This is a genomic window from Faunimonas sp. B44 (genome assembly GCF_052655945.1).
In genome coordinates this window covers 220,413-275,728 of sequence record NZ_JBQYEX010000004.1, presented here as the reverse complement: position 1 = coordinate 275,728, position 55,316 = coordinate 220,413, and the positions used below count along the sequence as shown (strand labels likewise).

Below are 55,316 nucleotides of genomic sequence, written 5' to 3'. Positions count from 1 at the left end.
GCCTTGCGGTTCCGACGCATCCGGCGGCGGCCGGTGATGCGGTCGATGTCGATGTCAGCCGTCTTGAAGAACGCCGTCATGATCCTGCCCGGAGCGCCTGGAGGTTGCCGGCAGGCTACCACCAGGCCGTCTTGCGATCAAAGGCTGGGGCTCGCGGCGGCGGCGGCGACCAGCAGCGGGCCGGCCGAACCGACGGGGCCGAGACACGCCGTCAGGAGCCCGGCATAGCGGCTTCGCTCGGCCCTCAGCCTCGCCGCCTCGTCCGGGCAAGCCGCGGCGAGCGCGTCGGCTGCCAGCTTCGCGGCCCCCAGCTGGAAGGCGAGATAGCAGGGGGTGAGGAAGGCAATGAGGCGCGGGTCGATGGACCTGCCCGACCGCTCCGCGATCGCAGCGAGAAGCGTACGCTGCTCCTGTGCCGTCAGGCCGAGCTCGATCGTGGCGCCGGCCACGTCCCACGCCGGATCCTGGCAGCCGACGAGATCGTGCGCGGCGTGATGGTCGACCCCGTCGGCCTTCAGGATTCGGCCGTCCGGGAGCGCCAGCCACTCCCACGGGTGCATCCGGCCGTCCGTCTCGATCTTCTCGTCGAGACGGGCGGCGGGCGGACGCGACGGCAAGCGCTCTGCCGCGGCGGCTCCGAGTGCGAGCGATATGTTGCGCCGCGCCATCGCGGTGAGCGTCTCGAGGCAGGCGCCATCGTCGGGCGTCGCCGGGAACCTGCCGATCCGGAAGGCCATGTAGCGACCCAGGGTTTCCAGGAGGCGTTCACGATCGAAGCGGCCCGGGCGGAGCGGGACGGCCTCGCCCATCCATCGCTCTGCCGTGAAGCCGTAACGATAGCCGAACGTCTCCGGGGCGAAGCCGGCGGCGGCCAAAGCCTTCGCGCGCTCGGCCTTGCGCATGCCTTCCCGGCCGAGCCCGACGAACTTCAGGAGATAATCGCCCGTCTCGGTTCGGAGCAGGAGCTTGCGCCGTTCCTGGTGCAGGTCCGCCGGCGGCCATTCCGCCGTCGACCGGAAATGCAGCGCGCGCCATGTGCCGCCCGAGAGGTCGCGCAGCGGTTCGATCGGTTTCCCCAGCAGGTCCTCGAACCACGCGGACAGGTGGCGCACCGGGTCGCCGGGCTGCAGGATGAGGTCGTCCGCCGCGACGACGTGCCTGCGCGACCGCAGCCAGGCCTCGCGCCAGCGGGGTTCGGCCTCCGGCCCGGGCCCGCCGCGGTGGCTCGGAAAGAAGTGGACGCGGTGCTCGGGCAGGCCGCGGGCGCAGAGGTGGCCGGCGACCGCGCCGAACGAGCTGCCGGACAGGCCCGGGCCCTCGTCGACGATCGCCACGGCTTCACCATTCGCAAGGTCGGCCGCATAGTCCGCCGCAAGCGACAGCCTGCGGCGGAAGGGGTCGCCGACCGGGCGAACCGTGAGAGGGGGGCCGGCACCGAGGCGGGCGGCCACCATCGCGGCGAGCGGAAGCCCGATGCTGCGGATCCCGACGACGCGGCTGACGTCTCCGTCGCACGTCGCGGCGGCGCGCCAGTAGGCCTCCGGATAGACCGCGTAGAACGCAAAGCCTTCGGCCACCTTCCATTCAAGTGCATCGGGGAGGGGCGTCGCCGCGAGGGTGCCGAGCGCCTTCATCGGGACGGCAAAGGGAGCGCGGAAGGCGCTGTCCCACGACAGGCCGAGGGCGCGGGCGAGCGCCAGGACCAGGGCCATGGCGGCATCCTGGCCCGCGGAGCGGTCGTCGCAGCCGCGACCGGCGAAGTCCGCATCGGCGATCGCCTGCGCAACCTCGCTGGCATCGATGAAGGCTGACGCGAGCGCGGAATGGCGCTCGATCCCGGGGCGGGCCGCAGCAACGGCTGCGAGAGCCGCGCTCAGCGCGGCGATCCGCGCGCGCGTCTCGCCGGTGCGGACCTGGTCGCCGAAGACGAGCATCTTCAGCCGGCGAGATGGCGATAGGCGATCGCCTTGAATGCGTCGAAATCGGGTATGCTCCAGCTCCGCTCGCCCTCGCGAAAGCGGCGCCGCAGCCATTCGGCCCAGGCTTCGTACTGCGCCGGGCTCGGCGAGACCACCGCACGGCGGTCCTTGGCGCGCGCGAGGGCCTCGATCGGCGCGAGGCCGTTCTCCACGAGCACGCAAAGGGCCAGGAGGGCGGAACGCCCGATGCCGTGCTCGCAGTGGATGAGGACGCGCCGGTTGCGCCTCACGCGGGCGGTCACGCAATCCACGCCACGGTCGAGCATGGGCTGGGACACGGCTTGGAGATCCAGGGTGGGGAGGTGCAGGAACTCGATGCCGTGCGCCTCGAGGAGCGTGCGGTCGTCGCAGCATTCCTCCCTGAGGTCGACTACGCAGCCGATGCGGAGCACCGCAGCGAGTCGCGGAACCTCGGATTCCGGAAACCGGCCGCCGACGGCGATGGTGTCCGTGATCCAGCTCAGGTTGCACCGGCGCGCGAGGGACCATGCCGATGCGGGGCGTACGTTCTCGACGGCGCGCAGGTCGTGCGCGTGGGGGATGGGATGCACGCTCGATGGGCCTGGATCTTCTTCTGCTCCGACCAGCTACAATGCTGGCGGCCGGCCAATGGTTGCGCGGGCCGGGCAGCAACCGCGATTGACGCTCCTTTGGAGGCCACCTATCCGTTGAGCCCTGCGCGGAGCGGATCATGGATTTCGACCTCAGCGAAGAACAGCGCGCGTTCCAGCTTGTGGCGCTCGGCTTCGCCCGCGAAAGCCTCGAGCCGAACGCGCGCGACTGGGACGAGCATTCGCTGTTTCCCGTCGAGGCGCTGCGTGCCGCCGCCGCGCTCGGATTCGGCGGCATCTATGTCCGCGAGGATGTCGGCGGCTCCGGTCTGACGCGCCTCGATGCGGCCATCATCTTCGAGGCGCTGGCGCAGGGCTGCACGTCGACGGCGGCCTACATCTCCATCCACAACATGGCGGCGTGGATGATCGATGCCTTCGGCGGCGCCGAGCAGCGCGCACGCTTCCTGCCGGATCTCTGCACGATGGCGCGCTTCGCCGCCTACTGCCTCACGGAGCCCGGTTCCGGTTCGGACGCCGCCGCGCTCAGGACCCGCGCCGTGCGGGTCGGCGGCGACTACGTTCTCGATGGCACCAAGGCCTTCATCTCCGGCGGCGGCGCCGCCGACCTCTACGTCGTCATGGCGCGAACGGGCGGCGAGGGGCCGGGCGGCATTTCCTGCTTCGCGGTGGAGAACGGCACGCCCGGGCTCTCCTTCGGCGCGCAGGAGAAAAAGCTCGGCTGGCACAGCCAGCCCACCGCGCAGGTGATCTTCGAGAACTGCCGGGTGCCTGCCGCAAACCTTATCGGGATGGAGGGGCAGGGCTTCCGCATGGCTATGGCCGGGCTCGACGGCGGGCGGATCAATATCGGCGCGTGCTCGCTCGGCGCGGCGCAGACCTGCCTCGACCGGACGCTCGCCTATGTCGCGGAGCGGCGCCAGTTCGGCCAGGCCATCGCCGAATTCCAGGCCACGCAGTTCCGCCTCGCGGACATGGCGACGGAGCTCGAGGCGGCGCGCCTCCTGCTCTACAGCGCCGCCCGGAAGCTCGACGCCGGCGCGCCGGGCGCCACCTGCGCCGCCGCGATGGCGAAGCGCTTCGCGACCGACGTCGGCTTCGCCGTCGTGAACGACGCGTTGCAGCTTCACGGCGGCTATGGCTACCTGCGCGACTATCCCATCGAGCGCTTCCTGCGCGATGTCCGCGTCCACCAGATTCTGGAAGGAACGAACGAGATCATGCGCGTCATCATCGCACGCAACCTGATCCGCAACCGATGACCGCGGACGGCATCAGGTTCGAGACGATCGGCCGGCTCGGGCTTATCACTCTCGACAGGCCGAAAGCCATGAACGCCCTCACTCAGGGCATGCTGCGCGGGCTTTCCGGCGCCCTCGATGCGTGGGAGCGCGACGACAGGGTCCAGACCGTTGCGATCCGCGCGGGGGAAGGGCAGGCGTTCTGCTCCGGCGGCGATATCCGCATCCTCTACCACGCAGGGCTGGCAGCGAAGCGAGGGGAGGGCGCGCTCCCGCTCGATTATTTCGCGGACGAGTACCGGCTCGTCCATCGCGTTGGCACCTATCCGAAACCGTACGTCGCTTTGATCGACGGCATCGTCATGGGCGGCGGGGCCGGCATCTCGATCAACGGCCGCTACCGGGTCGCCGGGCCCGGGATCCGGTTCGCCATGCCGGAAGTCCATATCGGGCTCTTCCCCGATATAGGCGCGAGCCACTTCCTTCCGCGCCTGCCGGGAATGGTCGGGACCTACCTGGCGCTCACCGGCGCGCGGATCGGCAAGGCCGACTGCCTGTGGTCGGGTATCGCCACGCACGGCGCGCCGGCTGACCGTTTCAGCGACATACTGGACGACCTTTCGGAAGGCGAGGCGGCCGAGACCGTCCTTGCCCGTTACGACGACCGCCCGGCGAACACCGGCGAAGTCGCCCCGCTCGCGCTTGAGCGCGACCGTATCGACGCCGCTTTCGGGCACGACGACCTCGGCGCCATCCTCTCCCATCTCGAATTCGCAGGTTACGAGGGCTGGGCGTTCGCCGAAGAGGCGGTGAAGGTCATGGGTCGCGCGTCGCCCACGAGCCTGCTGATCGCTCTGCGCCAAATGCGCGAGGGGCGGACGCTGAGTTTCGCCGATTGCATCCGCATGGAGTACCGGATCGTCAGCCGCGTACTCCACGAGCATGACTTCTATGAGGGCGTACGGGCCCAGGTCGTCGACAAGGACCGCAACCCGTCCTGGCAGCCGCCGATCCTGGCCGGCATCGATCCCGCAGCGATCGACCCCAACTTCGCCCCGCTCGAGCAGGAACTGGTCCTGCGATGAGGATCGATGCGGAGCAACCGCTCGTCAGCACCGTGGAGCGCAGGCGCTTCACCGAGATCTATGTCCGGGTGATTGCGCTCCTGCTGCTCGCCGCCGGTCTCGCGCACGCGGCGCTCGTGCTCGGGATCACCCTGGACGGGTCGAATTTCGGGACCCTCACGCGTCCGGACCGGGCCGGCGCGGTCACTCTCCTTCTGCTCGACCTGTTTGCGGCGGTCGGGCTCTGGATCGGCGCCGCGTGGGGACCCGTGATGTGGCTGGTCGCACTCGTCGTGGAAGCGGCGATGCACACGATTTTCGCCGACCTGTTCGGTGCCGAGTCGCTCAGGATCGTTCTCCATGGCTTTCTCTATGCGATCTTCCTTATCCTGAGTTTCCTCGATTGGCGGCGCAGGGCGGCCGAATGAGAAGGGAGCGAACGCATGGCGGCGGTCGGATTTGTCGGGCTCGGCAACATGGGCGGGCCGATGGCGGCGAACCTCGTGAAGGCGGGCCACGCCGTCCGCGGCTTTGACCTCGCAGCGCCTGCGCTCGAGCGGCTCGGTGCGTCGGGGGGGCGCCCCGGCGGATCGATCGCGGACGCGGTGCGGGAGGCCGAATTCGTCGTGACCATGCTGCCGGCCGGCGACCATGTGCGGTCCGCCTACGGATCCGCCGACGGCATCCTCGCCGCAGCCGCCCCCGGCGCCCTCCTCGTCGATTGCTCCACGATCGACGTGACCACGGCGCGGGACGTGTCCTCGCTCGCCGCCGACGCGGGGTTCGAGATGCTGGACGCGCCGGTCTCCGGCGGCGTGGCGGGGGCCGCGGGGGCGAGCCTCACCTTCATGGTCGGCGGGTCGGAACGAGCCTTCGCGCGGGCCGAGCCGCTCCTTTCCGCAATGGGCCGCACGATCGTCCGAGCCGGCGAGGCGGGCGCCGGGCAGGCTGCCAAGATCTGCAACAACATGATGCTTGGCATCTCGATGATCGGGGTGTGCGAGGCCTTCGCGCTCGCCGACCGGCTCGGCCTCGACCGGCAGCGGCTGTTCGACATCGCATCGAAATCGTCCGGGCAGTGCTGGTCGCTGACCAGCTACTGCCCCGTTCCGGGGCCGGTCCCGACTTCGCCGGCCAACCGCGACTACCAGGCCGGCTTCACGGCGGCCATGATGCTGAAGGACCTGCGCCTTGCGCTCGGCGCGGCACTCTCCGCCGACGCCAACGTGCCGCTCGGGGCGGCCGCAACCGAGCTCTACGGCCTCTACTGCGCCGACGGGAACGCAGGCGCGGATTTCTCCGGAATCTTCAAATTCGTTGACGGCCGGTAACCGCTCGTTTTCTGATGTGGCGGAAGAGCGGTGTGAAAGATTTGATTAAGCCTCTCGATTAAGTCGCCTTTTAGGGGCGGTGCATAGGTTGCCGCGGGAAGACGCGTCACGCGACGGTGCACGAGCGGTGAGGTATGGTGATGCTGATGGCCGAGCAGGCGGCGGTAAGATACGAACACATGGAAGCCGCGGAGGATACCAAGTCGCTCTATCTGGATGCGCTCACGCTGGTGGAGCGTCTCCACCGGCGGCTGCTCGACGTCATCAAGGATGAGTTCGACCGCATGGGGCGTTCGGACGTGAACAGCGTCCAGGCCCTGCTCCTGTTCAATATCGGCGATGCGGAACTCACGGCAGGCGAGTTGCGCACGCGCGGCTATTATCTCGGCTCGAACGTCTCCTATAATCTGAAGAAGCTGGTCGATTCCGGCTTCATCCACCACCAGCGCTCGCGCATCGACCGCCGTTCGGTCCGTGTGTCGCTGACGGACAAGGGCCTCGAGGTCGCGCGCATCGTCGACGACCTCTACAACCGCCACGTCCAGTCGATCGAGAAGGTGGGGGGCATCTCGAAAGAGGACTTCAAGCACCTCAACAAGTGCCTGCAGCGCCTCGAGCGCTTCTGGACGGACCAGATTCTCTATCGACTCTGACTGGATTGCGAGCGGCGCCGCATTCGCCGCTCGCCTTGCGTTCTGCTGCTGCCGGAGGCGCCTCGTCCGCCTCTCCGAGACACGGATTGGCCATAAAGTGATGACAGCACATCGAAGCCGGCCGCGGGCCGGTGATGCGGTGCTGTCGCGGGTTTCCAGCACTCCTAGCGTGGCCGCGTATCGGCCGACCGCATCGCGTTAACAAAACGGAAAATCGGTTCGGGCAGAACGGGATTCATTCCGATTCGGAACCGAGACGTGATGCGGGGCTGTTTCCACCGATGACGATGATCACACGCAGGACCTTCGCCACCGGAGCCGCGAGTCTGCTCCTCGGCTCGACGCTCGCGAATGCCCAAGGCGCGGGCTTCTTCGACTACCGGCAGATCCAGCCTTCCGAGTGGGCCGACGGTTTCGATGCCCAGTCGAAGATGTCGCAGCCGGTCTCGTCCACCGTCCCGGTCCTGTCGCACCAGACCGTTCCGGCGATGGAGCAGGCGATCTATGCCTATCAGGATCTCGTCTATCGCGGCGGCTGGAACCCCGTTCCGGCCGATGTGGCGCTGAAGCTCGGGGTCCGGCATCCGAACGTGCGCGCGCTCAGGCAGCGGCTCATCGCATCGGGCGACCTGCGCCAGACCACCGGCGATCCGGACGCATTCGACTCCTACGTCCAGGCCGCCGTCCGCAGATTCCAGGAGCGTCACGGCATCCCGGTCGACGGCGTCGCCGGCGCGGGCACGATCAGGGCCATGAACGTGCCGGCCGAGACCCGGCTCGCGCAGCTGCAGGCCAATCTCGAGCGCATCCGCACGATGGGCGTGCCGACGGAACGCTTCGTCATGGTCAACGTGCCGGGCGCACGCATCGAAGCGGTCGAGAACGGCCGCGTCGCATCGCGCCACACCGCGATCGTCGGCAAGGTCGACCGGCAGACGCCGCTCCTGTCGAGCCGGATCCACGAGATCAACTTCAACCCGTTCTGGACTGTGCCGGCCTCGATCATCCGCAAGGACCTGATCCCCAAGATGCAGAAGGAGCCGGATTATCTGACCAAGAACCGCATCCGGATCTACACGCAGTCCGGCCAGGAGCTTCAGCCGGAGCAGGTCAACTGGAACTCAGACGAGGCAACTCGTTACATGTTCCGGCAGGATCCCGGCGACCAGAATTCGCTCGGATTCATGAAGATCAACTTCCACAACCCGCACCAGGTCTACCTGCACGACACGCCGGCGAGGAACCTGTTCGGCTCCGACTATCGCTTCGAATCCTCGGGCTGCGTGCGCGTCCACAATGTGCGCGAGCTCGTCGCCTGGATCCTGCGCGACAACGGCTACAATCTCGCCAGCGTCGACCAGGCGGTCCGCTCCGGCGAACGCGTCGACGTGAAGGTCGCCAATGCTCCGCAGATCCTGACCGTCTACTTCACCGCCTGGACCACCGGCGACGGCGTCGTCCATTTCCGGGACGACATCTACAATCTCGATGCGCCGAACGCGGTTGCCCTCAATCAGCAGAGGGATCTGATCGGGTCGCCGGAAACCTTGCTCGCACAATAGGTCCTCCGGGACGTATGGCCGCTGCCGGGGCGCCTCCGCTTGGCGGGGGCGCGCCGGCTGTGTTATCCGCCCGACATCGGCCGCCCCGCTCGGGGACCATGCCGGCCGCAAATCCGACCATGACCAGGTGAAGCCCATGTCGATGACCGAGAGTGTCCGCAGCGCGGAACGCGAGCGCAGCTTTTTCTCTGCGGGCGTCGCCGACGCCGATCCGGAGCTTGCGGCGGCGATTTCGGGCGAGCTCGGCCGCCAGCAGCACGAGATCGAGCTGATCGCATCGGAGAACATCGTCTCGCGGGCGGTGCTCGAGGCGCAGGGCTCCGTGCTCACCAACAAGTATGCCGAGGGCTATCCCGGCCGGCGCTATTACGGCGGCTGCGAGTTCGTGGACGTGGCCGAGCGGCTCGCGATCGAGCGCGTGACCCGGCTGTTCGACTGCAGCTTCGCCAACGTGCAGCCGAATTCCGGCAGCCAGGCCAACCAGGCGGTCCTGCTCGCGCTCGCCGTGCCCGGCGACACCATCCTCGGCATGAGCCTCGACGCGGGCGGGCACCTGACCCATGGCGCCGCCCCCAATCTCTCGGGCAAGTGGTTCCGGCCGGTCCAGTACGGCGTCCGCAAGCAGGATGGTCGCATCGACATCGACCAGGTCGCCGAGCTCGCCCGGGAGCATCGCCCGAAGATCATCATCGCCGGCGGCTCCGCCTACAGCCGCGTGCCGGAGTTTCAGCGCTTCCGCGAGATCGCGGATGAGGTCGGCGCCTATTTCATGGTCGACATGGCCCACTTCGCTGGGCTCGTCGCGGGAGGCCAGCACCCGAGCCCGTTCCCGCACGCCCATGTCGTGACCTCCACCACGCACAAGACGCTGCGCGGCCCGCGCGGCGGGCTGGTGCTCACGAACGACGAGACGATCGCCAAGAAGATCAATTCCGCCGTGTTCCCCGGCCTTCAGGGCGGGCCGCTGATGCACGTGATCGCCGGCAAGGCAGTCGCGTTCGGCGAGGCGCTCCGGCCGGACTTCAAGCTCTACGCGAAGGCCGTGCTGGAGAATGCCCGCGCGCTCGCGGATACGCTGCAGCGCGGCGGCTGCGAGATCGTCTCCGGCGGGACCGACAACCATCTTATGCTGGTCGACCTCAGGCCGAAGAAGCTGACCGGAAAGGCGGCGGAAGCCGCACTTGGCCGCGCCAACATCACCTGCAACAAGAACGGCGTGCCCTTCGACCCGGAGAAGCCGACGATCACGTCCGGAATTCGGCTCGGTACGCCTGCCGGCACCACGCGCGGCTTCGGCATCGCGGAGTTCCAGGAGGTCGGCCGCCTCATCATCGAAGTGCTCGACGGGCTGGCCGCAACGGATGGCGAGCGCAACGACGCCGTCGAAGTCTCCGTCAAGGAGCGGGTGCTGGCCCTCACGGCACGCTTCCCCATTTACCAGAGCTGACGAGGCTCCCGTGCGCTGTCCCTACTGCGGGGCCGACAACACCCAGGTGAAGGACTCGCGGCCCACCGAGGATTCGGCGGCGATCCGGCGCCGCCGCGTGTGCGGCGATTGCGGCGGCCGCTTCACGACCTTCGAGCGGGTGCAACTCCGGGAACTCTGGGTCCTGAAGCGGAGCGGACGGCGGGTGCCGTTCGACCGCGACAAGCTGATGCGCTCCGTCGAGGTCGCGCTGCGCAAGCGGCCGGTCGATCCGGAGCGGGTGGAGCGGATGGTGTCGGGCATCGTCCGCCAGCTCGAGAGCCGGGGCGAGCAGGACATTCCGGCAGAAGAGATCGGCCTGCTCGTCATGGAGGCGCTGAAGGGCCTCGACGACGTCGCCTATGTCCGTTTCGCCTCCGTCTATCGGGATTTCCGCGAGGCGAAGGATTTCAAGACGTTCCTCGGCGAGCTCGACGGCGATCCGCAGGGCCGGGAGAAGGCGGCGGCCGGACAGGATGGCTGACGCCGTGTCGGATCTGGACCGGCGGTTCCTCGCAGCCGCGATCCGGCTCGGCGCCGGGGCGAATGGCGAGACCTGGCCGAACCCCGCCGTCGGCGCGATCGTGGTGAAGGATGGCACGGTCGTCGGTCGCGCCCGTACGGCACCCGGCGGCCGGCCGCACGCGGAAACGATCGCCCTTGCCCAGGCCGGTCCGCTCGACAGGGGCGCGAGCCTCTACGTCTCGCTCGAACCGTGCGCCCATCACGGCCGCACGCCGCCCTGCGCCGACGCCGTGATCGAGGCGGGCATTGCCCGTGTCCTCGCCGGCCGGGGGGATCCCGATCCGCGCGTTTCGGGCCGCGGCTTCGCACGAATGCGCGCGGCCGGCGTCGCCGTCGAGCCTGATCTGATGCCGGGCGAGGCGGCGCGGGCGCATTGCGGGCATTTCGCGCGGGTGCGTCGCGGCCGCCCACATGTCACGCTGAAACTCGCCGTCTCCGCCGATGGCGCGATCGGCGTGAAGGGGAGGGCGCGCCTGCCCGTAACCGGGGAGGTTGCCCGGCGGCAGGTCCAGGCGCTGAGGTCGCGGTTCGATGCAATCCTCGTCGGGCGCGGCACCGTCGAGGCGGACGACCCCGCGCTCACCTGCCGGCTGCCCGGGCTGGAGCATCGTTCGCCGGTCAGGATCGTTCTCGACACCCACCGGCGCCTCGGCGACGGGTGGAGCCTCTTCGCAGCGGAAGCGCGCGTGCCGACCTGGATCCTGTGCGCGGCCGACGCGGTCCGCATGCCCTCGCCCGCGAACGGGGACGGGTCCCGCATCCGCGAGCTGGCCGTCCAGACGAAGGACGATCGGATCGACCTTTCCGACGCCCTGCGTGTGCTCGCCGGCGAAGGGCTCGGCCGCGTCTTCGTGGAGGGCGGCGCAACCGTGGCGCGCGCGTTCCTCGAGGCGGACCTCGTCGACGAGGTCCTGCTCTTCCGCAGCCCTGTTGTGCTCGGCGACGGGGCCGTTCCGGCACTCGCCGGGCTGCCGCTCGCGGCCATCGAATCGTCCAAAGCCTTTCGCAGGACCGACCGGCGCTCCTTCGGAGCCGACCGTCTGATTCGCTACGAAAGGGTGCGCTGATGTTCACCGGGATCATCACGGATGTCGGAGCGGTCGCCGCCGTGCAGCCGACGCCGGGCGGCGCACGCATTCGCATCGCCACCGCCTACGATCCGGATGGGCTCGCGATCGGCGCATCCGTCGCCTGCGCGGGCATCTGCCTCACCGTGGTGCAGAAGGGCGGGAACGGGCGCGGCTGGTTCGAGGCCGAAGCGTCGACGGAGACGCTGCAGCGGACCACGCTCGGCACGTGGACCGAGGGGACGCGCATCAATCTCGAGCGCGCCTTGAGGGCCGGCGACGAACTGGGCGGCCATATCGTGAGCGGCCATGTCGACGGCGTGGCGCGGATCCTGGAGCGCGAGCGGGTCGGCGATTCCACCCGGTTCTCCCTCGAGGTACCGGAGGCGCTCGCCCGTTTCATCGCAGGCAAGGGCTCGGTGACGCTCGATGGCACCTCGCTCACCGTCAACGACGTCGTCGGCAACACCTTCACGGTGATGGTGATCCCCCACACGCTTGCGGTGACGACGTGGGGGGACCGTCAGGCGGGCGACACGGTGAACCTGGAGGTGGATCTCTTCGCGCGCTATCTGGACCGGCTGACGGGCAGGGCCTGAGGCTGGACAGGACGGCGCCCCCCCGCCATTGTCCCGCCCCTCCCACACCGGTACAGGCGCAATGACACCCCGCACGACCAAGCCGCATCTCCTCGTGATCGAAGCCCGCTTCTACGCCGATCTCGCCGACGAAATCGTCGCCGGCGCAACGGCCGAGCTGGAAGCGCGTGGCGCGAGCTACGACCGCATCGCCGTGCCGGGCGTGCTCGAGATCCCGGCCGCCCTCGCCATGGCGGTGCTGTCCCAGGAGGACGAGACGCGCTACGATGGCTATGTGCTCCTCGGCTGCGTGATCCGCGGCGAGACCAGCCACTACGACATCGTGGCGAACGAGTCGGCCCGGGCCGTCATGACGCTCTCCATCGAGGAGGCGATTGCCGTCGGGAACGGGATCCTGACCGTGGAGAATGGCGATCAGGCATGGGCACGGGCACGGGTCTCGGGCAAGAACAAGGGCGCGGTCGCCGCAGCGGCGGCCTTCGAGATGGCGATGCTGCGAAAGCGCTTCGGGCTGACAGATGAGTGAGGTCCCGCTCCGCGGCGCCGTACGCCCCGCGAACCAGCGCAGCGCTGCCCGGCTGGCGGCCGTGCAGGCGCTCTACCAGATGGATGTCGGCGGTACGACGCTGCCGGTCGTCGTCGCAGAGTTCGAGGCGCACCGGCTGGGCCGGGAGCTTGAGGGCGAGACGCTCCGGCCGGCCGATGCCGGCTTCTTCCGCGTGCTGGTGGGCGGGGTCGTCGACCTGCAGCGGAAGATCGATCCGATGATCCACGGCGCGCTGCCGCCGGACTGGCCGCTGAAGCGGATCGACTTCACCTTGCGCGCGCTCCTCCGTTGCGGCGTGTTCGAGCTCCTGGAACGCCGCGACATCCCCGGCAAGGTGGTCATCACGGAGTACGTCGACGTGGCGCGCGCCTTTTTCGAGGCGGACGAACCCGGCCTTGTGAATGCGGTTCTGGACCGCGTTGCGCGCTCCGTGCGCTCCGACGAGTTCAAGTCCGCCGCTTCGAGCTGAGCCGGGCCTTGGCGCTCCGCGAGCTCGACATCATCGACCGCTTCTTCAGGCCGCTCGCCGGGGAGGGCGCCTTCGGCCTTCTCGACGACGCCGCGCGGCTGGAGCCGGCGCCCGGCACGGATTTCGTGCTCACCGCCGACATGATCGCCTGCCGCGTGCATTTCTTGCGCGAGGACCCGGCGTTCACCGTCGGGCAGAAGGCGCTCCGGGTGAACATCTCCGATCTCGCCGCCAAGGGCGCCGATCCGGTCGGGTACCTGCTCAGCCTCGCCGTCTCGAAGGATCTCGAAGAGGACTGGCTCGCCGGGTTCTGCCGCGGGCTGGCGGCCGACCAGGCGGAATTCGGCCTCGATCTGCTCGGGGGCGACACTATCGCCGTCCGGGAGGGCCCGGTCGTCTCGATCACCGCGATCGGGGCGGTGCCGGCCGGCGGGATGGTCCACCGCTTCGGCGGAAAGCCCGGTGACGCCCTCTACGTTTCGGGATCGATCGGATCGGCGCGGGCCGGCCTCGCGCTGCTGAGAGGAGAGGCCGGGCCCTGGCGCGACATCCCGGCCGATGGGCGTGACGTCCTCATCGGGCGCTACCGGGTGCCCGAGCCGAGACTGGCGCTCGCCCCGGCGCTGAGGGCGCATGCGAGCGCGGCAATGGACGTTTCCGACGGTCTTGTCGGCGATTGCGACAAGATGGCCGCCTCGGCCGGCTGCTCGGCCCGCCTCGATGGCGACGCGGTCCCGCTCGACCCTGCGCTCTTGGCCATCGCAGGGGATCCCGCCCTCTTCGGCGCCCTCGTTTCCGGCGGCGACGATTACGAGATTCTCGCAGCCGTACCGCCCGGTTCGGAAGCGGCCTTCGTCGCCGATGCCGGAGGCGCAGGCGTGCCCGTCCGCCGGATCGGCATGCTCGTCGAGGGGAGCGGGCCGGTGCAAGTGACGCGGGGCGGGCGGCTTCTCGAACTCGCGGAGCGGGCGTATGTGCATGGCGCCGCGGGAGGCCCATCATGACGGACGCCCAGACCGGGTTCGAAACTGCCTTCGACGACGTCAAGGCCAGGCGCAACGCCTTCGTGCTGGCTGCCGCCCAGGCGATCGGCGGCGCGGTCGCTCCGATCAACATCGCGGTTTCCGCGCTGGCCGGCAGCGTTCTCCTGGGGGCGAACCAGATCCTCGCAACGGCACCGGTCACGGCCTTCGTCGTCGGAACCGCGGCCGGGGCGGTGCCTGCCGCGCTGCTCATGCGGCGGTTCGGGCGGCGGATGGGTGCGATCATCGGCATGTTCGTCGGCGCAGCGGGCGGGCTCCTCGCAGCCGACGCAATGGTGGTCCACCTGTTTCCGCTGCTCGTCGCCGCCTGCTTCCTGATGGGCTTCGCGTCCGCTTTCGTGCAGCAGTTCCGCTTCGCGGCGGCCGACACGGCGAGCCCGGCCTTCCGCCCCAAGGCGATCTCCTGGGTGCTCGCCGGCGGCGTCGTCTCGGCGATCGTCGGGCCGCAGGCGGTCATCCATTTCGGCGACGTCTTTGCGCCGGTTCCCTTCGCGGGGGCCTTCGTCGCCGCTGCCGGGCTGTCGCTCACCGGGGCGCTCATCCTGGTTTTCCTCGACGCGCCGCGCCCGACCGTTTCGCGGGACCGCACGGCAGGCCGGCCGCTCGGCGCGATCGCAAGGCAGCCGCGCTTCATCCTCGCGGTCACCTGCGCGGTCGTCACCTACGCCCTCATGAACCTCGTCATGACGGCGGCGCCGCTCGCAATGGTCCATCACGGCCATCACCATTCCGAGGCCGCGCTCGGCATCCAGTGGCACGTGCTCGCCATGTTCGCGCCGAGCTTCTTCACGGGGAACCTGATCGGCCGATTCGGTGCCGATGCGATCGTGGGGGTGGGGCTGCTGCTCCTCATCGCCTGCAGCCTGGTCGCGCTCACCGGCGTCGACCTCATGCAGTTCTGGAGCGCCCTCGTTCTTCTCGGCGTCGGATGGAACCTCGGCTTCATCGGCGGGACCACGATGCTGGCCGAAACTTACCGTCCCGAGGAGAAGGAGCGCGTGCAGGCGCTGAACGACCTCCTCGTCTTCGGTTTCGTCGCGCTCGCCTCCCTTGCTTCGGGCGGGCTCCTGGTGGGCGGCGGCTGGAGCGCGGTCAACATGATGGTGCTCCCGATCGCCGGCGCCTGCCTGCTGGCGGTCGTGCTCGCCGCTGTGCGGCGCCGAACGGCCGTCGCGGTCGATCCCCGGACACCTTGACGGAACAGGTACTTTCGTCAATACCGCGCCGCGGGATGAGCGCCCGCCGGTCCTCGGCGGGAGTCTCGGGCCACCTTCCTTGCGTGGCCCGCAGCTTCGGGGGACATTGAATGCTTCCGCTTTATTTGGTGATCGCCTGCGGCGTGCTCGCGATCGTATACGCCGTCTGGGCCATCCAGTCGGTCATGGCGGCGGATGCCGGCAACCTGCGCATGCAGGAGATCGCCGGCGCGATCCGTGAGGGCGCGACCGCCTACCTGACGCGCCAGTACACCACGATCGCCATCGTCGGCGTCGTCGTCTTCATCGTGGCCTGGCTGCTGCTTTCGCCGACGGCCGCCTTCGGCTTCGCGATCGGGGCCGTGCTTTCGGGCGGAGCCGGCTTCATCGGCATGCTCGTCTCGGTCCGTGCCAACGTGCGCACGGCGCAGGCCGCGTCGCAGTCTCTCGGCGCCGGTCTCGAGATCGCCTTCAAGTCGGGCGCGATCACCGGCCTGCTGGTCGCCGGCCTCGCCTTGCTCGGCGTTGCGGTCTACTTCCTGGTGCTGACCGCCGGCCTCGGCTACGCACCGACCGACCGTGCCGTCATCGATGCGCTCGTGGCGCTCGGCTTCGGCGCCTCGCTCATCTCCATCTTCGCCCGTCTCGGCGGCGGCATCTTCACAAAGGGCGCCGACGTCGGCGGCGACCTCGTCGGCAAGGTCGAAGCGGGCATCCCCGAGGACGATCCGCGCAACCCGGCCACGATCGCCGACAATGTCGGCGACAATGTCGGCGACTGCGCCGGCATGGCGGCCGACCTCTTCGAGACCTACGCCGTCACCGTGGTCGCAACCATGGTGCTCGCCTCGATCTTCTTCACCGGCGAGCAGGCGGTGCAGATGATGCTCTTCCCGCTCCTGATCGGCGCGAGCTGCGTGGTCACCTCGATCATCGGCACCTTCTTTGTGAAGCTCGGCGCCAACAACTCCATCATGGGCGCGCTCTACAAGGGCTTCATCGCCACCGCGGTTCTGTCCGCCGTGGCGCTCGGCCTCATCGTCTGGGGCTGGCTCGGCGGATCCACCTCCTTCACCACATCGGGCGACGTCACTTTCGAGGGGCGGCACCTCTTCTATTGCGGCCTCGTCGGCCTTGCCGTCACCGGCCTCATCATCTGGATCACCGAGTACTACACCGGCACCGGCTTCCGCCCGGTGAAGTCGATCGCCGCGGCCTCCGTCACGGGCCACGGCACGAACGTGATCCAGGGCCTCGCCATCTCGCTCGAGGCGACCGCGCTGCCGGCCCTCGTCATCATCGCCGGCATCATCGCCGCCTACATGCTCGCCGGCCTCTTCGGCATCGCGATCGCGGTCACGACCATGCTCGCGCTCGCCGGCATGGTGGTCGCGCTCGACGCCTTCGGCCCGGTCACCGACAATGCCGGCGGCATTGCCGAGATGGCCGACCTGCCGCCCGAGGTGCGCCAGACCACGGACGCGCTCGATGCGGTTGGCAACACGACGAAGGCCGTCACCAAGGGCTATGCGATCGGCTCGGCGGGCCTCGGCGCGCTCGTGCTCTTCGCCGCCTATACGGAGGACCTGAAGTTCTTCGCGGCGAACGCCGCCCCGGGCTCCTTCTTCGAGGGCGTCTCCGTCGATTTCGCGCTCACCAACCCCTACGTCGTGGCCGGCCTGCTCTTCGGAGGCCTGCTGCCCTTCCTCTTCGGCGGCATCGCGATGACCGCGGTCGGCCGCGCCGGCAGCGCGGTGGTCGAAGAGGTGCGGCGGCAGTTCCGCGAGAAGCCGGGCATCATGCTGGGCACCGAAAAGCCGGACTACGGGCGGGCGGTGGACATGCTGACGCGGGCGGCGATCCGGGAGATGATCATCCCGTCGCTGCTGCCGGTGCTGTCGCCGATCGTCTGCTTCTTCGTGGTCTACCTGATCGCCGGGAAGGACAACGCCTTCGCGGCCGTCGGCGCCATGCTCCTCGGCGTCATCGTCACGGGCCTGTTCGTCGCGATCTCCATGACGGCGGGCGGCGGTGCGTGGGACAATGCCAAGAAGTACATCGAGGACGGCAATTACGGCGGCAAGGGCTCGGAGGCCCACAAGGCCGCGGTGACGGGTGACACGGTCGGCGATCCCTACAAGGACACCGCCGGCCCGGCCGTGAACCCGATGATCAAGATCACCAACATCGTGGCGCTCCTGCTCCTCGCCGTCCTCGCGCACTGAGCGGCAGTACCGGAACGGACGAAGCCCCGCGGGAGCGATCCCGCGGGGCTACTCTTTTGTAACGGCGAGCGTCCCGTGACGCCTCCCCAGGGGCACGGACCCTCCCGCTGTGAGCCGGACAATCCCGGCGCCGGTGCGCGCTCCGCCCGACACCCTCTGGCGCAGCGGGCGAGGAGCCGGCAACACTCCGGTTGATGTTCGACACCGCCACCGCGATTCTCGACTTGCTCGGCGTCGTCGTGTTCGCCACGACCGGGGCGCTCGTCGCCTCGCGCAAGGAGATGGACATCGTCGGCTTCGCTCTGCTGGCGCTGGCGACCGGGGTCGGAGGCGGGACGCTGCGCGACCTGATCCTCGACGTCCCGGTGTTCTGGGTGACCTCGCCGTCCTACCTGCTTATCTGCATCGCGGTCGCAATCGTGGTCTTCTTCACCGCGCACGTGCCGCAGTCGCGCTATCGCCTGGTCCTCTGGCTCGACGCCGCAGGGCTCGCGCTGTTCGCCGTGGCGGGTACGGAGAAGGCGCTCCTCGCCGGCACCGGTCCGGTCGTGGCGGTCGCGCTCGGCATCATCGGCGCCACGTTCGGCGGCATCATCCGTGACGTGCTCGGGCACGAGCCGTCGGTGATCCTGACCCGCGAGATCTACGTGACGGCGGCGCTCGCCGGCGCGGTCGCATTCGCGCTGCTCGATGCGGCGGGCCTTTCGCGTGAAGGAGCCGTCCTTGCCGCCGTCGCGCTGGGATTTGCCGTGCGCGGCGCGGCCTTGTACTGGGGGCTGTCGCTGCCGCGCTACAGATCGAGGCCGGGGACGAAGGTGTGACGAACAACGATCATGAGCCGGAGCCCGGCGCCCTCGCCGGGCGCTTCGGCCCGCGCCTCGAGGCGGAACTGGAGGACCTGGCGGCGAGCACGGAAAGCACCGTCGCCGATCGGGCGCCGGTGGAACTCGACCAGCAGAGCGTCGGCCGCCTGTCGCGGATGGATGCTCTCCAGGGGCAGGCGATGGCTCAGGCCGCCGACCGCAGGCGCCGAGCGCGGCGTGGACAGATCGAGGCAGCGCTTCGCCGGATGGCGGACGGCGAGTACGGCTACTGCCTGGAGTGCGGCGCGTTCATCGGGCTGAAACGTCTCGAGATCGATCCCGCGGCGGCGCTGTGCGTCGCATGCGCGGGGAGCCGGGGAGCTTAGCGCACCGCGCGGCAACTGTGCTGCTCAAAGCGCGGCGGACCCGCGCCTTGCCAATCGAAACTACAAGCCCCATATCCGGCCTGCCGACTGATCTGGTCAGGCATTCGGGCGCGGATCGCGCCCACGATGCGCCCAAGACATCATTCTGCCCGTCACGCCGCGCGCCGGACCCGCTCCGGCGGCCGGACGGATTCGAAGCAAGAAGAAAGAACCTGAAAGATGAAAGCGAACCAAGAGCGGGCGAAAAGTCCGCACATCGAGGGCGGAACGGTTGAAGCAGCCCTGCGGGCCGACCGGCGGAATCCCGCCTGGAAGCCCGAGCCCTGCCTGATCCCGCGCGCCGAGATGCGCCGGATCGTGCTCGAAATGATCGGCTGAGGCCGATGCGGGCGGGTGCCGAAAGCGCGCCCGCCTCAATTCCTACGCGAAACCCTCTCAGTGCGTCTCCGGCTTCGCCCGCGTCGAGGCGATCGCCTCCAGCGCCATTTCGGAGAGCCGCTGCCATTCCGCAGACGCGAAGCCGTGGATGGCGGAGCGGTCGCGGCCTTCGGCCAGGCTCTCCCGCATGAGCTCCAGCTCCGCAAGGAACATCTCCGCGTCGAATGCCGGCAGGTCGCTCGCCATGCGCCTCAGCATGATGCGCAGGAACTGCCGCTGCATCGCGCTCTGGATGACCATCAGCTCGCCGAGCGCGTCGATCTCGGTGGCGGGCGACTTCTCCGGCATGCGGCGGCTCCATTGGTGCGCGAAAAGAAAATGGGCAGGCGCGAGCCTGCCCGGTGACCCCGACATAGTGCATCGCTCGGGCCGCGGCCAGCCGGGCGGCTCAGTATCCGGGCAGGACGACCGCGGTCGGCGTTCTCGGCAGCGTGGCCGTCGATACGGTGATCTCGGGCATCGGGCTGCGCTCGACCTCGAAGGCAACGCCGAGCGTGGCGAGGAAGCGCTCCAGCGTCGACTGGCCGAAATAGTGCATCGGGAGCACGAGCCGTGCCTTCAACACCTGGAGGGTGTCGACGACGGCGTCCTGGGCCATGGTGTAGGTGCCGTCGACCGCGACCATCACCACGTCGAGCTGGCCGATATAGGCGAGGTCCTCGGGTTCGAGCCGGTGGTGCAGATGACCGAGATGGCCGATGCAGAGCCCCGCCACCTCGAAGATGAAGATCGAGTTGCCGTCGGGGACCCGGCCGGCCTCCCAGCTCCTGATGTCCGTGGAGACGTTCCGGATCAGCACGTCCTCGACCTGGAGATGGTGCTCGGCACGGCCGCCGGCCGGGTTCCAGCCGCGCAGCACGTGCTCGATGCGCGGATCCGGATTGGCCGTGTTGTGGCTGGAATGGGCGAGGTTCATGGTGACGACGCGCGGCACCACGCCCGGCCCGGCATGGCCGCTGTAGTCCGTCGCGATCGTCACTCCGGCTGGCGTCGTGATCAGGAAGGTCGCATGGCCGACGAAGCGGATGGTGACGGGTTCCGCCGCCGCAGGGATCGGGCGAGGCCGGAACGCCTCCTCCGCCCGGAAATAGGCGGCCTGGAGCCTCGGCGGCGCAGCCTGCGCCATCGCCAGGCACTGGCTGCCCATCTGCGCCAGCGCCGGCGCGGCCGAAACGAGCATTGCCGCGAGCGCCAGGAGCCTGGTCAGAACAAGCATGGCCCTGCCTCCTTCTGGGCCGAAAAGTCTATCCGCCCGTGCCGCGCCGGCAACCGCACCTCCGGTCACGCTTTCGTTTGCGCTTGCCCGGGCCATATTGCAGTGCAACAATCGCACTCCGCGAGGTACCTCGAATGACCGGCCGAATCGTCACCGTCGCCCAGCAGAAGGGTGGGTCGGGCAAGACCACGGTCGCCGCCCACCTCGCGGTCGCCTGGACAGGCGCCGGGCGCGTCGCGATCCTCGACGTCGATCCGCAGGGCAGCCTCGGCGAATGGTTCGAGGCGCGGGAGCGCTCGCTGGGAGAGGACCGGACCGGCATCACGTTCCGGACCGCGAGCGGCTGGGGCGCCAAGCGCGAGGCGCGGGCGCTGTCGCGCGACCACGATTTCGTCCTCCTCGACACCCCGCCGAAATCCGATCTCGAGGCGCGCCCGGCGATCGAGACGGCGGACCTCGTCGTGGTGCCGGTCCAGCCGACGCCCGTCGACCTTTGGGCAAGCGGTGCCACCCTCGAACTCGTCGGCCGCGAAAGGCGGCCGGCTCTGCTCGTCGTCAACCGCGTGCCGCCGCGCGGCAGCATGGCCGAGACCGTGATGGCCGAACTCGCCGCCCTCGGGCCGGCGGCAGCGGCGCGTCTCGGCAACCGCGTGGCCTTTGCCGCGAGCATGGGCGAGGGCCGCACCGTCATGGAGACGGAGCCGGCAGGAAAAGCCGCTGCCGAAGTGGTGGCGCTCGCCCGCGAACTCGGCGAACGGCTGCGCGCCGGCTGATCAGCCGGCGATCGGGCGGCAGGCCGCCCCAAGCCAGGCGCGTTCGTCCCCCGTCAGGCCGGGCCAGCCCGACAGCGCGCCCCACACCCGCATGTGGTAGGTGTCGAGCCAGGCGATTTCCGCAGCGTTCATCAGGCGCGGCGCGATCAGGCGCCGGTCGATCGGCGCGAGCGTGATCGTGTCGAACCCGAGCATGGGCCGTTCGCCGCCCGGGACCGCCCCTGCCTCGCGCACCACGATGAGGTTCTCGATCCGGATGCCGAAATCGCCGGGCAGGTAATAGCCCGGCTCGTCGGACAGGATCATGCCCGGCTCGAGCGGCGTGTGGCCGGTCTTGGCGAGCCGCTGCGGCCCCTCGTGGACGGAGAGATAGGCGCCGACGCCGTGCCCGGTGCCGTGGTCGAAGTCGAGCCCGGCCTGCCAGAGCGCGTGGCGGGCGAGCGCGTCGAGCTGCGCCCCGCTCGTGCCCTTCGGGAAGCGCGCCGTGGCGATCGCGATCATGCCCTTCAGCACGCGCGTGAAGCGGTCGCGGTAGAGACCGAGACGCTCCGGCGTGGCGCTGCCGACGAGGATGGTGCGCGTGACGTCGGTCGTGCCGTCGCGGTACTGCGCGCCCGAATCGACAAGATAGAGGTCGCCCGGCGCAAGTGCCCGGTCGGTGCGGCGCGTCACGCGGTAGTGGTTGATCGCGCCGTTCGGCCCGGTCGAGGAGATCGTGTCGAATGCGATGTCGGCGAGCGGCACGCCGTCCGCCTCCGCCATCTCCGTCCGGATCGTCTCCAGCCGCTCTGCGGCCGCGATCTCGGTGACCGTTCCATCGGAGGCGGCGCGCTCCAGCCACGCGAGGAAGCGCACCATCGCAGCGCCGTCGCGGAGATGGGCGCGGCGCGTGCCGGCGATCTCGGCGGCGGACTTCCTCGCCTTCGGCAGGGCGACGGGATCGGCGCCCTCGACGATCGCGCCGCCGGTCTCCTCGACGAAGAAGGCGACCGCCTCGGACGAGCCGTTCGGGTCGTAGAGCACGCGCCGCCGGGCGCGGCCGAGCGCCTCGAGCGCGTCCCGGAACACGCCCGGCTCCAGCACGTCGGCGACATCCTCGAGGCGGTCGCGGAGCGCGTTCGAGAGCTTGCGGCCGTCGATGAAGAGGGCAGGGCGGTGGTCGGCGTGGAGGATCGCGAAGGAGAGCGGCAGCGGCGTGTGCGGCACGTCCCCGCCGCGGATGTTGAAGGCCCAGGCGACCGAAGCGGGGTCGGTGAGGATTGCCGCGTCGGCGCGGGCTTCGCGAATCGCGTCGCGGATCTCCGCCAGTTTCTCCGCCACGGGCCGGCCGGCAAGGTCGTTCGGATGCTCAGCGGCGGCCGCGAGCGGCGGGCCGGGCCGGTCCTGCCAAAGCGCATCGATCGGATTGGCGTCGATGCGGACCATTTCCCCGCCGACGGCCTCGAGCGCGCGTGCGATCTGTCGGACCTGCGCCCGTGTCATCAGCCAGGGATCGTAGCCGATGCGGGCGCCGTCCGGCGCATTCGCCCGCAGCCATGCCGATACCGGCGTCTCGATCACGAAGACCGGTTCGAACACGGAGACGTCGACCTGGTCCCGGACCTGAACCGTGTAGCGCCCGTCCACGAAGATGGCCGCCTTCTCGGCCAGTACCACCGCCGTACCGGCAGACCCGGTGAAGCCCGTCAGCCAGGCGAGGCGCTCGGCCGAAGGCGGCACGTATTCGCCCTGGTGTTCGTCGGAGCGGGGCACGATGAACCCGTCGATGCCGAGGGGGTCGAACATGGCCCGCAGCGCCGACGCACGCGCCTTGCCGTGGCTGCCGTCGGCCTTGTCTTCGAAGCTCTGGAACATGGCCGGCTCATAGCACGCACGCCCGCCGTCGGACAGGTTACGCGCCTCGTCAGTCGCACATGCAATACGGCCGGGTCAGCCATGCAGCAGACCGGCTGACGCCGAGTGCCGCTCATCGCTATCTGCATCCTCAAGCACAGCACACACTCCTGAGAGGGATCCCATGACAACGACGACGTTCGTCGGCGCGCTTCCGCGCCGGGACAACCGCGCCCGCGGGTTCTTCGGCCGGGTCATCGACGCGATGGTGGCCGCGCGGAGCCGCGAGGCCGAGCGCCTGATCGCCCGGCAGGCCGCGCTCCTCGCGACGCCGGCGGCATGCGGCCCGGACGACCGCCGGGCGCGCTGATACGAACGCGCGATTGGTGAGTGCCGGGCTCCGCCAGATCCCGGCCTTCTCCTTTGCGCCGTCAGTCGGGTCCGCGGCCGAGCACCAGCACGGCCCAGCCGTCGAACAAGCGGGCGGAGCGCAAGTACACGCCCTGCATGCCGTAAGCGGCGACGACGCGCTCCCGCTGGTGCCGCAGCAGGCCGGAAAGGACGAGCAGCCCGTCCGGACGAAGAGCCGCGGCGACGGCCGGGGCGAGCCGCATCAGCGGCTCGGCGAGGATGTTCGCTACGATCAGGTCGAAGGGCGCGCGGCGCCGGATCGCGGGGTGCGCCATGCCGGGTGCGACCGCCGTCTCGACGAGCGGCCCGACCGTGTTGAGCGCGGCGTTCTCGCGCGCGACGCGCACGGCGACGGGGTCGATGTCCGTTGCGAGCACGGGCACCCGCAGCTGCTTCGCCATCGCGATCGCGAGCAGGCCAGAGCCGGTCCCCAGGTCGAGCGGATTTTCGAAGCGGCGCACGCGCATCAGCCCGTCGAGCACGGTCAGACAGCCCGCCGTCGTTCCGTGGTGCCCGGTGCCGAAAGCCTGACCGGCATCGATCTCGATGGCCACCCGTCCACGCCGGATCTGCCCGCGGTCGTGCGAGCCGTGGACGACGAATCGGCCGGCTTCGACCGGCTGCAGCGCTCTCAGGCCTTCGGCGATCCAGTCCGTCTCCGGCAGTACGATCGCCTCCAGTGGCGCGCCGAACGCGTCCGCACCGAGGCGGTCCCTGATTTCGTCGGCGACCTCATCCGCGTCGTCGCGGTCGAAATAGGCGTCGACCGACCACCGGCCGCCGGGGCCCTCGTCGAGGGAAACCGGGACGCCGTCCTGCCCGAAGTCGCGGTCGAGGAATTCGGAGATGCGCCGCGCCTCGGGAAATGCGGCGGTCAAGGTCGCTCTGACGGTCATGCGGCACGCCATAGCATCATTGCGGGGGCCTTTCCCACACTTCCACCGGCAGCGAATCGGGCTGCGTGGCGCGGGCGTTCCGGACTTACCTTGCGATTCCGCAACGACCCGGCAGATCGCTCCCGGCAGTCTTAGCGTCGGGGCACTATTGGCGGGACGAATCCATCCATGCAGAAGCGGATCACGATCATCCAGGGCCACCCTGACCAGAGCCCGGACCGGTTCTGCCGGGCGCTCGCGGGCGCCTACGCGAAGGGCGCCGAGGCCGGGGGGCACAAGGTCCGACGGATCGAGGTCGCCGAGCTCGACTTCCCGCTGCTGCGAACGCAGTCGGAATGGCATGACCGCACCGCACCCGAGGCGATCCTGCTCGCGCAGGACGACATTGCCTGGGCCGAGCACCTCGTCTTCGTCTACCCGCTCTGGCTCGGCGCCATGCCGGCGCTCCTGAAAGGTTTCCTGGAACAGGCGCTGAGGCCCGGCTTCGCCATTTCGGGCGAGGTTGCCGGCACCGACTGGCAGCAGCGGCTGAAGGGCCGCTCGGCCCGGGTCGTCGTCACCATGGGCATGCCGGCGCTCGTCTATCGCTGGTACTTCGGCGCGTACAGCTTGAAGAGCTTCGAGCGCAACATCCTGAAGTTCTGCGGCATCAAGCCGGTCCGCGAGAGCCTCGTCGGCATGGTCGCGGCGAAGGACGGCAAGGGCCGGGGGGCCTGGCTGGCGAAGATGGAAACCCTGGGAGCCCGGGCTATCTAGCCGGTCACGCCGCTTCCACGAAGCTGTCCACGACGCGCTTCTGGCCGGCCTTGTCGAAGTCCACCGTGAGCTTGTTGCCGTCCACGGCACGGATCGTCCCGGGCCCGAACTTCTGGTGGAAGACGCGCTCGCCGAGCCCGAACCGGCTCTCCCCCCCGATCACGCTCTTCGCGACCAGCTCCCCCTCGATCGTCACCGCCTGCCGCCCGGTACGCTTTCGGGGATCGGCGGTGTCCCGGTTCGCCTGCGCGCGCTGCCAGCCCGGCGTGCGGTAGCTGGAGCCGAACGGCGCCATGGTGTCGAAGCGGGACGTGCCGTAGTAGGGCGCGCCGCTGCCATAGCCGCCGTAGCTCGCCGGCTCCGACACCTCCGCGTTCGCTTCCGGAAGCTCGTCGAGGAAGCGCGAGGGTGCCGTCGATTGCCACAGGCCGTGGACCCGCCGGTTCGAGACGAACCAGATCGCAGCGCGCCGGCGCGCGCGTGTCAGCCCGACATAGGCGAGCCGCCGCTCCTCCTCGAGACCCGCCCGGCCGTTCTCGTCGAGTGCGCGCTGGTGCGGAAAGAGGCCTTCCTCCCAGCCGGGCAGGTAGACGGTGTCGAATTCGAGGCCCTTCGCGGAATGGAGCGTCATGATGGAGACGGCCTCGCCGGCCTCGCCGCGATCGGAATCCATCACCAGGGAAACGTGCTCGAGGAAACCCGCGAGCGACTCGTACTCGCCCAACGTGTTGACGAGTTCCTTGAGGTTCTCGAGCCGCCCGGGCGCTTCGGCGGAACGGTCGAGCTGCCACATTTCGGTGTAGCCGGATTCCTCGAGGACGGTTTCGGCGAGATCGGTGTGCGGCGTGTGCGGGATGAGCGACGCCCAGCGTTCGAAGCTGCGCAGCAGGTCGCCGATCGCCTGCCGCGCCTTCGGCTTCAGCTCCTCGGTCAGCACGAGCTCGGCCGCCGCCGCCATCAGCGGTATGCCGCGGCGCCTGGCATAGGCGTGGATGAGCTGAAGGGTGGCGGCGCCTAGCCCGCGCTTCGGCGTATTGACGATCCGCTCGAAGGCGAGGTCGTCGGCCGGGTTCACGGTGGCGCGGAGATAGGCTAGCGCGTCGCGGATCTCGAGCCGCTCGAAGAAGCGCGGTCCGCCGATGACGCGGTAGTTGAGGCCGAGCGTGACGAAGCGGTCCTCGAACTCGCGCATCTGGAACGAGGCGCGCACGAGGATCGCCATCTCGTCGAGCGAATGCCCCTGCCGCTGCAGCCGCTCGATGTCCTCCCCGATCGCGCGCGCTTCCTCCGAGGAGTCCCACGCCGACGTGACGGCAACCTTCTCGCCGGGATCGGCGGTGTCGGTGAAGAGCGTCTTGCCGAGCCGCTCCTCGTTGTGCGCGATCAGCCCCGAAGCGGCGGCGAGGATGTGGCCCGTGGAGCGGTAGTTCCGTTCGAGCCGGATCACCTTGGCGCCGGGGAAGTCGCGCTCGAAGCGGAGGATGTTGTCCACCTCCGCGCCGCGCCAGCCGTAGATGGACTGGTCGTCGTCGCCGACGCAGCAGATGTTGCGGTTGCCCTGCGCGAGGAGCCGCAGCCAGAGATACTGGGCGACGTTCGTGTCCTGGTACTCGTCGACCAGCAGATAGCGGAAACGCCGCTGGAATTCGGCGAGCACGTCCGGGCGCTCGCGGAACAGGCGGAGGCACTCGGTCAGGAGGTCGCCGAAATCGGCCGCATTCAGCGTCTTCAGCCGCTTCTGGTACTCGGAATAGAGTTCGCGCGCCTTGCCGTTCGCGTAGGCGTAGGCCTCGCCGTCCGGCACCTTCTCGGGCGAAAGGCCGCGATTCTTCCAGCCGTCGATCGCGGTGGCGAGCTGGCGCGCCGGCCAGCGCTTCTCGTCGATGTTCGCGGCCTGGAGGATCTGCTTCAGGAGGCGGATCTGATCGTCGGTGTCGAGAATGGTGAAGTCGGAGCGGAGCTCGACGAGTTCCGCGTGGCGGCGCAGGATCCGTACGCCGATCGAATGGAACGTCCCCAGCCAGGGCATGCCCTCGGCCATGCCCTCACCGATCAGGCCGGCGATCCGCGTCTTCATCTCGCGGGCGGCCTTGTTGGTGAAGGTGACGGCGAGGATCTGGGACGGGAAGGCGCGGTTTGACGAGAGGATGTGGGCGATCCGCGTCGTGAGCACCCGCGTCTTGCCGGTGCCTGCGCCGGCCAGGACAAGCAGCGGCCCGTCGGTTTGCTCCACGGCCTCGCGCTGCTCCGGATTGAGACCGGCGAGATAGGGAGTGCCGCGGGCGGCCAGCGCGCGCGCGGCAATCCCGCCTTGCGCAGGAGCCAAGTCGGACCGGGTCGGATCGGAACGTCGGGCCGGTTCGGACATGGAGCTTCGAATCGCCTTTTCGGAACAATAGGGCAACGGGATGCACCTTGCGAGGGGCGCCGGTCCGCGGCCATCCGATCGCCCATATGGCGGCGGCGTCGGCTGCACGCAATGAAGGTGCGGCGGCGAATGCCGCGGCCTAAGAAAAAGGGCCCGCATCTCTGCGGGCCCTAGTGGTCGAAGGGAGGAGTCTTTCGTCTCGATTATTGCGGGTTTGCGCCCGCCGGAGCGGCCGGATTGGGCGAACCCATGCCGCCGCCCGTCATGCCGCCGCCGGTCATGCCGGCGCCGCCGGTGGCAGCGTCGGCCTCACGCCGCTGCTGCTCCTTGTCGATGAACTCCGGAGCGTTCTCGAGCATGTCCTTGTTGCCGTCCACCACGAGCTTGGCTTCCTGCTGCTCGTCGCGCTGGATTTCGACCGCGTCGTAGGCGATCGCGACGTTCTTCTGCCCGATGCCGAGGAAGCCGCCGACGCCGACGACGATGGCCGAAATGCCGCCTTCCTCGTCGAGGATGAGGTCGGTCACTTCGCCGATGTCCTCGTCCTCGCGATTGTAGACGTCCTTGCCCATATAGTCGCTGGCGCGCCACTGGTTCTCGGCCTGCTCGGTGACCCACGCGCTGTCGATGGGCGTGGTGCCGCCCGTCGAGGTCGCCATGTCGGTGCCGGTCGCCGGGGAATCCGTCGTGGTGGTCGTGGTGGTCGTCGTGTCGGTCGCGCCACCCATGCCGCCGGTCGTGGTGGTGGTGTCGGCCGCGCCGCCGGCCGCGCCGGTGGTGGTGGTGGCCGGGTCGCTGGCGCCGCCCGCAGCGTCGGTCGTGGTCGTGTCGGTCGCGCCGCCCATTCCGCCGGTCGTGGTGGTCGTGTCGGTCGCGCCGCCCGTCGTCGTGTCGGTCGTTGTGGTGTCGGTCGCGCCGCCGGCCGTGCTCGCGCCGCCGGTCGCGGACGTATCGGCTCCGCCGGCCGGCGGGGTGGTCGCCGCGTCGCCGCTCGGCGCGGAGGTGTCGGCTCCGCCGGCCGGAGGCATCGTCGCCGCTCCGCCCGTGTCGCTGCCCGCCGGGGGCGTGGTGGCCTGCGCCATCTGGAAGGAGGAGTCGGAATGGGCCGGCTCGGCCGCCAGCGCGCCGGTGGCCAGGAGGCAGGCGATCGCGGTGCCCGCCAGGAGTCTGCTCGTCATGTCAATCTCCCGCAGTTGTTTTCTGTTGCTCAGTGTCGCTCAGGTACATCCGAGCCGTGAAACCGCCGCGCCCCGGCCATTAGCCGTGACACCATGCGATTTGCATGGATAAGAGCCGGCAAAGCGCTCAGTTCCGTCCTGCAGTTCACGAATCATGAAAAAAATTTGCCGCGGCTGCTTTGGAGCGTCTGCCGGAGCAAACGAGCGGGAGGAACGACAGCCGCGGAAGCGCCGTTCTGACGCAAGGATGCTCGCGGAGAGCTCGGGACATCATGGACGCAATGGAATGCGAACGGCTATCGCCGGCAGACCTGATCCGGCTCGCTCCGTGGGGCGAGATTCCCAACAGTGCCCTTCCGGCCGTCCGCTATCGCGGCGGGCTCGCTCCCGACCTGCGGAGCCCGAGCGCTTGCCAGGCGCTCTTCCACCGGAACGGCTGGGGGAACGGGTGGCTGAACGGCCTCTACGACTATTGGCACTTCCACGTGAGCGGACACGAGGTGCTCGGCTGCGTCGCCGGCTCGGCGGAAATCGGCCTGGGAGGGGAAACCGGCGTCGCCCTGGATTTCACGGCAGGCGACGTTCTCGTGCTGCCGGCCGGAACAGGTCACCGGCGGCTGTCTGCTGCGAGCCCGGATTTCGCGGTGGTCGGAGCCTATCCTCCCGGGCAGAGCGGGGCGATCGTCCGTCCCGGTGACATCCCGATCCCGGAAGCCGAGCACGCCATTGCGAAGCTCGCCCTGCCGGAAGCCGATCCGGTAGCCGGCCCCGAGGGCCCGCTGGTGGGCGCCTGGGCCATCCGGTAAGGCTGAGGCTCCGCGCCTGGTCGCGGCTGGACGCCCGCGCGGAACGCGTCTCAGGGTTCGAGGCGGATCGGCCGGCCAGCGCGCTCCGGCCAGTGAAGCGCCGCGTGCGCTGCCTGCATCGCCGTCAGGCGAGCTCGGATATCGGCGGGAAAGGGCGCGGCCCGTCGGCTCGTGAGGTCGACGTGGAGGAAGAGCTCCTCGGCCGACGCGGCGACCCAGCCCTCCTCAGCGTGGGTCAGCTCAAGGTAGAGCCGCATGCGCTTGTCGTCATGGCCGAGGAGCTGGGCGGTCCCGATCACCGGCGCATGCGCGGTGAGCTCGCGCAGATAGCAGACGTGCAGCTCGACCGTGAAATAGGACAACGCGCGCGCACGGACGTATTCGGGGCCAAGCCCGATGGTCGCGAACGCCTGGTCCACGACGCGATCGAACAGCAGCACGTAGTAGGCGACGTTCATGTGGCCGTTGTAGTCGATCCAGCCCTCCTCGACGGACATGACGGAAGACCGGAACGGAGCGGAAGTGGCAGTCATGAGCGGACCCCGATTTCGCCTTGCCTTTCTGTCACTTTGGCGCTGTGAAGCATTTTGATAGTGTCGCCGCAACGAGAGCGGGCTCGGACGGGTGAGGGGAATGCGAGCGGTTTCTGCCCTGGCGCGGAACGAAAGCGGCATCGGAACCGCGCTCCTTCGCCTGAAGGAGCGGTTCGGCGAGCGGCTCGCGACCTCCACCGCCGTGCGCGAACAGCACGGCCATACCACGACCTGGATACCGAACCAGCCGCCCGATGCGGTGCTGTTCGCGGAATCGGGCGCAGACGTGGTGGAGGCGGTCCGTCTCTGCGCCGCGCACGACGTGCCCATCATCCCGTTCGGGACCGGCTCGTCGCTGGAAGGCCATCTCAATGCGCCCGCCGGCGGGCTCAGCATCGATCTCTCGCGCATGAACCGGGTCCTGGCTGTTCATCCCGAGGACCTCGACGTGGTCGTCGAGGCGGGTATCACCCGGAAGGATCTCAACCGGCAACTGCGCGAGCACGGCCTGTTCTTCCCGATCGACCCGGGTGCGGACGCGAGCATCGGCGGCATGGCGGCGACGCGCGCCTCGGGCACGAATGCCGTCCGCTACGGGACCATGAAAGACAACGTGGTGAACGTCACGGCAGTCATGGCCGACGGGACGCTCATCCGGACCGCACGGCGCGCGAAGAAGACCTCCGCGGGCTACGATCTCACGCGCCTCCTGGTGGGCTCGGAGGGAACGCTCGGGATCATAACGGAGCTGACGCTCCGCCTGCACGGCCTGCCGCCGGCGATATCCGCGGCGGTTTGTAGCTTCCCGTCCGTCCAGGATGCGTGCAACACCGTCATCGCCACGATCCAGTACGGATTGCCGGTGGCGCGGATCGAGCTCATGGACGAGTTGCAGGTCCGCGCGTGCAACCTCTATTCGAAACTGGACCTGCCGGAGCGGCCGACCCTGTTCCTCGAATTCCACGGGACGGAAGCCGGCGTCGCCGAGCAGGCCGAGGTCTTCGGCGAGATCGCGTCCGAGCACGGCGGCGGGAACTTCCGCTGGGAGACGCGCGAGGAAGACCGGAACCGGCTCTGGCAGGCCCGCCATGACGCCTATTGGGCCGTGCGCACGCTCCGTCCGGGCGGCAGCGTGCTCGCCACCGACGTCTGCGTCCCGATCTCGCGCCTCGCCGAGGCGGTTGCCGAGGCCCGCGCGGATTGCGAACGGCTCGGCCTGATCGCGCCGATCGTCGGACACGTGGGCGACGGCAACTTCCATCTCTCGGTCCTGGTCGACACCGACGACACGGAGGAGGTGCGGGCGGTCGAGACGCTCCTCGGCCGGCTCGCGGAACGCGCGATCGCGATGGACGGCACCTGCACGGGCGAGCACGGCGTCGGGCAGGGCAAGATGGACTACCTCGAATACGAGCTCGGCCCGGCCCTCGACGTGATGCGTGCGATCAAGAAGGCGCTCGATCCCCGCAACATCATGAACCCGGGCAAGGTCGTTCGGCTCTGACGGACACGGAGGAGCGTTCTGAACAGGATCTATATCGGGTTCGGCATCGCCATCATCGTCGTGCTGTTCACGGCGCTTATCGCGCCGTTCCTCGTCGACTGGACGGCCTACCGGCGGACCTTCGAGAATCAGGTCTCCGCCGTCGTCGGTCAGCCGGTAACGGTCGCCGGAAAGGCGGATCTGCGCCTCCTGCCGACCCCTGTCGTGAACTTCACGGACATCCGGATCGGCGATCCGGAGATGCCGGAGGTGACGATCGAGCGTTTCCGCGCCGAGATCGAACTCGCGGCCCTCCTGCGAGGCGAGATCAACATCCTCCAGATGCGTCTGGAACGGCCGCAGTTCCGGTTCGATCTCGCCTATCTCGCGGACACCGAGACGGAGCGCATCGGCTTTGGAGATGGGTTCGACCCGAACCGCATCTCGCTCGCCGAAGTCGAGATCGTGGAAGGCACGGCCGACATCCATGACAGCCGCGTCGGGCGGTCGTGGCATCTTGCCGCCCTGAACGGCGTGATGCAGGCGCAGGCGCTCACCGGCCCGGGGCGGATCGATGCCGGTTTCGTCCTCGACGGACAGCCGTTCACGGCACGGCTGGCGGCGGGACGGTTCACCGAGGGTCGCGTGCCCATCTCCGTGACCATCGCCCCCGCCCGTCTGCCGCTGACGCTGACGCTGAACGGATCGCTCGAAGCGATGCCCGGCGAACTGCCGGTCTATTCGGGAACGCTCGCGCTCGCCGGATTGGCCGCCGAGGGAGCGCCGTCCCCGTGGTCTCCGCTCCGGCTGGAATCCGAGTTCGAGCTGACGCCAGAGGCCTTGGCGCTGCCGGAGCTTCAGATCGGCTACGGGCCCCCCGACCGGCCGATCACGGCGACCGGGAGGGCGCAGTTCGAGATCGGGGTGTCGCCGAGCTTCGACGTCGCCCTGGAAGCACGCCAGATCGACGTGGACCGGGCGCTTGCGGGCGAGGTCGGCCAGACCGTCTCCATCGAACGCGCAATCGGGGCGCTCGTAGCCCTCGTCCAGCGGATTCCGGTGGCGGGGGTGGGGGGGACGGCGCGGGTGGATGTGCGGGGGATGGTGGTCGGCGGCAGCGTCATCCAGGCGATCGGCGCGGATTTCTCAACCATGCCAGATGGTTGGCGGATCGACGTGCTGTCCGCGATGCTGCCCGGCGAGACCCGCCTCGATGTCGCCGGCGCACTGCGCGTCGGCGCCGCATCAAGCTTCAGCGGCCATGCGAAGATCGACGCGCAGCGCCCCGCGGCGCTCGCCGCGTGGTGGCGCGGCGGCGGCGGCGGAAGGGCCGCGCGCCTCGACGGCTTCACGGTCGAGGCCGATGTCTCGCTCGAGCCGCTGTCGCGCCAGGCGCGCGCGATCGTCGCGAATTTCGGCGGCGGGACGGTGCGCGGCTCGCTCTCCAGGCGCGAGTTCCAGCGCACCGACCAGGCCTTCGTGGCCGTCGACCTCAGCGCCGACCGGCTCGACCTCGACCGCGCCCGGGCGCTGGTGGACCTCTTCGGCGGCGGCACGATCGCCACCGGCGCGGTCGACCAGATGATCGTGAACCTGAAGGCGGACAAGGTCGTCGCCGGCCGCGTCGAGGCGAGCGCGGTGGCCATCGACGCCTCGCTGGAGGCGAACGGCCTCGATTTGCGCCGCCTGTCGATCCGCGATCTCGCCGGCGCGAGCGTCACGGCGCGCGGCCGCATCAGCGATCCGTTCGGCGACCCCTCCGGCCGCTTCGATGCGAGCGTGAAGGCCGAGGACCTCGCCGGCGCGGTCGCCTTCCTGCGCGACCTCCTGCCCGAGAGCGCGGCGGTCGGCCGCTTCGCCGCCGTCGCGCCGAGCCTGACGCCGCTCGATGCGGAACTCACCATGACGGCCGGGCAGGCGGAGAAGGGCGCGGTGGCGGGCGACGTCGTCGGCACCTTCGCCGGGACGCGCCTCACCGCGACTTTCGGCGGCCAAGGCTCGGTCGGGAGCCCCGCAAGCTGGCTCGGCCGGGCGGACGTGCTGGCGGTGAGCGACGACAGCGCCCGCCTCCTCCGCCAGCTCGGCTTCTCGCCCGTGCCGGTCGCTGGCAGCGGCCCGGCCCGGCTCGCCATCCGCCTCGACGGCCCGCTTGCCGAAGAGAGCACGGTTTCGGTCCGCGGCGAGGTGGCGAATGTCGGCTTCGAGTTCGACGGCACGGGCAAGATCGAGGCCGGCGTGCCGCGCCTCGGCGGCGACCTCACCCTCAGCAGCGAGGACGTGGATCCCCTTCTCCTTCTCGGCGGGCTGGCGCTGCCGGGCCTGGGCGAGGGCCACGCGCTCGCCCTGTCGGGCCGGCTCTCGGCGGCGCCGGGCGCGCTCGACCTCGCCCTCGCCTCCGCCAGCGTCGAGGGCGAGCCCGTCACCGGCAGCCTCACGCTCCGGTCGCGCGACGGGCTGCGGATCACGGGCGATCTCGGCGTGCGCTCGGCGTCCGTCCCGGTCCTGTCCGGGATCATCGCCGGCACCCGCGTCGCGCGTGGCGACGCCGCCTGGCCGGATGCGCCGTTCGCGGCGGCGATCCCCGCCGGCCTCGCCCTCGACGTGAAGGTGTCGGCCGAGACGCTCGACCTCGGCGTCGGCGATCCGGCCCGGAACGCGAGCTTCGCGCTCGTCTACGGCAACGGGCGGCTCGCGCTCGACACGGTGCGCGGCGAGTTCGCCGGCGGCATGCTGGACGGCGCCATGACGGCCGCGCTCAGCAACGGCGAGGCGGACGTCGCCCTGCGCGCAGCGCTTCGCGGCGCCCGGCTGGAGGAGGTGATCTGGCGTCCCGAGGGCCGCCCGGTCGCAACCGGAGCGCTCGACCTCGCCTTCGAGATGAACGGAACCGGCCGCTCGCTGGCGGGGCTGGTCGCGAGCCTGTCCGGGAGCGGCTCGTTCACGCTCGCCGACGGACTGGTGCGCGGCATCAACCCGCTCGCCTTCGGCTCCGTCATCCGCGCCGCCGATGCCGGGCTGGACCTCGAGCGCGACGCCGTGCAGGCCGCCTTCGAAGGCCATCTCGATGCCGGGACGCTGGCCTTCGAACGCGCCACCGGATCCTTCTCCGTGTCGTCCGGCATCGTGCGCGTCTCGACGCTCTCCGTCGATGCGGAGAGCGCGACGGTGCTCGGGAGCGCGAGCCTCGACCTCGATGGAATGGAGATCGCCAGCGACTGGTCGCTGAAGGTCGATCCGGGCACGGAGAAGGTGACGGGCGCCGATCCGGAGGTGGGGCTCTCCTTCCGCGGGCCCGTCATGGAGCCGACGCGCAGCCTCGACGTGACGCCGCTGCTCGGGTTCCTCACGGTGCGCGCCTTCGAGCGCGAGGTGGAGCGGGTCGAGAAGCTCCAGAGCGAGATCGCCGAGCGCGACCGGCTGATGCGGCAGATGCGGCTGCAGCGGGAGGAGACGGCCCGCCAGAAGCGCGAAGCGGAGGAGGCGGAGGCGCGGCGCCGGGAGGCCGAGGCCGAAGCGGAGGCGGAGGCCGAAGCGCGCCGGGCGGCGCAGGAGGCGCCCGCATCTCAGCCTGCGCCGGAACCGCCGCCGCCGCGCCAGGAAAGCTCGCGGGCGCGGCCCGCGGACCCGGCGCCCGCACTGCCGAACGCCCTTCTCCGTGCGCTGGAGGAGCCGCTCCCGGCCCCGGCGCTGCAGTAGGTGGTTCGGGCCGTTTCCGGTTCACGGAGACGGTCCAGGCGCGAAAGGCGAGTCTGCAGTGGACATTCCCCGGATCTTCAACGTCACCGAGAGCGCGCACCGCATCCACAACCCGTTCACACCGGAAAAGCTCGCCACGCTCGGCGCGGCATTGCGCCTGGAACCGGCGACGCGTGTGCTGGACCTCGGCAGCGGTTCGGGCGAGATGCTGTGCACCTGGGCGCGCGATCACGGGATCGGCGGCACCGGCATCGACATGAGCCGGTTGTTCACCGAGCAGGCGAAGCTGCGCGCCGAAGAGCTCGGGGTCGCCGATCGCGTCGAATTCATCCACGGCGACGCTGCCGGCCATGTGGCCGACGAGAAGGTCGGTGTGGCAGCCTGCCTCGGTGCCACCTGGATCGGCGGTGGCGTCGCCGGCACCATCGAACTCCTGGCGCAGAGCCTCCACACCGGAGGGATCATCCTCGTCGGCGAGCCGTACTGGCTGCGCGTGCCGCCGACGGAAGACGTTGCGAAGGGATGCCTTGCCGGTTCGGTCGCCGACTTTCTCACGCTTCCGGAGCTTCTCGCGTCCTTCGGCAGGCTCGGCTACGACGTCGTGGAAATGGTGCTCGCAGACCAGGATAGCTGGGACAGGTACGAGGCGGCCAAGTGGCTCACGATGCGCCGGTGGCTGGATGGCAATCCGGACGACGATTTCGCGAAGGAGGTTCGGGCTCAGCTGACCTCGGAACCCGTACGCTACGCCGCGTACACGCGCGAATACCTGGGCTGGGGCGCGTTCGCGCTGATGGCGCGGTGACACGAGGCGATCGGCGTTCTGGCGATTCCGGTGCGGCCGTGCCGCAGGGGTGGCGCTTGTGGATCGCCGGATCAAGTCCGGCGATGACGACAGAGTGTGGGGCGGGGGCGGTGCCGTCGAACGTCTGCGGCTCCTCCCGCTCTGTCGTCATGCCCGGGCTCGACCCGGGCATCCAGTGCGGCGGTGCCGCGGGGGTGGCGCTGCCTGGATCGCCGGATCAGGTCCGGCGATGACGACAGGGGGGTGGGGCGGGGGCGGTGCCGTCGAACGTCTGCGGCTCCTCCCGCTCTGTCGTCATGCCCGGGCTTGACCCGGGCATCCAGTGCGGCTGTGCCGCGGAGGAGGCGCTGCCTGGATCGCGGGATCAAGTCCGGCGATGACGACAGGGGGTGGGGCGGGGGCGGTGCGGTCGATCAGCTGCGTTTCCTCTCGCACTGTCGTCCTGCCCCGGCTCGACCCGGGCATCCAGTGCGGCCGTGCCGCGGGGGTGGCGCTGCCTGGATCGCCGGATCAAGTCCGGCGATGACGACAGGGGGCGGGGCGGGGGCGGTGTGGTCGAACGTCTGCGGTTCCTCCCGCTCTGTCATCCTGCCGGGGCTCGACGCGGGCATCCAGTGCGGCCGTGCCGCTGGGTGGCGCTGCTTGTGGATCGCCGGATCAAGTCCGGCGATGACGACAGAGTGTGGGGCGGGGGCGGTGCGGTCGGCCACCTGCGGCTCCTCCCGTTCTGTCGTCCTGCCCGGGCTCGACGCGGGCATCCAGTGCGGCCGTGCCGCAGGGGTGGCGCTGCCTGAATCGCCGGATCAAGTCCGGCGATGACGACAGCGGGTGGGGCGGGAGGGGGCTGGACCGTGCTGCGGGACGAGCGCCTGTCGCTCTCGGGGCCGAGAATCGATCGGGCTTCCGGGGAAGCGGAGGCGCCGCGCCCCCCTCCCGAAAGCGGCTCCGCCGCTTTCGACCTCCCCGCGAGGGGGAGGTTAAAGGTTGTGCCGTTTCGCGTGGTGCGGATACGGCGGATGGTCCGCGTTTCCACACCCACTGTCGTCATGCCCGGGCTTGACCCGGGCATCCAGTGCGGCCGTGCCACAAGGGTGGCGCTGCCTGGATCGCCGGATCAAGTCCGGCGATGACGACAGGGGGTGGGGCGAGGGCGGTTCAGGCTTGGAAGCGCCGGTGCTTGACTGGTCCGTCACCTCGCCTCCCTGAACGCTGGTGTTCTGCCCTTCCCGGCACATTGTCGCTCTGCGCCTGCGCGCACACTGTCGTCATGCCCGGGCTTGACCCGGGCATCCAGCAGGCGTGGCGTTGCCTGGATCGCCGGATCAAGTCCGGCGATGACGACAGAGTGTGGGGCCGGGGGGGTGCTGTCGATCATCTGCGGCTCCTCCCGTTCGGTCATCCTGCCCGGGCTGGACGCGGGCATCCAGTGCGGCCGTGCCGCAGGGGCGGCGCTGCTTGTGGATCGCCGGATCAAGTCCGGCGATGACGACAGGGGGCGGGGCGGGGGGCAGTCCGTCACGCCGGCCCGCGCTCCGCCCGCTCCGCCTCGAGCCGCGCGACGCGGGTGCGGAGGTCGTCGAGGACTGCGAGGCGCAGGCGGGACGAGAGGTTCTCCTCGCCGCGCGCCTCGTCGATGCGGCCGATGAGCGCCGTGACGGTGATGCCCTCGGCGCTCGCCATGCGCTTGAGCTCCGCCCAGTAGGCGTCCTCCAGCGAAACGCTGGTGGCGTGGCCGCGGAGGTTCACCGATCGCTTGCGCAAGGTTGCTCCGGGCTCCTCAGTCCGGGTCGTCGCGGGTATGGCGGCCGTCGGGGGTGGGGGCGCCGGGGCCGAGCCTGTGCGCCTCGTGTCGCCGCTCCTCGAGCGCGTCCATGGCCGCGCTCCGATCGCGCTCGGCGCGGCTCAGGCCGAACCGGGTGCGGTTCGCGGCCGCCTCCTTCTCGCGCTCCTCGCGCGCGCGGCGCTTGCGCGCCTGGCGGAGGTTGATCGGCGCGTCCGCCATCGGGCGCTACCGCGGGCTGATCATCAGCTCGGGACGGACGACCTCGTCGAACTCGTCCTCGGTGACGAAGCCGAGCCCGACCGCCTCCTCCCGAAGGGTGGTGCCCTTCTTGTGCGCGGTCTTGGCGACGGTGGTCGCGTTGTCGTAGCCGATCTTCGGGGCAAGCGCCGTGACGAGCATCAGCGAGCGGCCCACCAGCTCGCTGATGCGCGCCTCGTTCGCCTCGATGCCGACGACGCAATTGTCGGCGAAGGAGACGGCCGCGTCGGCCAAGAGCCGGATCGACTGCAGCATGTTGTAGGCCATCACGGGCTTGTAGACGTTGAGCTCGAAATGGCCCTGGCTGCCGGCGACCGTCATGGCCGTGTGGTTGCCCATGACCTGCACGCAGACCATGGTGAGCGCCTCCGACTGGGTCGGGTTGACCTTGCCCGGCATGATGGAGGAGCCCGGCTCGTTCTCCGGCAGGATCAGCTCGCCGAGGCCGGAGCGCGGCCCCGAGCCGAGAAGCCGGATGTCGTTCGCGATCTTGAAGAGCGACACCGCCACCGTGTTGAGCGCGCCGTGCGCGTAGACGTAGGCGTCGTGGGCGGCGAGCGCCTCGAACTTGTTCGGCGCGGTGCGGAAGGGGAGGCCGGTGATCTCCGCCACCTTCTCGGCGAAACCGTGGGCGAAGTCCGGATGGCTGTTGAGGCCGGTGCCGACGGCGGTGCCGCCCTGGGCGAGCTCGAAAAGGTCTTCGCAGCCCTGCTTCACGCGGCGGATGCCGTAGTCGAGCTGCGCGACGTAGCCGGAGAATTCCTGGCCGAGCGTGATCGGCGTGGCGTCCTGGGTGTGCGTCCGGCCGATCTTGATGATGGGGGCGAAGGCCTTCGCCTTGACGCTGAGCGCGTTGCGCAGGTGCTGCAGCGCCGGCACCAGATTGTGGACGATCTGCTCGGCGGCCGCGATGTGCATGGCCGTCGGGAAGGTGTCGTTCGACGACTGGCTCATGTTGACGTGGTCGTTGGGGTGGACGGGCTTCTTGGAGCCCATCGCGCCGCCGAGGATCTCGATCGCCCGGTTGGAGATCACCTCGTTGGCGTTCATGTTGGTCTGGGTGCCGGAGCCCGTCTGCCAGACGACCAGCGGGAAATGGTCGTTCATGCGGCCGTCGATCACCTCCTGGGCGGCGCCGGCGATCGCCTCGGCGCGGGCGGCGTCGAGGAGGCCGAGATCCCGGTTCGCCATCGCCGCGGCACGCTTGACGATGCCGAGCGCGCGGACGAGCGGCACCGGCATGGTCTCGCCGCCGATCCGGAAGTTCTGCAGCGAGCGCTGGGTCTGCGCACCCCAATAGCGGTCGGCCTGGACCTCGAGGGGTCCGAAGGAATCGGTTTCGGTGCGCGTGCTCATGGGACTGCCCTGGCTGGAGACTCTACGGTTCTTGCGGGCCGCATTTCCCATTACCCGGCGCCGCGCGCAAGAGCGGGGCGGGCGCAAGAGCGGGGCGCCCGCGCGCCCTCAGCTGTTCTTCTTGCGGAAGGAATCGAGGGAGACGACGTCGGCACCGGCGGCACCGGCGGCCGGGCGCTCGTCGTCGATGACGTCGGCTTCCGGCTCGGGCGCGCCGGCGGCGACGAGCTCCGTGCCGGTCGCCTCCTCGGCGCCCTCGCCCTCGCCGGCGGCGTGGGCGTCGAACTTCAGGCCGAAGCTCGCATGCGGGTCGACGAAGGCCACGATCGCCCGGAACGGGATGTGGAGCCGTTCGGGGATCCCGTTGAAGGAGAGGCCGACCTCGAAGGCGGTCTCGCCGACGATCAGGTCCCAGAACTGGTGCTGCAGGACGATGGTCATCTCCTGCGGGTACTTCTCGCGCAGCCGCGACGACACGCGCACGCCCGGGTCGTGGGTCCGGAAGGTGACGAAGAAATGGTGCTCGCCCGGCAGCCCGGTCTGCGCCACCTCGGCGAGAACCTTCTGCACCACGCCGCGCAGCGCGTCCTGCGCGAGGACATCGTAACGGATGAGATCCTGGGTCATCGCGGCAGAACCTAGAACGTGGACCCCGGCCGCGCAACGGCAGCAGAGGGGGGAGCGGCAATAAGGAAGGAAGTGGAGGCTTCTGTTGCCAGGCGCCTCCTGACCCCGCCTGAACCGTGCTAACGGCCCAGGGCTTTATTCGAAGCCGTCACGCTGCATTACGCAGCGAGGCGAGCCTCAGCATAGTTGTCGTTGGCAACTATTGTTCGGTCCGATAACGGCGGTACCATGCCGGGCGAAAGCGCTGTCTTTACACCCTCGTCGAGCCTATTTCGCCCCCATCATCAGCGGTGATCGCGTCACCGTTCATGGTGGAGGCGCCGGGTACCGCCCCCGGGTCCGAAAGGCTTATTCCACAGACCATTTATCGCCATAGCCGGTGCGACCGGCACGACTGAATATAGGGGATGGAATCGGCGAATTGAAGGGCCTGCGGCGCGCGAGCCGGCGGAATCGTCTAAGGGTCGCCCCATGCGGCAATATCTCGACCTCCTCGCGCGCGTGCTCTCCGAAGGCACCCGGAAATCCGACCGGACCGGGACCGGGACGCTCTCCGTGTTCGGCCACCAGATGCGCTTCGACCTCGCCGACGGCTTCCCGCTGGCGACGACGAAGAAGCTGCACGTGAAGTCGATCATCCACGAGCTGCTCTGGTTCCTCGCCGGCGACACCAACGTGCGCACGCTGAACGCCGTCGGCGTCACGATCTGGGACGAATGGGCCGACGGCAACGGCGATCTCGGGCCGGTCTACGGCCGCCAGTGGCGCTCCTGGCGGACGCCCGACGGCGGCGCGATCGACCAGATCGCCTGGGTCGAGCAGGAGATCCGCCGCAACCCCGATTCGCGCCGGCTGATCGTCTCGGCGTGGAACCCCGCCGACATCGACCGCATGGCGCTGCCGCCCTGCCATTGCCTGTTCCAGTTCTACGTCGCGGACGGCCGGCTCTCCTGCCAGCTCTACCAGCGCTCGGCCGACATCTTCCTGGGCGTGCCCTTCAACATCGCGTCCTATGCGCTCCTCACGCAGATGATGGCGCAGGTGACCGGGCTCCGCCCCGGCGCCTTCGTCCACACGCTGGGTGACGCGCATCTCTACGCCAACCATGTCGAGCAGGCGCGCGAGCAGCTCGGCCGCGCCCCGCGCCCGCTGCCGCGGATGGAGATCAATCCCGAGGTGCGCTCGATCTTCGACTTCCGCTACGAGGATTTCAGGCTCGCCGGCTACGAGCCGCACCCGCACATCAAGGCCGCCGTCGCGGTCTGACGGCTCCGCTCACGGGCGGGCCTCCTCCGGACCGGCGAGCGCCGGAGGGGCGGGCTTCGCCGGGCCGTCGGAAACGACGTGGACGATACGCTGCGGGAAGGGGATCTCGATGCCGGCCGCCTCCAGCCGCCGCTTGGCCTCCTCGATCATGGCGCGCTGCACGTCCCAGAAGACCGCCGTCGGCGCCCAGGCGCGGAACGCGATGGTGACGGCGCTGTCGCCATAGGAATCGACGTAGACGTAGGGGGCGGGCTCGGCGAGGACGCGCGGGTCCTCCGCGGCCATTGCGAGGAGGACGCGGCGCGCCTCGGCCGGGTCGGCCGCGTAGGCGATGCCGATCTGGATGGTCATCAGGCGGCGGGCGTTGCGGCTGTGGTTCTTGAGCGGCTTGTTCCAGATCTCCGAGTTCGGGACGAAGTAGAAGATCCCGTCGAAGGTATCGAGCTCGGTCACGAACAGCCCGATCTCCTTCACGATGCCCGAGACGTTCGGCAGCTCGACGAAGTCGCCGACCCGGAACGGTCGCAGGTAGATGAGCATGATGCCGGCGGCGATGTTCTGGAGCGTGCCCTGCAGCGCGAGCCCGATGGCGAGGCCGGCCGCGCCGAGCACGGCGAGCAGCGAGGCGGTCTGGACGCCGAGCTGCCCGAGCGCGGCGACGAGGACGAGGATGAGGACGGCGTAGCGCGCGACCGTGCCGAGGATCGGCTGGACGGTCGGATCGAGATGCCCGGTCCGGCCGATGAGGCGCCGGACGAGCCGCGCCGCCCAGTTCGCCAGCACGAAGCCGATGGCGAGGATGAGGAGCGCGGTGGCGATGCGCGGCAGGAAGGCGACGGCCCAGGCCCAGGCCATCGCGGCGGCGGCGCCGAGTTCCGCCGGTGCATCTGTCAGGTCCATCCGCCGCTCCGCTCTAGTAGGGCGCCTCGACGCGCCCGAGATTGACGTAGACGCTCTTGCGCTCGGTGTAGAAGTCGAGCGCGGCGAGGCCGTTCTCGCGCCCGATGCCGGACTGCTTGGACCCGCCGAAGGGGAGGGGAATGGGGGTCACGTTGTAGCTGTTCACCCACACGATCCCGGCCTCGAGCGCCGCGGCCACGCGGTGGGCCCGGCCGAGATTCTGCGTCATGACTCCGGCGGCCAGCCCGAACGGCGTGGCGTTGGCGCGTGCGACCGCCTCGTCCTCGGTGTCGAAGGCGAGCACGCTCATGAGCGGGCCGAACACCTCCTCCCTGACGATACGCATGCCGTCCTCGCAGGCGTCGAACAATGCGGGGCGCATGAAATAGCCCCTGGCGAGGGGCGGCTCGGCGATGCGCCGGCCGCCGGTCAGGAGCCTGGCGCCCTCCGCCTCGCCGGCCTCGACATAAGCGAGCACCCGTTCCAGGTGCCCCTCGGAGACGAGCGGGCCCATCTGGGTCGCCGGGTCGAGCGGGTCGCCGACGCGGATCGCGGCGGTGCGGGCAACGAGCCTCTCCAGGAACGCGGCCCTGACGCCGCGCTGGACGAAGACCCGGGTCCCGTTCGAGCAGATCTCGCCCTGGGTGTAGAAATTGCCGAGGATCGCGGCGGAGACCGCATCGTCGAGGTCGCAATCGTCGAAGACGACCAGCGCGGACTTGCCGCCGAGCTCCATCGTCACGCGCTTCAGGGTTGCGGCCGCGGCGGCCATGATGCGCTTGCCCGTCGGCACGGAGCCCGTGAGCGAGATCTTCGCGATGCCGGGATGGTCGGCGAGCGCGGCGCCGACCTCGCCTCCGCCGAGGACGACGGAGAAGAGGCCCTTCGGCGCGCCCGCCTCCTCGACAATACGCGCGAGCGCGAGCGCCGTGACCGGCGTCAGCTCGCTCGGCTTGAAGATCATGGCATTGCCGGCGGCGAGCGCGGGCGCCGCCTTCCAGCTCGCGATCTGGATCGGGTAGTTCCACGCGCCGATCCCGGCGCAGATGCCGAGCGGCTCGCGCCGGGTGTAGCCGAAGGCGTCCGCTCCAAACGGCATGTGCGTGCCGTGGATGATCTGCGTCAGCCCGGCGAAGAACTCGAAGCAATCGGCGGCCGAGCCGATGTCGGCCTCCGGCGCCTCCTGGATCGGCTTGCCCGTGTCGAGCACCTCGAGCCGGGCGAGCTCCATCTTCCGCTCGCGCAGGCGCGATGCGACGCGGTTCAGCACGCGGCCGCGCTCGGCTGCAGGCATAGCCACCCATTCGCGCTGCGCGCGCTGCGCCGCCGCGACCGCGGCGTCGACGATGGCCGCGTCCGCGGCCGCGACCTCGCAGAGCGCCTCGCCGGTGGCCGGGTTGAGGTCGGCAAACCGGTCGCCGGCCTCCGGCGCGACGTCTTCGCCCGCGATCCGGGACTTGAGCACGGGCGCGATCTTCACCACATTCTCCTCGCGGGCAGGGCTGGCCGTCGCCGGGCGCGTTCCGTCGCGACGCGCCAAACGAGCCTTGCGGAACGCGTCCGCGGTCCCTATAAGGCGGCTCGCATCCCGGGTGTATAGCTCAGTTGGTAGAGCAGCTGACTCTTAATCAGCGGGTCGTAGGTTCGAGCCCTACTACACCCACCAATGCTTTCAGTGCTCCCCTCATTCCGCTTCCCCGTCGGTCGGGACCAGGGCCCATATCCGGCGCAGCGGCAGTGTGGTCCTGATCTCCTCGGGCAAACGGTCGTATACGGACAGCAGGGCGTCCATGACCTCGGCCCGGCCCCAGAGGCGCACACGGAAATAGAGGTCGTTCGTCCGTTGGCGCACCGCCTGCGTGAAGCCGCTCCAGCTCACCAGAAGGCCGTAGTCGGCGTGGGTGTCCTGAACCGACCCGAGCAAGCTCTGCAGCGTCGGCTGGTCGGCAACGATCCCGCCCGACTTGACCTGGACGACGAGCAGCGGCCGATCGAAGCCGAGCGTGCCCTGGCCCGCGACGATGTCGACGCCCTTGTCGCTGCCGGGAGGGCTAACTCGAGCCTGAAAGCCCTGAGCCTTCAAGATTTCCGCTATCAGCTGGGTGAATGCATGGCCCGAGAAGCTGGCGGCCACGCTGCGCTCGATCTGGTCTTGCGCGTTGATGGCAAGGTCGACCGACTCCTCGGGCTCAGCACCGGCATCAAGGATCCCCGATGTCTTCTTCGGGAGCGTCGTCGCCAAGGGACCCGGGTCTTTACCTGCTTTCGCAGCCGCCAAGATCCGCTCCGCGGCTTCATTCCGGGCAATCTCGCAGACCGTCTGTGAGGCGCCCAAGCTGTAGAGCAAGTCTTGCTTGATCGCATCGCGAGGCAAGTCCGTTCGCAACCACTTGACCTTCAGTGCAGGCCGGCCGTCATCGGTTCGACGATATCCCTCGACCACCTCCCCAACGGCGACCTGGCCGGTAGTCTTCAGCGGGGTGACAGTGAGGTCGCCTATCCGGATCTCGTTGCGCAGCTGGTTCAGCTGAACCGCCCAGTTCTGCAGCGTTCCGCTCTTCTCGGTCGGGTACGCCGCCTCGACCGCGCCCAAGATCGCCTGTCTGTCCTGGAGCGGAGCAAGGTCGGCCGTGATCCAACCGGTCGCAAGCTCCCCTGTCGCGAGTGCGTGAGCTTCCTGCTCGCCGAACTTTCCCAACCGGACCATCCAAAGGCGTTTCATGACGCTCCCACCGATCTCCTGCACTCCGCGCTGGGCTTCACTGTAGCGGATCACGTTAATGGAACTGTGCCTGTCGACGTGAACGGCGGGACTGCGCAGCGAGAAGGGCCGTGGGCTTGATCACGCCCGGTAGCCGACGAGGACGGCGCCGGCGGCTATGAGCGTCACGCCCGCCCAGTTCACGGCCGACAGCCGCTCGCCGAGGAACAGGGCCGCGAAGATCGCGACGAGCACGACGCTGAGCTTGTCGATCGGCGCGACCCGCGCCGCATCGCCGAGCTGCAGCGCGCGGAAGTAGCAGAGCCACGACGCGCCGGTCGCCATGCCGGACAGCACGAGGAAAAGCCAGGTCCGGCCCGAGATCGTGGAGGGTTGCTGCCATTTTCCGGCGACTGCGACGATCGTCGCCGAGACGAGGAGGATCACGACGGTCCGCACCATCGTGGCGAAATCGGAGTCCACGCCGCTCACCCCGATCTTCGCGAAGATTGCGGTGAGCGCCGCGAAGGCCGCGGAGGCGAGCGCCCAGAACAGCCAGGGCGAGGGGAATGCGTGCGTCACGGCGTGCCTCCAGGTTCAGCCGATGGCGAGCAGGCGGCGCGTGGCTGCCGCGCTGCGGGGAAGTCGCACGCATCATAGGGCGAATCCGCCCTGATGGACGAGACGTGCCAAAGCCGGCTTCCGTTTGCGTCCCTCCCGCTCGAAAACGTCGGCGGCGGACACTAGATAGGCTGCGGTTTCCCAGATGCGCCGCTGCTTCTCCGGCGGGGCCGATCCGGATCGGGTGTGGATTTGCTGCAGCGGTTCCTGAGCTATGGCGGGCTGGAAGGGTGGATCGACCCGCTCCGGCCGGCGCCCGTCGAACAGCCGCCGGCGACGCTCGTCCGCTTCTACCGCCATTTCCTCGCGCCGCTGAAGGGCCTGATCGCGGCGACGCTCGCGGTGTCGTTCGTCGCCTCCATCATCGAGCTGTCGCTCTTCGCCTTCCTCGGCTCGCTGGTCGACCGGATGGCGGCGGGCACGCAGGCGACCTTCATCTCGGAGAATGCCGGGCTGCTCGTCTTCATGAGCCTGGTCCTGCTCATCGGCCGCCCGCTCTTCACCGTGCTCTCGCGCGGGCTCGTGACGCTCGCCATCACGCCGAGCCTCTCCACGCTCGTTCGCTGGCAGAGCTACCGCTACGTGCTGCGCCAGAGCCTCGGCTTCTTCCAGAACGACTATGCCGGCCGCATCAGCCAGAAGGTCATGCAGACCGGCATGGCGATCCGCGAGAGCGTGGTGAACGTCATCGACGGCGTCTGGTACCTCCTCATCTACCTCGCCGGCACCTTCGCCATGCTCGCCGGCTTCGACTGGCGGCTGTTCCTGCCGCTCGTCGGCTGGATGATCGCCTATGCGATCGTGATCGCGACGCTGGTGCCGCCGGTGCGCGAGCGCGCCGCCGCGATGTCGGAGGCGAATTCGGGCCTCACCGGCCGGGTCGTCGACGGCTTCACCAACATCCTGTCGGTCAAGCTCTTCGCCCATGCCGACCGCGAGGAGAGCTTCGGGCGCGAGGCGTTCAGCCGCCAGCTCGAGGCGGCGCGCGCCATGAACCGGACGATCCTGACGATGACGGCGGCGCTCACCGTCATCAACTCGGTCTTCATCTTCGCGCTCGCGGCGCTGTCGGTGTGGCTGTGGACGCAGGGGCAGGTGACGCTCGGCGCGATCGCGACGGCCAACGCGCTGTCGCTCCGGCTCAACCAGATGTCGGGCTGGATCCTGCGCTCGATCACCTCGCTCTTCGAGAGCGTCGGCACGGTGGAGAACGGCATCGCCACGATCGCCCAGCCGAACGGGCTGCCCGACCGGCCGAACGCCGCGCCGCTGGTGGTCCGCTCCGGCGCGATCGCGTTCGAGCGCGTGAACTTCCGCTATCCGGAGGGCGGCCGCGTCATCAGGGACCTGTCGCTGTCGATCCGCCCGGGCGAGCGCGTCGGGCTGGTCGGGCCGTCCGGGGCGGGCAAGTCGACCATCGTCAACCTGCTCCTGCGCTTCTACGGCCTGGAAAGCGGCAGCATCCGGATCGACGGGCAGGACCTCGCGGGCGTCACGCAGGATTCGCTGCGGGCGGCAATCGGGGTCGTCACGCAGGACACCTCGCTCCTGCACCGCTCGGTGCGCGACAACATCCGCTACGGGCGCCCGAACGCGAGCGAAGAGGAGATCCGCGCCGCGGCCGCGGCCGCCAAGGCGGACGAGTTCATCGCCGGCCTGGTCGATCCGCGCGGCCGCACCGGCTACGACGCCTATGTCGGCGAGCGCGGCGTGAAGCTCTCCGGCGGCCAGCGCCAGCGCATCGCGATCGCCCGGGTGATCCTGAAGGACGCGCCGATCCTCGTCCTCGACGAGGCGACGGCGGCGCTCGATTCGGAGGTGGAGGCCGCGATCCAGGAGAGCCTCGCCGACCTGATGGCCGGCAAGACCGTGGTTGCGATCGCCCATCGGCTCTCCACGATCGCCGCGATGGACCGGCTGGTGGTGCTCGACGACGGCCGCATCGTGGAGGAGGGGCGGCACGCCGACCTCCTGCGCAGCGACGGCCTCTATGCCCGCCTCTGGGAGCGGCAGTCCGGCGGCTTCCTCGCCGCCGAGGCCGACGGGCGGCTCGCTTTGGTCTGAGCCGCGGCCGCCCGATTCCTCTTGCGGCGGAAAACTTGCGACATTCTGGCATTCCGCCGCGGCCTCGACTGGACACCTTTTTTGAACGGTGACAAAAGGCCTGCGGCGGAAGGCAGCCGTCGCGCCGCGGGCGTTCGGCTGGCCGATCCGATCTTCCCCGGAAGCCGCCGATGACGACGCCGGTTGCGCCGACCTGGTCGGCGATACGCGAGAGGGTGAGCTTTGGCTGACACGACGACCCATCCGATAACCGCAGCGCCAGAGGCCAAGCACATCGAGCCGCACGAGGTGGGCGCGCCGACCCGGCGGGACTTCCTCCTGATCGCGACCGGCGCCTTCGCCGCCGTCGGCGCGGCCGCGGCGGTCTGGCCCTTCATCGACCAGATGAACCCCGATGCCGCCTCGCTGGCGCTCGCCTCGGTGGAGGTCGACATCTCCTCGATCCAGCCCGGCCAGTCGATCACGGTGATGTGGCGCGGCAAGCCGGTCTTCATCCGCAACCGCACGGAAGCGGAGATGGAGGAGGCGCGCAGCGTGCCCCTCGGCGACCTGAAGGACCCGCTGGCGCGCAACGAGAACGTCGATGCCAGCGCGCCGGCGACGGACGAGAACCGCGCGCCGGCGGGCTACGAGCAGTGGCTCGTCATGGTCGGCATCTGCACCCATCTCGGCTGCGTGCCGCTCGGGCAGCAGGGCGATTACGGCGGCTGGTTCTGCCCCTGCCACGGCTCGCACTACGACACGGCGGGCCGCATCCGCCGGGGACCGGCGCCGGAGAACCTCCTCGTCCCGACGCTCTCCTTCGTGGACGACACCACCATCCGCATCGGCTGATCCGCCCGACGAGAGCCCCGACCATGCACGATCATTTTCCCCGCTATCAGCCGAAGACCGCCGTCGGCCGGTGGTTCGATGCCCGGATGCCGGCGACCCGGCTCCTCTACGATTCCTTCGTCGCCTACCCGATCCCGCGCAACCTCAACTACTGGTACACGTTCGGCGGCATCCTCAGCGTCATGCTGATCGTGCAGATCCTGACCGGCGTCGTCCTCGCCATGCACTACGTGCCGAGCGCGGACATGGCGTTCGAGTCGGTCGAGAAGATCATGCGCGACGTGAACTACGGCTGGCTGCTGCGCTACCTGCACGCCAACGGCGCCTCGATGTTCTTCATCGCGGTCTACATCCACATGTTCCGGGGCATGTATTACGGCTCGTACAAGGAGCCGCGCGAGCTCCTGTGGATCCTCGGCGTCATCATCTTCCTCCTGATGATGGCGACGGCCTTCATGGGCTACGTGCTGCCGTGGGGCCAGATGAGCTTCTGGGGCGCGACGGTCATCACCAACCTGTTCTCCGCGATCCCGCTCGTCGGAAACTCGATCGTGACTTGGCTGTGGGGCGGCTTCGCGGTCGGCGACCCGACCCTCAACCGCTTCTTCTCGCTGCACTACCTGCTGCCGTTCATGATCGCCGGCGTGGTCATCCTGCACGTCTGGGCGCTGCACGTGACCGGGCAGACGAACCCGACCGGGATCGAGGTGAAGTCGAAGCAGGACGTCGTGCCGTTCACGCCGCACGCGACGATCAAGGACGGCTTCGCGCTGGTGCTGTTCTTCATCCTGTTCGCCTGGTTCGTGTTCTACCAGCCGAACTTCCTCGGCCACCCGGACAATTACGTGAAGGCGAACCCGCTGGTGACGCCGGCGCACATCGTGCCGGAATGGTACTTCCTGCCGTTCTACGCGATCCTCCGGGCCATTCCGTCCAAGCTCGGCGGGGTGATCGCGATGTTCGCCTCGATCGCGATCCTCTTCGTGCTGCCGTGGCTCGACACGTCGCGGGTGCGCTCGGCGAACTACCGGCCGCTCTACCGGCAGTTCTTCTGGATCCTGGTCCTGGTCTGCATCGGCCTCGGCTGGCTCGGCGCGAAGCCGGCGGAGGGCGGCTACGTCATCGCGGCGCGGATCCTCACCGCCTATTACTTCCTCCACTTCCTCGTCATCCTTCCGCTTCTCGGCCTGTTCGAGACGCCGAAGCCGCGGCCGGCCTCGATCGCCGATGCGGTGCTCAGCAAGAAGGGCGGCGGTCCGTTCAGGCCAGCAGGCGCGCCGGCTTCGCCGGACACCAGGGGCTGACATGGCAAAAGGACAGGGCAGAGCTCAGATGAGAACAATGATTGGCCGGATCGCGGCCGCGGCCGTCCTCTCCTTCGCGGCCGCTTCCTTCGCCATCCCGCCGGTCCAGGCGGCGGAAGAGGAGGGCGGCACGGTCCATTACCCGCTCCGTCAGCCGCGGCAGATGAACTGGACCTTCGACGGCCCGTTCGGCGCCTTCGACCCGGCCCAGCTCCAGCGCGGCTTCCAGGTCTATCGCGAGGTCTGCGCGGCGTGCCATTCGATGGAGTTCGTCGCCTTCCGCACGCTCGGCTCCAGCAAGGGCCCGCATTTCAGCGAGGAGGCCGTGAGGGCGCTCGCCGCGGAATACCAGATCACCGACGGGCCGGACGAGAACGGCGACATGTTCGAGCGGCCCGGCACCCCGGCCGACCGCATCCCGCCGCCCTATCCGAACGAGCAGGCGGCGCGCGCGGCGAACGGCGGCGCCCATCCGCCCGACCTCTCGCTGATCGCCAAGGCCCGCACCGTGGAGCGCGGCTTTCCGACCTTCGTGCTCGATGCCGTCACGCAGTACCAGGAGGCGGGGCCGAACTACCTCTACTCGCTCCTGACCGGCTACGTGGATCCGCCCGAGGGCGTCGAGGTCCGCGACGGCCTCTACTACAATCCGTATTTCGTGGCGGGCGACCAGCTCGCCATGCCGCCGCCGCTCTCCGACGGGCAGATCACCTACGCCCAGAACGAGGACGACAACCCGGCGAACGACGTGCCGGAGACGGTCGACCAATATGCGAGGGACGTGACCGCCTTCATGGTCTGGGCGGCCGAGCCGCACATGGTGGAGCGGAAGAGCATGGGCTTCACCGTCATGATCTTCCTCATCATCTTTGCCGGCCTCGTCTACTACACCAAGCGCAAGGTCTGGGAGGCGGTCGAGCACTGAGCCGGCCGCGACGGTTTCAGAAAAAGGCGGGCCAAGGCCCGCCTTTTTCGTTTCGGCCCGTTGCTCGTGCGCCGCTCGATTGCATGGAGCGGCCGCCCCGACGGGCCTTGCCCTGCGGTGCCGAGGTCGGCATTGCTGGCGCGGGCCAGAGGTTTGGGGGAGACAGGCATGCAATCGGTTCTCGGCTTCATCGGCGGCTCCGGCTTCTACGACCTGCCCGGCCTCACCGCCCCCGAATGGCGGCATGTGGAGAGCCCCTGGGGCGAGCCGTCGGACGCCATCCTCTTCGCCGAGCTCGACGGCCTGCCGGTCCGGTTCCTGCCGCGCCACGGCCGCGGCCACGTCCATTCGCCCACCGACATCAACTACCGCGCCAACATCGACGCTCTGAAGCGGGCGGGGGTGACCGACCTCGTCTCCGTTTCGGCGTGCGGGTCGCTGAGGGACGACCTCTCGCCGGGCATGATCGTGCTCGTCGAGCAGTTCATCGACCGCACCTTCGCGCGCGAGAAGAGCTTCTTCGGCAAGGGCTGCGTCGCCCACGTCTCGATGGCGCATCCGGTCAGCCCGCGGCTCGTCGAGCGGATCGCCGCCGCGGCGGACGCCGAGGGCATCCGCTACCATTGGGGCGGCACCTACATCACCATGGAAGGCCCGCAATTCTCGTCCCGCGCCGAGAGCGAGCTCTACCGCTCCTGGGGCTGCGACGTCATCGGGATGACCAACATGCCCGAGGCGAAGCTCGCCCGCGAGGCCGAGATCTCCTATGCGAGCGTGGCGATGGTGACCGACTACGATTGCTGGCATCCCGAGCACGGCAATGTCGACGTGCAGGACATCCTGCGCGTGCTCGCCGACAACCGGGACAAGGGCCAGCGCCTGCTGGTGCGCCTGGCGCGCGCCTTTCCCCGGGAGCGCGAGGCGTGCCCGGTCGGCTCCGACCGAGCGCTGGAGCACGCATTGATGACCGCCCCCGACAAGCGCGACCCGGCGTTGCTCGCCAAGCTCGACGCGGTCGCCGGCCGGGTCCTCGCGCGCGGCGGCTGACGGTCTACATGCGCCACATCCCGTCCATCATCAGCCCCATCCCGCCGAAGATCGTGCCGAACACCGCCATGATCAGGATCACGATCAGGAACACGACGAAATAGGCGGGGATGGCGGCGAGCGTGAACTTGATGAAGATCGCCACCAGCCGCCAGAACGGGATGTCGATGTCGGTGATGGTGATGCGTCTGTCCTCGCCGTTCATGGCTCTGCCTCCTGCATTGCAGCAGCGGCAGGCTCGCACTGCGGCCCCGGCTGCGCAACGGAGGAACCCTGATGAAGCCGGTCGACCAGAGCCTGCAGTCCTCGATCCGGACGATCCCCGACTACCCAAAGGCGGGCATCCTGTTCCGCGACATCACCACGCTGCTCGGCGATCCGCGCGCGTTCCGCCGCGCCGTCGACGAACTGGTTCACCCCTGGGCGGGGTCGAAGATCGACAAGGTCGCCGGGATCGAGGCGCGCGGCTTCATCCTCGGCGGGGCCGTGGCGCACCAGCTCTCGGCCGGCTTCGTGCCGATCCGCAAGCGGGGCAAGCTGCCGCACGACACCGTGCGGATCGCCTATTCGCTCGAATACGGGCTCGACGAGATGGAGATGCACCGGGATGCGATCGCGCCCGGCGAGCGGACGATCCTGGTCGACGACCTGATCGCGACCGGCGGCACCGCCGAGGCGGCCGTGAAGCTCATTCAGGGGATCGGAGCGGAGGTGGTCGCCGCGATCTTCGTCATTGACCTGCCGGATCTCGGCGGCGCAAAGCGGATCGAGGCGCTGGGCGTGCCGGTGAGGACGCTCGTCGCCTTCGAGGGTCACTGATCGGCGGTCTGCGCATCGTCCGCCCCGAGCGGTTCGGGCACACGCCGCTCGATGAAGTTGTGCGCGCGGAACGACAGCACCAGCTCGCCGCGCTGGTTGCGCCCGGTGTTCTGGAAGGTGACGAGACCCCAGCCGGGCCGCGACCGGCTCGGGCGCTTCGCCGCGATCTCGCGCTCGAACGTGACCGTGTCGCCGGGATGGACCGGGTTCGGCCAGGCGAGCGCATCGAAACCAGGGGAGGGTCCCTTCGTCGCAATCGGCACGCCGGCGGCGCGCAGTTCCTCCGTCCAGCGCTGCAGGTCGAGCACGTTGAGCTTCATCCAGATCGAGGCGGTGTGCCAGCCGGACGCGACGAGCCGCCCGAAATGGCTCTGCTCGGCGGCCGCCTCGTCGATGTGGAAGGGCTGCGGATCGAAGGCGGCCGCGAAGCGCTTGATGTCCGCCGCCGTGAAGGTGTGCGATCCGAGCACGCGCCGCGTGCCGACCTCGATGTCCTCGAAATAGTTCATGGCGCGTCCCGCCGGGCGAACATGATCGGGCATTCCACGACGAGGACGGCCTCGCCGCGGGCGTTCTCCACCTCGTGCCGGAAGCGGACGAAGCCACGGTCCGGCCGGGACCGCGACGCGCGGACGTCGATCACCACGGAGCGGCCGGCGAGGACGTCGCCTGGCCGCACGGGCCGGAGCCATTTCAGGCTGTCGACTCCGGGGCCGCCCATCGAAGCGGTCCGGTGCAGCCAGCCGTGCTGGATCATGCGCATCATGATCGCCGCCGTGTGCCAGCCGGAGGCGGCGAGGCCGCCGAGCAGCGATGCCGCGCCGGCCGCCTCGTCCATGTGGAAGGGCTGCGGGTCGAACTCGGTCGCGAAGGCCAGGATCTCGGCACGGCTCATCGTGTGCGGGCCGAAGGCGTAGACCTGCCCGGCTTCGAAATCCTCGAAGTGAATGAGCGACATGAGCCACCGGCCTCCCGTGTTCAGATAGGCGCGACCGGGACGCCGGCGCAAGCGTCCGGCGCGTCGGGTCAGGTGTTGAACTTGAAGAGCATGACGTCGCCGTCCTGGACGATGTACTCCTTGCCCTCGTCGCGCGCCTTGCCGGCTTCCTTGGCCGCGGTCTCGCCGCCGAGCTTCACGTAGTCCTCGAAGCGGATGGTCTGGGCGCGGATGAAGCCGCGCTCGAAATCGGTGTGGATGACGCCGGCCGCCTGCGGCGCCTTCGCTCCCTTCGCGACCGTCCAGGCGCGCGCCTCCTTCGGCCCGGCCGTGAAGAAGGTGATCAGCCCGAGCAGCTCGTAGCCGGCGCGGATCAGCCGGTCGAGGCCGGGCTCCTCGAGGCCGAGGGCGGCCATGTATTCCTGCTGCTCGTCGTCGGAGAGCTGGGCGAGCTCGGCCTCGATCGCGGCGGAGATCACGACGAAGCCCGCGCCTTCGGCCTCAGCCTTCGCCCGCACGCGCTCGGTCTCCGCGTTGCCGGTCGCCGCGTCCGCCTCCGCGACGTTGCAGACATAGAGGACGGGCTTGGCAGTCAGCAGGGTCAGCCCTTCGAGCACGCGCGCCTCCTCCGGCGACAGCCCGGCGCGGATGGTGCGGACGGGCTCGCCCTCCTGCAGCGCGGCGAGCGCCTTCTCCATCACCGGCAGGACGGCGAGCGCCTCCTTGTCCTTGACGGAGGCGCGCTTGCGGAACGGCTGGATGCGGCGCTCCAGGCTCTCCAGGTCGGCGAGCATGAGCTCGGTCTCCACCGTGTCCGCGTCGGCGATCGGATCGACCCGGCCCTCGACATGGGTGATGTCCTCGTCCTCGAAGCAGCGCAGGACGTGGGCGATCGCGTCCACCTCGCGGATGTTGGCGAGGAACTGGTTGCCGAGGCCCTCGCCCTTCGAGGCACCGCGGACGAGCCCGGCGATGTCGACGAAGGTGAGCCGCGTCGGCACGATCTGCTGCGAGCCGGCGACCCTGGCGAGGTCCTTCAGGCGCGGGTCGGGCACGGCGACCTCGCCGGTGTTCGGCTCGATCGTGCAGAAGGGATAATTGGCGGCCTGCGCGGCGGCCGTCCTGGTGAGCGCGTTGAAGAGGGTCGACTTGCCGACGTTCGGCAGGCCGACGATGCCGCAGCGGAAACCCATCCTAATCTCCGGGTAAGGTCAGTGCCATGCAAGAGCGGCCGGTCGTGCGCGATCGGCCACCGCTCGAAATCTAGCCGTTTCGCCCCAGGAGCTTCTTCAACCCCTCGGCGAGCGCGCCGCCGACGCCCTTTCCGGGCGGCGAGGCTTCCGGAGCGGCCGCTTCCCGGCCGGGCTCGCGCGGCTGCTTCCGCGGCTCGCGCGCTTCCCCGCCATCGCCTCCCGTCGCCAGGTGGACGCGGTTCATGAAGGTGGAATCCCCGCCGCGGGCGAGGAGCGGGGCGTTGTCGGCGACCGCCCCCAGGAGCGGCTGGAGCCAGTCCTGGTCGTCCCTGGCGAAATCGTGCAGCACGTAGCCGTGGACGAGCTCCTTGCGGCCGGGATGGCCGATGCCGAGCCGCATCCGCCGATATTCCTTGCCGATATGGGAATCGAGCGAACGCAGGCCGTTGTGCCCGCCGTGGCCGCCGCCGGTCTTCATCCGCAGCTTGCCCGGCGGCAGGTCGAGGTCGTCGTGGATCACGACGACGTCCGGGAGCCCGAGCTTGTAGAAGCGCATGGCCTGGCCGACCGAGCGGCCGGATTCGTTCATGTAGGTGGCGGGCTTCAGCACGAGCGCCTTCTCGCCGTCGAGCACGCCCTCGGCGATCTCGCCCTCGAAGCGCGCGCGCCAGGGCGCGAAGCGATGGCGGCGGGCGATCTCGTCCGCCGCCATGAAGCCGATATTGTGCCGGTTGCCGGCGTAGCGGCGGCCGGGATTGCCGA

55 protein-coding genes, 1 tRNA gene and 1 other RNA gene (2 of these 57 cut by a window edge) are annotated in these 55,316 nt (G+C 69.5%); 33 read left to right on the top strand and 24 right to left on the bottom strand.

Annotated elements, in window-relative coordinates; genetic code table 11:
• The 3 genes in view from hemB to ACUN0C_RS10190 are tightly spaced (at most 57 nt apart) and all read right to left on the bottom strand, a layout consistent with a single transcriptional unit that may run on beyond the window.
• On the bottom strand, positions 1–80 hold the 5' end (the start) of the coding sequence (gene hemB, locus ACUN0C_RS10200) for a porphobilinogen synthase (RefSeq protein ID WP_445466245.1). It extends 946 nt beyond the left edge of the window; only the first 80 of its 1,026 coding nucleotides appear in the window; the start codon lies at positions 78–80; its stop codon lies beyond the left edge, outside the window.
• A 57-nt stretch (positions 81–137) separates the two neighbouring features.
• Positions 138–1,934, bottom strand: coding sequence for a hypothetical protein (locus ACUN0C_RS10195; protein ID WP_445466244.1), 1,797 nt, complete (start codon positions 1,932–1,934; stop codon positions 138–140).
• Between the two features lie 2 nt (positions 1,935–1,936).
• A complete protein-coding gene (locus tag ACUN0C_RS10190) occupies positions 1,937–2,530 on the bottom strand; it encodes a protein-tyrosine phosphatase family protein (protein ID WP_445466243.1) in 594 nt (197 codons plus the stop codon).
• A 140-nt stretch (positions 2,531–2,670) separates the two neighbouring features.
• Here ACUN0C_RS10190 and ACUN0C_RS10185 point away from each other — a divergent pair, with 140 nt between their 5' ends.
• The 18 genes from ACUN0C_RS10185 to ACUN0C_RS10100 all read left to right on the top strand — a co-directional run bounded on the left by ACUN0C_RS10185 (position 2,671) and on the right by ACUN0C_RS10100 (position 19,105).
• Positions 2,671–3,813 (top strand): acyl-CoA dehydrogenase family protein, encoded by a 1,143-nt coding sequence (locus tag ACUN0C_RS10185; protein ID WP_445466242.1) that lies wholly within the window; start codon positions 2,671–2,673, stop codon positions 3,811–3,813.
• Positions 3,810–4,877, top strand: a complete 1,068-nt coding sequence (locus tag ACUN0C_RS10180; RefSeq protein WP_445466241.1) for an enoyl-CoA hydratase/isomerase family protein — start codon at positions 3,810–3,812, stop codon at positions 4,875–4,877. The genes ACUN0C_RS10185 and ACUN0C_RS10180 overlap by 4 nt, the downstream gene beginning before the upstream one ends.
• Entirely contained in the window at positions 4,874–5,284 is a 411-nt protein-coding gene (locus tag ACUN0C_RS10175) for a DUF6163 family protein (protein ID WP_445466240.1), read from the top strand. Before ACUN0C_RS10180 ends, ACUN0C_RS10175 begins: the two co-directional genes overlap by 4 nt.
• Before the next feature lie 15 nt (positions 5,285–5,299).
• Entirely contained in the window at positions 5,300–6,187 is an 888-nt protein-coding gene (mmsB, locus tag ACUN0C_RS10170; RefSeq protein WP_445466239.1) for a 3-hydroxyisobutyrate dehydrogenase, read from the top strand.
• Between the two features lie 146 nt (positions 6,188–6,333).
• On the top strand, positions 6,334–6,840 hold the full coding sequence (gene ldtR, locus ACUN0C_RS10165) for a transcriptional regulator LdtR (RefSeq protein ID WP_445466527.1): 507 nt from the start codon (positions 6,334–6,336) through the stop codon (positions 6,838–6,840).
• 281 nt (positions 6,841–7,121) lie between these two features.
• Positions 7,122–8,402, top strand: coding sequence for a L,D-transpeptidase family protein (locus ACUN0C_RS10160; RefSeq protein ID WP_445466238.1), 1,281 nt, complete (start codon positions 7,122–7,124; stop codon positions 8,400–8,402).
• Positions 8,403–8,544: 142 nt separating this feature from the next.
• Positions 8,545–9,849, top strand: coding sequence for a serine hydroxymethyltransferase (gene glyA, locus ACUN0C_RS10155; protein WP_445466237.1), 1,305 nt, complete (start codon positions 8,545–8,547; stop codon positions 9,847–9,849).
• 10 nt (positions 9,850–9,859) lie between these two features.
• Entirely contained in the window at positions 9,860–10,351 is a 492-nt protein-coding gene (nrdR, locus tag ACUN0C_RS10150; RefSeq protein ID WP_445466236.1) for a transcriptional regulator NrdR, read from the top strand.
• Positions 10,344–11,459 (top strand): bifunctional diaminohydroxyphosphoribosylaminopyrimidine deaminase/5-amino-6-(5-phosphoribosylamino)uracil reductase RibD, encoded by a 1,116-nt coding sequence (gene ribD / locus ACUN0C_RS10145; RefSeq protein WP_445466235.1) that lies wholly within the window; start codon positions 10,344–10,346, stop codon positions 11,457–11,459. Before nrdR ends, ribD begins: the two co-directional genes overlap by 8 nt.
• A complete protein-coding gene (locus ACUN0C_RS10140) occupies positions 11,459–12,058 on the top strand; it encodes a riboflavin synthase (protein ID WP_445466234.1) in 600 nt (199 codons plus the stop codon). Before ribD ends, ACUN0C_RS10140 begins: the two co-directional genes overlap by 1 nt.
• A 61-nt stretch (positions 12,059–12,119) precedes the next feature.
• The gene (ribH, locus tag ACUN0C_RS10135) at positions 12,120–12,584 is read left to right on the top strand and encodes a 6,7-dimethyl-8-ribityllumazine synthase (protein ID WP_445466233.1); all 465 of its coding nucleotides are present in this window, start codon (positions 12,120–12,122) and stop codon (positions 12,582–12,584) included.
• A complete protein-coding gene (nusB, locus tag ACUN0C_RS10130; protein ID WP_445466232.1) occupies positions 12,577–13,074 on the top strand; it encodes a transcription antitermination factor NusB in 498 nt (165 codons plus the stop codon). The genes ribH and nusB overlap by 8 nt, the downstream gene beginning before the upstream one ends.
• Positions 13,075–13,082: 8 nt before the next feature.
• Positions 13,083–14,078, top strand: coding sequence for a thiamine-phosphate kinase (gene thiL / locus ACUN0C_RS10125; RefSeq protein ID WP_445466231.1), 996 nt, complete (start codon positions 13,083–13,085; stop codon positions 14,076–14,078).
• Positions 14,075–15,313, top strand: coding sequence for an MFS transporter (locus ACUN0C_RS10120; protein ID WP_445466230.1), 1,239 nt, complete (start codon positions 14,075–14,077; stop codon positions 15,311–15,313). The genes thiL and ACUN0C_RS10120 overlap by 4 nt, the downstream gene beginning before the upstream one ends.
• Positions 15,314–15,423: 110 nt before the next feature.
• On the top strand, positions 15,424–17,538 hold the full coding sequence (locus tag ACUN0C_RS10115) for a sodium-translocating pyrophosphatase (RefSeq protein WP_445466229.1): 2,115 nt from the start codon (positions 15,424–15,426) through the stop codon (positions 17,536–17,538).
• Positions 17,539–17,732: 194 nt separating this feature from the next.
• Positions 17,733–18,359, top strand: a complete 627-nt coding sequence (locus ACUN0C_RS10110; RefSeq protein ID WP_445466228.1) for a trimeric intracellular cation channel family protein — start codon at positions 17,733–17,735, stop codon at positions 18,357–18,359.
• On the top strand, positions 18,356–18,727 hold the full coding sequence (locus ACUN0C_RS10105) for a TraR/DksA family transcriptional regulator (protein WP_445466227.1): 372 nt from the start codon (positions 18,356–18,358) through the stop codon (positions 18,725–18,727). Before ACUN0C_RS10110 ends, ACUN0C_RS10105 begins: the two co-directional genes overlap by 4 nt.
• A 219-nt stretch (positions 18,728–18,946) precedes the next feature.
• Positions 18,947–19,105, top strand: coding sequence for a hypothetical protein (locus tag ACUN0C_RS10100; protein ID WP_445466226.1), 159 nt, complete (start codon positions 18,947–18,949; stop codon positions 19,103–19,105).
• Between the two features lie 57 nt (positions 19,106–19,162).
• Here ACUN0C_RS10100 and ACUN0C_RS10095 read toward each other — a convergent pair whose 3' ends face one another.
• Together ACUN0C_RS10095 and ACUN0C_RS10090 are read right to left on the bottom strand one after the other, a co-directional pair.
• Positions 19,163–19,453, bottom strand: a complete 291-nt coding sequence (locus ACUN0C_RS10095) for a hypothetical protein (RefSeq protein ID WP_445466225.1) — start codon at positions 19,451–19,453, stop codon at positions 19,163–19,165.
• A gap of 100 nt (positions 19,454–19,553) precedes the next feature.
• Complete coding sequence (locus tag ACUN0C_RS10090; protein WP_445466224.1) at positions 19,554–20,381, bottom strand: MBL fold metallo-hydrolase; 828 nt, start codon at positions 20,379–20,381, stop codon at positions 19,554–19,556.
• Between the two features lie 134 nt (positions 20,382–20,515).
• Between ACUN0C_RS10090 and parA the strand changes: the two genes are divergently transcribed.
• The gene (gene parA, locus ACUN0C_RS10085) at positions 20,516–21,154 is read left to right on the top strand and encodes a ParA family partition ATPase (protein WP_445466223.1); all 639 of its coding nucleotides are present in this window, start codon (positions 20,516–20,518) and stop codon (positions 21,152–21,154) included.
• Here parA and ACUN0C_RS10080 read toward each other — a convergent pair whose 3' ends face one another.
• Complete coding sequence (locus tag ACUN0C_RS10080; RefSeq protein ID WP_445466222.1) at positions 21,155–23,008, bottom strand: aminopeptidase P family protein; 1,854 nt, start codon at positions 23,006–23,008, stop codon at positions 21,155–21,157. It lies immediately after the preceding gene.
• 163 nt (positions 23,009–23,171) lie between these two features.
• On the opposite strand from ACUN0C_RS10080, the gene ACUN0C_RS10075 reads away from it, so the two are divergent.
• The gene (locus tag ACUN0C_RS10075) at positions 23,172–23,357 is read left to right on the top strand and encodes a hypothetical protein (RefSeq protein WP_445466221.1); all 186 of its coding nucleotides are present in this window, start codon (positions 23,172–23,174) and stop codon (positions 23,355–23,357) included.
• Between the two features lie 61 nt (positions 23,358–23,418).
• On the opposite strand, the gene ACUN0C_RS10070 is transcribed toward ACUN0C_RS10075, so the two are convergent.
• Positions 23,419–24,294 (bottom strand): 50S ribosomal protein L11 methyltransferase, encoded by an 876-nt coding sequence (locus ACUN0C_RS10070; RefSeq protein ID WP_445466220.1) that lies wholly within the window; start codon positions 24,292–24,294, stop codon positions 23,419–23,421.
• A gap of 168 nt (positions 24,295–24,462) precedes the next feature.
• On the opposite strand from ACUN0C_RS10070, the gene ACUN0C_RS10065 reads away from it, so the two are divergent.
• The gene (locus tag ACUN0C_RS10065; RefSeq protein WP_445466219.1) at positions 24,463–25,050 is read left to right on the top strand and encodes an NAD(P)H-dependent oxidoreductase; all 588 of its coding nucleotides are present in this window, start codon (positions 24,463–24,465) and stop codon (positions 25,048–25,050) included.
• A gap of 4 nt (positions 25,051–25,054) precedes the next feature.
• Here ACUN0C_RS10065 and ACUN0C_RS10060 read toward each other — a convergent pair whose 3' ends face one another.
• Positions 25,055–27,418: an ATP-dependent helicase gene (locus ACUN0C_RS10060; RefSeq protein WP_445466218.1), complete on the bottom strand. Its 2,364-nt coding sequence runs from the start codon at positions 27,416–27,418 to the stop codon at positions 25,055–25,057.
• 203 nt (positions 27,419–27,621) lie between these two features.
• Positions 27,622–28,596 carry a PRC-barrel domain-containing protein gene (locus ACUN0C_RS10055; protein WP_445466217.1) on the bottom strand — a complete coding sequence of 325 codons (975 nt, stop codon included), beginning with the start codon at positions 28,594–28,596 and terminating at the stop codon, positions 27,622–27,624.
• A gap of 272 nt (positions 28,597–28,868) precedes the next feature.
• Between ACUN0C_RS10055 and ACUN0C_RS10050 the strand changes: the two genes are divergently transcribed.
• Positions 28,869–29,402, top strand: a complete 534-nt coding sequence (locus ACUN0C_RS10050; RefSeq protein WP_445466216.1) for a hypothetical protein — start codon at positions 28,869–28,871, stop codon at positions 29,400–29,402.
• Between the two features lie 50 nt (positions 29,403–29,452).
• Here ACUN0C_RS10050 and ACUN0C_RS10045 read toward each other — a convergent pair whose 3' ends face one another.
• A complete protein-coding gene (locus ACUN0C_RS10045) occupies positions 29,453–29,899 on the bottom strand; it encodes a thioesterase family protein (RefSeq protein WP_445466215.1) in 447 nt (148 codons plus the stop codon).
• A gap of 136 nt (positions 29,900–30,035) precedes the next feature.
• Here ACUN0C_RS10045 and ACUN0C_RS10040 point away from each other — a divergent pair, with 136 nt between their 5' ends.
• The 3 genes from ACUN0C_RS10040 to ACUN0C_RS10030 are packed head-to-tail and all read left to right on the top strand — an operon-like array spanning position 30,036 to position 35,919.
• Entirely contained in the window at positions 30,036–31,439 is a 1,404-nt protein-coding gene (locus ACUN0C_RS10040) for an FAD-binding oxidoreductase (RefSeq protein WP_445466214.1), read from the top strand.
• A gap of 18 nt (positions 31,440–31,457) precedes the next feature.
• Positions 31,458–35,114 (top strand): AsmA family protein, encoded by a 3,657-nt coding sequence (locus ACUN0C_RS10035; RefSeq protein WP_445466526.1) that lies wholly within the window; start codon positions 31,458–31,460, stop codon positions 35,112–35,114.
• A 58-nt stretch (positions 35,115–35,172) separates the two neighbouring features.
• The gene (locus ACUN0C_RS10030; RefSeq protein WP_445466213.1) at positions 35,173–35,919 is read left to right on the top strand and encodes an SAM-dependent methyltransferase; all 747 of its coding nucleotides are present in this window, start codon (positions 35,173–35,175) and stop codon (positions 35,917–35,919) included.
• 1,515 nt (positions 35,920–37,434) lie between these two features.
• On the opposite strand, the gene ACUN0C_RS10025 is transcribed toward ACUN0C_RS10030, so the two are convergent.
• The 5 genes from ACUN0C_RS10025 to ssrA all read right to left on the bottom strand — a co-directional run bounded on the left by ACUN0C_RS10025 (position 37,435) and on the right by ssrA (position 40,373).
• A complete protein-coding gene (locus ACUN0C_RS10025) occupies positions 37,435–37,680 on the bottom strand; it encodes a ribbon-helix-helix domain-containing protein (protein ID WP_445466212.1) in 246 nt (81 codons plus the stop codon).
• A 16-nt stretch (positions 37,681–37,696) separates the two neighbouring features.
• Positions 37,697–37,921 carry a DUF4169 family protein gene (locus tag ACUN0C_RS10020; protein ID WP_445466211.1) on the bottom strand — a complete coding sequence of 75 codons (225 nt, stop codon included), beginning with the start codon at positions 37,919–37,921 and terminating at the stop codon, positions 37,697–37,699.
• A gap of 6 nt (positions 37,922–37,927) precedes the next feature.
• Complete coding sequence (gene fumC / locus ACUN0C_RS10015; protein ID WP_445466210.1) at positions 37,928–39,367, bottom strand: class II fumarate hydratase; 1,440 nt, start codon at positions 39,365–39,367, stop codon at positions 37,928–37,930.
• A gap of 57 nt (positions 39,368–39,424) precedes the next feature.
• The gene (locus ACUN0C_RS10010) at positions 39,425–39,943 is read right to left on the bottom strand and encodes an SspB family protein (RefSeq protein WP_445466209.1); all 519 of its coding nucleotides are present in this window, start codon (positions 39,941–39,943) and stop codon (positions 39,425–39,427) included.
• A 71-nt stretch (positions 39,944–40,014) separates the two neighbouring features.
• Positions 40,015–40,373, bottom strand: a transfer-messenger RNA (tmRNA) gene (gene ssrA / locus ACUN0C_RS10005).
• Positions 40,374–40,414: 41 nt separating this feature from the next.
• Here ssrA and ACUN0C_RS10000 point away from each other — a divergent pair.
• On the top strand, positions 40,415–41,209 hold the full coding sequence (locus tag ACUN0C_RS10000) for a thymidylate synthase (RefSeq protein ID WP_445466208.1): 795 nt from the start codon (positions 40,415–40,417) through the stop codon (positions 41,207–41,209).
• 9 nt (positions 41,210–41,218) lie between these two features.
• Here the strand turns inward: ACUN0C_RS10000 and ACUN0C_RS09995 are convergent, their stop codons facing one another.
• Both ACUN0C_RS09995 and betB read right to left on the bottom strand, forming a co-directional pair.
• Complete coding sequence (locus ACUN0C_RS09995; protein WP_445466207.1) at positions 41,219–42,109, bottom strand: mechanosensitive ion channel family protein; 891 nt, start codon at positions 42,107–42,109, stop codon at positions 41,219–41,221.
• Positions 42,110–42,122: 13 nt separating this feature from the next.
• Positions 42,123–43,589 (bottom strand): betaine-aldehyde dehydrogenase, encoded by a 1,467-nt coding sequence (betB, locus tag ACUN0C_RS09990; RefSeq protein WP_445466206.1) that lies wholly within the window; start codon positions 43,587–43,589, stop codon positions 42,123–42,125.
• Between the two features lie 110 nt (positions 43,590–43,699).
• On the opposite strand from betB, the gene ACUN0C_RS09985 reads away from it, so the two are divergent.
• Positions 43,700–43,775: transfer RNA gene (locus ACUN0C_RS09985), tRNA-Lys, on the top strand.
• 18 nt (positions 43,776–43,793) lie between these two features.
• On the opposite strand, the gene ACUN0C_RS09980 is transcribed toward ACUN0C_RS09985, so the two are convergent.
• Together ACUN0C_RS09980 and ACUN0C_RS09975 are read right to left on the bottom strand one after the other, a co-directional pair.
• On the bottom strand, positions 43,794–44,885 hold the full coding sequence (locus ACUN0C_RS09980; protein WP_445466205.1) for a restriction endonuclease: 1,092 nt from the start codon (positions 44,883–44,885) through the stop codon (positions 43,794–43,796).
• 66 nt (positions 44,886–44,951) lie between these two features.
• Entirely contained in the window at positions 44,952–45,392 is a 441-nt protein-coding gene (locus tag ACUN0C_RS09975; protein ID WP_445466204.1) for an EamA family transporter, read from the bottom strand.
• Positions 45,393–45,617: 225 nt separating this feature from the next.
• Between ACUN0C_RS09975 and ACUN0C_RS09970 the strand changes: the two genes are divergently transcribed.
• The 5 genes from ACUN0C_RS09970 to ACUN0C_RS09950 all read left to right on the top strand — a co-directional run bounded on the left by ACUN0C_RS09970 (position 45,618) and on the right by ACUN0C_RS09950 (position 51,605).
• Positions 45,618–47,495, top strand: coding sequence for an ABC transporter ATP-binding protein (locus tag ACUN0C_RS09970; protein WP_445466203.1), 1,878 nt, complete (start codon positions 45,618–45,620; stop codon positions 47,493–47,495).
• A gap of 273 nt (positions 47,496–47,768) precedes the next feature.
• Complete coding sequence (petA, locus tag ACUN0C_RS09965) at positions 47,769–48,329, top strand: ubiquinol-cytochrome c reductase iron-sulfur subunit (RefSeq protein ID WP_445466525.1); 561 nt, start codon at positions 47,769–47,771, stop codon at positions 48,327–48,329.
• 23 nt (positions 48,330–48,352) lie between these two features.
• Complete coding sequence (locus ACUN0C_RS09960; protein ID WP_445466202.1) at positions 48,353–49,633, top strand: cytochrome b; 1,281 nt, start codon at positions 48,353–48,355, stop codon at positions 49,631–49,633.
• A gap of 28 nt (positions 49,634–49,661) precedes the next feature.
• Entirely contained in the window at positions 49,662–50,558 is an 897-nt protein-coding gene (locus ACUN0C_RS09955) for a cytochrome c1 (protein WP_445466201.1), read from the top strand.
• Between the two features lie 168 nt (positions 50,559–50,726).
• The gene (locus ACUN0C_RS09950) at positions 50,727–51,605 is read left to right on the top strand and encodes an S-methyl-5'-thioadenosine phosphorylase (RefSeq protein ID WP_445466200.1); all 879 of its coding nucleotides are present in this window, start codon (positions 50,727–50,729) and stop codon (positions 51,603–51,605) included.
• A 4-nt stretch (positions 51,606–51,609) separates the two neighbouring features.
• Here ACUN0C_RS09950 and ACUN0C_RS09945 read toward each other — a convergent pair whose 3' ends face one another.
• A complete protein-coding gene (locus tag ACUN0C_RS09945) occupies positions 51,610–51,810 on the bottom strand; it encodes a hypothetical protein (protein WP_445466199.1) in 201 nt (66 codons plus the stop codon).
• A 71-nt stretch (positions 51,811–51,881) separates the two neighbouring features.
• On the opposite strand from ACUN0C_RS09945, the gene ACUN0C_RS09940 reads away from it, so the two are divergent.
• Positions 51,882–52,424, top strand: a complete 543-nt coding sequence (locus ACUN0C_RS09940) for an adenine phosphoribosyltransferase (RefSeq protein WP_445466198.1) — start codon at positions 51,882–51,884, stop codon at positions 52,422–52,424.
• Here ACUN0C_RS09940 and ACUN0C_RS09935 read toward each other — a convergent pair.
• The 4 genes from ACUN0C_RS09935 to pth all read right to left on the bottom strand — a co-directional run.
• Complete coding sequence (locus tag ACUN0C_RS09935; RefSeq protein ID WP_445466197.1) at positions 52,418–52,933, bottom strand: MaoC family dehydratase; 516 nt, start codon at positions 52,931–52,933, stop codon at positions 52,418–52,420. The genes ACUN0C_RS09940 and ACUN0C_RS09935 overlap by 7 nt on opposite strands.
• Positions 52,930–53,382: a MaoC family dehydratase gene (locus tag ACUN0C_RS09930; RefSeq protein ID WP_445466196.1), complete on the bottom strand. Its 453-nt coding sequence runs from the start codon at positions 53,380–53,382 to the stop codon at positions 52,930–52,932. The genes ACUN0C_RS09935 and ACUN0C_RS09930 overlap by 4 nt, the downstream gene beginning before the upstream one ends.
• A 68-nt stretch (positions 53,383–53,450) precedes the next feature.
• Positions 53,451–54,554 (bottom strand): redox-regulated ATPase YchF, encoded by a 1,104-nt coding sequence (ychF, locus tag ACUN0C_RS09925; RefSeq protein ID WP_445466195.1) that lies wholly within the window; start codon positions 54,552–54,554, stop codon positions 53,451–53,453.
• Positions 54,555–54,624: 70 nt separating this feature from the next.
• Positions 54,625–55,316, bottom strand: partial view of an aminoacyl-tRNA hydrolase gene (pth, locus tag ACUN0C_RS09920; protein ID WP_445466194.1) — the 3' portion only. It continues 19 nt past the right edge of the window; only the last 692 of its 711 coding nucleotides appear in the window; the start codon falls outside the window, past its right edge — the gene reads right to left on this strand; its stop codon occupies positions 54,625–54,627.

Bases quoted from the DNA above. Each gene is read 5' to 3' on its own strand.
- ACUN0C_RS10050 (WP_445466216.1), top strand. From the start codon at position 28,869: ATGGACGCAATGGAATGCGAACGGCTATCGCCGGCAGACCTGATCCGG.
- ribH (WP_445466233.1), top strand. From the start codon at position 12,120: ATGACACCCCGCACGACCAAGCCGCATCTCCTCGTGATCGAAGCCCGC.
- ACUN0C_RS10110 (WP_445466228.1), top strand. From the start codon at position 17,733: ATGTTCGACACCGCCACCGCGATTCTCGACTTGCTCGGCGTCGTCGTG.
- ACUN0C_RS10115 (WP_445466229.1), top strand. From the start codon at position 15,424: ATGCTTCCGCTTTATTTGGTGATCGCCTGCGGCGTGCTCGCGATCGTA.
- ACUN0C_RS10185 (WP_445466242.1), top strand. From the start codon at position 2,671: ATGGATTTCGACCTCAGCGAAGAACAGCGCGCGTTCCAGCTTGTGGCG.
- ribD (WP_445466235.1), top strand. From the start codon at position 10,344: ATGGCTGACGCCGTGTCGGATCTGGACCGGCGGTTCCTCGCAGCCGCG.
- ACUN0C_RS10180 (WP_445466241.1), top strand. From the start codon at position 3,810: ATGACCGCGGACGGCATCAGGTTCGAGACGATCGGCCGGCTCGGGCTT.
- ACUN0C_RS09960 (WP_445466202.1), top strand. From the start codon at position 48,353: ATGCACGATCATTTTCCCCGCTATCAGCCGAAGACCGCCGTCGGCCGG.
- ldtR (WP_445466527.1), top strand. From the start codon at position 6,334: ATGGCCGAGCAGGCGGCGGTAAGATACGAACACATGGAAGCCGCGGAG.
- ACUN0C_RS10045 (WP_445466215.1), bottom strand. From the start codon at position 29,899: ATGTCCGTCGAGGAGGGCTGGATCGACTACAACGGCCACATGAACGTC.
- ACUN0C_RS09950 (WP_445466200.1), top strand. From the start codon at position 50,727: ATGCAATCGGTTCTCGGCTTCATCGGCGGCTCCGGCTTCTACGACCTG.
- glyA (WP_445466237.1), top strand. From the start codon at position 8,545: ATGACCGAGAGTGTCCGCAGCGCGGAACGCGAGCGCAGCTTTTTCTCT.
- mmsB (WP_445466239.1), top strand. From the start codon at position 5,300: ATGGCGGCGGTCGGATTTGTCGGGCTCGGCAACATGGGCGGGCCGATG.
- ACUN0C_RS10075 (WP_445466221.1), top strand. From the start codon at position 23,172: ATGACAACGACGACGTTCGTCGGCGCGCTTCCGCGCCGGGACAACCGC.
- nusB (WP_445466232.1), top strand. From the start codon at position 12,577: ATGAGTGAGGTCCCGCTCCGCGGCGCCGTACGCCCCGCGAACCAGCGC.
- ACUN0C_RS10080 (WP_445466222.1), bottom strand. From the start codon at position 23,008: ATGTTCCAGAGCTTCGAAGACAAGGCCGACGGCAGCCACGGCAAGGCG.
- ACUN0C_RS09945 (WP_445466199.1), bottom strand. From the start codon at position 51,810: ATGAACGGCGAGGACAGACGCATCACCATCACCGACATCGACATCCCG.
- ACUN0C_RS10140 (WP_445466234.1), top strand. From the start codon at position 11,459: ATGTTCACCGGGATCATCACGGATGTCGGAGCGGTCGCCGCCGTGCAG.
- ACUN0C_RS10090 (WP_445466224.1), bottom strand. From the start codon at position 20,381: ATGCTTGTTCTGACCAGGCTCCTGGCGCTCGCGGCAATGCTCGTTTCG.
- ACUN0C_RS09995 (WP_445466207.1), bottom strand. From the start codon at position 42,109: ATGGACCTGACAGATGCACCGGCGGAACTCGGCGCCGCCGCCGCGATG.
- ACUN0C_RS10065 (WP_445466219.1), top strand. From the start codon at position 24,463: ATGCAGAAGCGGATCACGATCATCCAGGGCCACCCTGACCAGAGCCCG.
- ACUN0C_RS10060 (WP_445466218.1), bottom strand. From the start codon at position 27,418: ATGTCCGAACCGGCCCGACGTTCCGATCCGACCCGGTCCGACTTGGCT.
- ACUN0C_RS10175 (WP_445466240.1), top strand. From the start codon at position 4,874: ATGAGGATCGATGCGGAGCAACCGCTCGTCAGCACCGTGGAGCGCAGG.
- ACUN0C_RS10195 (WP_445466244.1), bottom strand. From the start codon at position 1,934: ATGCTCGTCTTCGGCGACCAGGTCCGCACCGGCGAGACGCGCGCGCGG.
- ACUN0C_RS10120 (WP_445466230.1), top strand. From the start codon at position 14,075: ATGACGGACGCCCAGACCGGGTTCGAAACTGCCTTCGACGACGTCAAG.
- ACUN0C_RS10160 (WP_445466238.1), top strand. From the start codon at position 7,122: ATGACGATGATCACACGCAGGACCTTCGCCACCGGAGCCGCGAGTCTG.
- ACUN0C_RS10070 (WP_445466220.1), bottom strand. From the start codon at position 24,294: ATGACCGTCAGAGCGACCTTGACCGCCGCATTTCCCGAGGCGCGGCGC.
- ACUN0C_RS09930 (WP_445466196.1), bottom strand. From the start codon at position 53,382: ATGTCGCTCATTCACTTCGAGGATTTCGAAGCCGGGCAGGTCTACGCC.
- ACUN0C_RS10000 (WP_445466208.1), top strand. From the start codon at position 40,415: ATGCGGCAATATCTCGACCTCCTCGCGCGCGTGCTCTCCGAAGGCACC.
- ACUN0C_RS09935 (WP_445466197.1), bottom strand. From the start codon at position 52,933: ATGAACTATTTCGAGGACATCGAGGTCGGCACGCGGCGCGTGCTCGGA.
- ACUN0C_RS10010 (WP_445466209.1), bottom strand. From the start codon at position 39,943: ATGACCCAGGATCTCATCCGTTACGATGTCCTCGCGCAGGACGCGCTG.
- ACUN0C_RS10095 (WP_445466225.1), bottom strand. From the start codon at position 19,453: ATGCCGGAGAAGTCGCCCGCCACCGAGATCGACGCGCTCGGCGAGCTG.
- parA (WP_445466223.1), top strand. From the start codon at position 20,516: ATGACCGGCCGAATCGTCACCGTCGCCCAGCAGAAGGGTGGGTCGGGC.
- ACUN0C_RS10100 (WP_445466226.1), top strand. From the start codon at position 18,947: ATGAAAGCGAACCAAGAGCGGGCGAAAAGTCCGCACATCGAGGGCGGA.
- ACUN0C_RS09940 (WP_445466198.1), top strand. From the start codon at position 51,882: ATGAAGCCGGTCGACCAGAGCCTGCAGTCCTCGATCCGGACGATCCCC.
- ACUN0C_RS10040 (WP_445466214.1), top strand. From the start codon at position 30,036: ATGCGAGCGGTTTCTGCCCTGGCGCGGAACGAAAGCGGCATCGGAACC.
- ACUN0C_RS10020 (WP_445466211.1), bottom strand. From the start codon at position 37,921: ATGGCGGACGCGCCGATCAACCTCCGCCAGGCGCGCAAGCGCCGCGCG.
- ACUN0C_RS10055 (WP_445466217.1), bottom strand. From the start codon at position 28,596: ATGACGAGCAGACTCCTGGCGGGCACCGCGATCGCCTGCCTCCTGGCC.
- ACUN0C_RS09955 (WP_445466201.1), top strand. From the start codon at position 49,662: ATGAGAACAATGATTGGCCGGATCGCGGCCGCGGCCGTCCTCTCCTTC.
- ychF (WP_445466195.1), bottom strand. From the start codon at position 54,554: ATGGGTTTCCGCTGCGGCATCGTCGGCCTGCCGAACGTCGGCAAGTCG.
- fumC (WP_445466210.1), bottom strand. From the start codon at position 39,367: ATGGGAAATGCGGCCCGCAAGAACCGTAGAGTCTCCAGCCAGGGCAGT.